Consider the following 57,671-nt stretch of genomic DNA (forward strand, 5'->3'; position numbering starts at 1 on the left):
CCAAACTCGGCGTAGAATTTTGCAAACTTCTCTTGGTCAGCAACATCTTCAGATTTCGCTAAACCATCTAGCACCGTTAAAATACGGCGTGCATTACCTTCACGAATCGTTTTCACGTCACGACTTTCTTGTAATAACTCACGACTCACGTTTAAAGGTAAATCTGCACTATCCACAACACCCTGCACAAAACGTAAATAATTCGGAATTAAATTATCCGCATCATCCATAATAAATACACGTTTCACATACAGCTTAATACCTGCTTTAGCTTCACGAGTGAAAATATTGCTTGGTGCGCGTGCAGGAATATACAGTAATTGCGTATATTCCGTACTTCCCTCTACACGGTTATGTGCCCATGCAAGTGGTGCTTCATAGTCATGACTTAGATTCTTATAGAATTCAGTATATTGTTCTTCACTGATTTCATTTTTATTACGCGTCCATAATGCACTTGCTGAGTTAATCGCTTCCCATTCATCTGTTAGTACATATTGACCCGGTTTTACTTCTTCGCCTTCGGCAGCTTCCTCTTGTTGCCAAACTTCTTTCTGCATTTCAATTGGCAAACTAATATGATCAGAATATTTATTAATGATCTGCTTTACTTTGTTACGATCTAAATAATCCAAAGCATCTTCACGTAAATGCAAAATGATGTCGGTTCCACGTGAAGCCTTATCAATTGGTTCTACATCAAACTCACCTGTACCATTACTAACCCAACGTACCCCTTCAGCGGCACTAACCCCAGCACGACGTGATTCCACCGTAATCTTTTCAGCAACAATAAAGCCCGAATAGAAACCCACACCAAATTGGCCAATTAATTGTGCATCTGATTTCTGATCACCCGTCAGCTTCGACATAAAGTCTTTAGTGCCTGACTTGGCAATCGTTCCCAAATGATCAATCGCTTCTTGTTGTGTCATACCAATACCATTATCAGAAATGGTAATCGTCTTCTGCTCTTTATTTAAATGAATGCGGACATGTAAATCTGGATCATTTTCATAATATTCAGGGTGGTTAATGCCTTCAAAACGTAATTTATCACAGGCATCAGATGCATTTGATACCAACTCGCGAAGGAAAATTTCAGGGTTTGAATATAAAGAATGTGTTACTAAATGCAGTAACTGAGCCACTTCCGCTTGGAAGCTATGTTTTTGAGATTGTTGTTCGCTCATCAGTCTCTCCGTTCATACTGAGTAAAATTATTAACTGCCTATATGAATGGAGTGAGTTCAATAATTTTCAATAGCCTCAAAATAATTTTTTCGCAAAAAATATTTTTATGGCTTTCATTTTTATCAGTTTAATTGATGGGATGAACAAGACTTAATAAGGCCCCATTTTATAGATACGATCAAAATGCAGATCAAGCTGCTGCTGACGCATGTTATAAACCTGGCTCAAGCAGGATACGGATTCCTGGCAGCGGTCACGGAACTGCAGCCATTTCACCTGATCACGTTGAATCACCGAACGTGTTCCCATCGGCACCATACGGCGCAAGATGTTATAGCTGGTACTCATTTTGACATCCGCATCATTCAGCAAACGATGTTCACAAATTGTTTTCTCAGTCGCGGTTGTCGCTTTCTGACAATTAAAACTGGCAGCATAACTCTGTGAAATAAACAGCGTGCTGAAGATCAAAAGACTCTTCGACAAAAAACTCATGCTTTGATCTTCCTTATTATTAAGTCGTATTCAATTAATATTTACTTTATTCGTTTTAATATATTTGAGTATTGCCAATTTGCTCAATTTCAATACGTTATAAATCGTTGTTATTTTGAAAAAAAGCCCCATTCAGGATGAGGCTTTTGGAAAAAGTGAACCAAAAAATTGGAGCTTAGAATTTATAGCTATAACCGATTGTATACACCCAAGGATCGATTCCAAATTCACCTAAATTAATTTTTGTACCATCAGCAGTCTTTGCTTCCAGATCTGTATCTAAGTCTGCATAACGTGCATCAACAAAGACACCCCAGTTTTTTGCATCCGCTGGCTGGAAGTTAAAGCCGACTTGGCCAGCTACCCCATAAGCAACATCTGCATCAAGCTTTGCTACACCTAATGCGTCTTTTGCAGTTTGGCTAAATTCTTCATCCCATGGAATGAATACTGTAGCACCTACACCGATATATGGAGTAAAGCGGCTTGAATTTTTAAAATTATATTTGGCTGTGATTGTTGGTGGTAGATGTTTTAATGATGCAATTTTCACATCACCCGCCATCTCAACATCATGTTTAAATGGGGTAGCCAATAATAATTCGGCTGAAATATTGTCATTGAAGAAATATTCGACTGAAGGAGTAAAATTGAGTTCGCTACTTGCTTTAGCATCTTCAACTACACCAGGAATCAGGTCAGTTTCCTGAGTAGGCGCTAATACAGAAGCCCCCACTTTCACTTGCCATTGCCCTGCCATCGCAGATGCTGAAAGACCCATTAATGCAATTAGAGCTATTTGCTTTAACATTTTAAAATACCCCCAAGGGAAGAATAATTATTAATAAAATATGTCTTAATTAATAATAAACATGGCTTAAATTAATATGCAATAGAGGTTTTAAAACTAATTTTTATTTATTATTTAAGTATATGTAATTATTATACATTTATTTTAAATCGACCATATTGGTTGGTTTTAAATACCCAGTAAATTAATCAGATTAAAATAATAATATTCAGAGTAAAATAATCAGGTTTATATTAATTTTTTATTTAAATATATATTTTAAATACATCTTATAATTTATTTTAAATCTAGGCAAATCTGCTCCGATTTATATCAGAGCAGATTAAAAAGAACTTACAGAACCATGGCTGCAATCCAGCCAAAAATGATAAGCGGAATATTAAAATGAATGAAGGTTGGAACCACACTATCCTTCATATGGTCATGCTGACCATCCATATTCAGACCGGATGTTGGACCTAGAGTTGAATCTGATGCTGGAGAGCCGGCATCACCCAAAGCAGCCGCAGTCCCGATGATCGCAATAGTTGCTGCAGGACTAAAACCAAATTGAATACAGAGCGGTACATAAATAATCGCCAGAATCGGAATGGTAGAGAATGATGAACCGATACCCAGAGTAATCAGCAGACCAATCAACAACATTAAAAAGGCTGCAAGTGCCTGGCTATTACCAATCCAGTCAACCGACGCTTCAACCAGCGCAGGAACCTGTCCTGTTGCCTCAATCACGGCAGCAAAACCTTGCGCGGCAATCATGATAAAGCCAACCAGAGCCATCATACGCATACCAGTGATGATCACATCATCTGCTTCTTTCCATTTAAAGATTCCGGCACAACTCAAGATTGCGACACCGACCAGACCGGCAAGAATCATCGAATCTGAATAGAGCTGTACCACAAGAGTTGCAATCACCGCGATCGCTGCCATCCAGATGGTCAGTTTGGCAATTTGTGGTTTCGCTGATTTTTGTTCTACACCCAGTTCAGCAGAGATACTTTGCTGCTGTTCCACATGGATATCTTTATAAAGACGTGGCTTACGGTAGCTGATAAACATGGCTACCAGCAAACCCACGAACATACCTGAGACCGGAATTGCCATCGCAGCGGGAATCTGGTCATAAGTAATCTCAAAGCTATAAGGTTTACCAAAGGTATTGATGTTATGGCCCAGAATATCATTCAGGAAGATGGCACCAAAACCGACTGGAACCAGCATATATGTTCCCACCAGACCAAAGGTCAGCAGACAGGCCACCAAACGGCGATCCAGCTTCAGATGGTTAAATACCAGCAATAACGGTGGAATCAGAACCGGAATAAAGGCGATGTGCACTGGAATCACGTTTTGCGAGAAAACGGCAGCCAATGCGACTGTACAGAAGATCAGATATTTAACCTTGCTCTGTGCCTTTTCTGATGCCTCACCTTTTAAGGTAGTGATCATTTTATAGGCCAGCAAGTCAGGCAAACCGGAGCGTGCCAAGGCCAAAGCAAAGGCACCCAAGATGCCATAAGCCAAGGCAATTTTAGCGCCACCGCCCAGACCATTGTTAAATGCGTCTAAAGTTCCCTGGAGGCCAAGACCTGCCAGCAAACCACCCGTAACAGCACCAATGACCAGGGCAAAAACCACAGGTACACGTGCCAATGAGAGTCCAAACATGACTCCAATAGCAGCAAGAATTGCGAACATAATGAATTGGGAATGAGAGAAAACGGCTATTTTATCAGAAAATCCGGATAAAAATTCTTCCACTTATCCCTTGCCGAGTCACGTTCCCAATCTCCGTATTAAGTGGTCGCTGTTAATTTCTGCTGAATAAAATTATGGATTAGATGAGCCACCTGTTCCGGCTGGCTCAAAATCGCCCAGTGATTGGCATTTAATTCTACCCGGGAAAAATCTTTTACCCATTTTGGCATTTCATCAATCAGATCTGGGCCAACAAACTGGTCCTTCTTGAGCACAATTGCCTGTACCGGACAGACTGCAAAACGCTGTCTAGGTCGAGATAAACGCGGTAAAAAGTTCGCCCGATACAGATTAACGCCATATTTTCCGTCTTTGACAATATTCTGGTTTAGCGGCAGATTTTCCTGCTGTTCCAGCTGACTGATCATTTTGCCCCAACGTTCTGCATTAAAGAAATTCCATGCGGTAGGCGCTATAAAAGGCAACTGGAATACCGCGATATACCAGGACCTGGTCATCTGTTTAAAGAACTTGGTCTTATGCTGTTTAAACTGTTCACGCATCCAGAAAGCCGCATGATCCAAACATGGCCCAGAAATAGTTGAATAAGACAAAATACGTGAGCGAAATTTTGGCTCAGTCACCGATTCCCAAGATTGGATAGAACCCCAATCATGCGCGGCCAAATGAAAACAACGTTCACCTAATACAGCGTGAGTGACGCTATCCAAATCAAGTGATAATTGCTCCAAACGATAATCTCGAATGTTTCGAGGCACGGAAGATTGCCCTGCGCCACGTACATCATAGCTAATGACATAAAAATCATGAATCAGATGCTGAATCACAGGCTCCCACACTTCCTGATTGTCCGGATAGCCATGAACCAGGACGAGTGCAGGGTTAGCCTCATTGCCCCATAACTTTACAAAAAGCCGCTGTTGATCGGTCGTATTGACCCACTGAGTTTGTACTTGCATTTTTGTTGTCCTTTTATTGTGACTTTCGCATTGACGTTTTATTTAGGATTGCGGGCAATGTGATCAATGCCACATTTTTAAAACTCATTTAGTATGATGAGCTCAATATAAAAAGAAATTGACCGCTATGAGCATAATCCAGAAAATAATGACAATGCCAATTGTCTCTAAATTTTTATTGAATCATTATGCCCCATATAAAGGTGCAGGGATTTCGATTGATAAAATTGACCTAGCAAATCATCATATCCGCGTCAAAATGCCACTAACACGAAAAAACCAAAATATCGTTGGTGTCCATTTTGGTGGCAGCCTATATTCGATGGTCGACCCATTTTATATGCTCTTGCTTATGCATCATTTAGGTTCTCGTTATATTGTTTGGGATAAAGCTGCAACTATTCAGTTTTTATCACCTGGTCGCGGTATGGTTTATGCCGATATTCAACTTGATCCAAATGAAGTCTCACACATAAAAAACTTGGCGGAAAATCATGCTCCGGTTCTACGAAATTACACCTTAAATATTTTTGATGAAGCTGGTGTGCGTATTGCTGAAGTGCAAAAAACATTATATATCCGTCGTAAACAGCCTCGGCCGCGCAAATAAAAAGGCGCTTAATCCATAAGCGCCTTTTTTAAAAATGATAACGTTGAATTAACGGTTTTGTTCAATCGCAGCACCTGCACCGCCCCCGATTGCGCCACCAATTGCAGCACCGGTATTACCACCAAAAATGCTTTTACCGACAGCTGAACCAATCGCACCACCTACGCCACTATAGGTTGCATTTCGGTTTGAACCATTTTGGGTTTTACTTCCCACGGCAGCACCTGCACCACCACCAATCGCCGCGCCTGTACCACCACCAACATTGTTACCAACGCCACCACCAATAGCACCACCAAGTGCTGCTGCACCAATACGCTGTTCATTCGGGCTCATGCTCTCACAACCAGCAAGCATCATGGTTGACATAGTCGCTACTACAAATACGCTCATTAGTTTTTTCATTGCGATGATCCTTGTCTTCTTTAATTCGTTTCAGTCTAATTTCATTGTATGAAACAATTCCTAAGAGCTTGTTAAGTCTCTAGACATAAATGCTGCATTTTGTAAAATGCGTACAGATATTCTAGCTTAGAAACTATTCAGCACTTTCTGGATTGTCATCTACAATCAATAAATCTTTGGTGGTTTCACCATTTTCAGTCAAAACCGCATGTGAAATTTTAGCTTTGGTTTCAGGCTGGGTTGCTTGCTCCAATTGAAGCGTACGTTTAATAGGCGCTTGGCCTTTTTTAAACTCCATGCCTTCCGCATCAATATTGGTCGTTTGGCGAATCACTTGCCCTTCTTGTTTCACTGTCGTTTTGGTTTCAATTTTTGAGGTTGGCACAATGACACCACCACGTTTTACTACAGGAATCGACAATTGTTTTTCGGAAAATTCGCCTTGCTGATCTGAAAGCTCTATTTCACGTGCCACAATATCTTGGCCTTTATTGCTCATTTCCAATACGGTAGCAGTCACCTGACGCACAGGCTCTTGCCCAGCAACACGGCGAATAACCTCTGTTTTTAGTACCGGTACAATTGCTTTATCCTGTACAACAATTGAATTGGGCATCGGCGCAGCAATCGCTGCAAAAGACGTGAACAAAGCAGAAACAGCTAAAAATTTATAGGTTAGTTTCATTTAAAGACCCCATATTGTTTAAGTTTAAATATCAATAAATTTGTTATGTACTTTTTTACTATAGGAAATTAAACGATATTAGGAAAGCTTTAATTTTCAAATAATCAGCATAAAAAAAGCCACCCGAAGGTGGCTCTTTTTTGAATGGTTTAAAGGCTAATTAAAGACCGTTAAATTCATCGCTAAATGCTTGGCTTAAAGCTTGATCTACATCAGAGAAATCATTGTGAAGTTCAAGCTCTGCAGCTTCAGATTCTTGACGACGACGCTCTAAGTGGTAAGCCAAACCTGTACCCGCTGGGATCAGACGACCTACAACTACGTTTTCTTTCAGACCGCGTAATTCATCTTCTTTACCTGTTACAGCCGCTTCAGTTAACACACGAGTTGTTTCCTGGAACGATGCAGCAGAAATGAACGAGTCAGTAGAAAGTGACGCTTTGGTAATACCCATCAATTGACGTTCAAACTTCGCTGGGAACTTGTTCTGAGCTGCCACTGCTTGGTTTTCTTGAACAACGCGGATGTATTCCACTTGTTCGCCTTTGATGAAGCTTGTATCACCACCGTCAGTGATTTCAACTTTACGCAACATTTGACGTACGATAACTTCAATGTGCTTGTCGTTGATTTTTACACCTTGCAGACGGTATACGTCCTGAACTTCGTTCACGATGTAGTTTGTAAGTGCAACTTCGCCTTTCAAACGTAATATGTCATGTGGGTTTTGCGGACCATCAGAAATGGTTTCACCACGGTTCACATGCTCGCCTTCGAACACGTTAATGGTACGCCATTTCGGAATTAACTCTTCGTAAATCTCAGAGCCATCATCCGGAGTAATCACAAGACGGTTCTTACCTTTGGTTTCTTTACCGAAGCTCACGATACCTGAAATTTCAGCAAGGATCGCATGTTCTTTCGGTTTACGTGCTTCGAACAAGTCAGCTACACGCGGTAGACCACCGGTAATATCACGTGTACGTGAAGATTCTTGTGGTACACGACCAATAACGTCACCGACACCAATTGTTTCGCCGTCGCGAACAGTCAGAATCGTATTTTGTGGCAAGAAGTAGAACTGTTCGCCGCCATCCGTTGTATCCAATACAACAGCTGGACGCATATCTTTACCAGATGCTGGACGTGAAGTTACTGGAAGTACTTCAATAGTCGTCATACCTGTTGCATCATCAGTTTTCGATGTAACAGTTACGCCATCAGCGATTTGGCTGAAACGTACTTTACCTGCAACTTCTGTAACAAGTGGATGTGTATGCGGATCCCAAGTCGCTACGATACCGCCAGCTTCCACAGCTTCGCCATCTTTAATGATGATTGAAGCACCGTATGGAAGTTTGTAACGTTCGCGTTCACGACCTAAATCATCCGCAATACCGATTTCACCTGAACGTGAAGTTGATACCAAGTGACCTTTAGCGTGTTGTACTGTTTTCACATTGTGGAAACGTACTGTACCTTTGTTACGAACTTGTACGCTGTTTGCAGCAGAAGTTCGGCTCGCAGCACCACCAACGTGGAACGTACGCATGGTTAACTGAGTACCTGGCTCACCAATTGATTGAGCAGCCATTACACCTACAGATTCACCTGGGTTCACTTGGTGACCACGTGCTAGGTCACGACCATAACACTTCGCACATACACCGAATGTAGACGCACAGTTTACAACTGAACGTACTTTAATTTCGTCGACACCTGCATTTTCAATAAATGCAGCAAGTTTTTCATCGATCAATGTGTTACGTGCAAGAAGAACTTCTTCTGTACCCGCTTTTTTCACATCTTCAGCAACTACACGACCCAATACACGAGTACCAAGGTTTTCAATTACATCGCCACCTTGAATGAACGGTGTCATTACTAGACCGTCGTAAGTACCACAATCTGGCTCAGTAATTACTAAGTCTTGTGCTACGTCTACAAGACGACGAGTCAAGTAACCAGAGTTCGCAGTTTTAAGTGCTGTATCGGCCAAACCTTTACGCGCACCGTGTGTTGAAATGAAGTACTGAAGTACTGTCAAACCTTCACGGAAGTTTGCTTTAATTGGTGTTTCAATGATCGAGCCATCTGGCTTAGCCATCAAACCACGCATACCCGCTAACTGACGAATCTGAGCTGCCGAACCACGGGCACCTGAGTCAGACATCATATAAATCGAGTTGAATGATTTTTGTTTCTCGTCTTCACCCTGTTTGTTTTTAACAGTTGTGAATGACAAGTTGTCCATCATTGCTTTCGCTACTTGGTCGTTTGTACGTGCCCAAATATCGACAACTTTGTTATAACGTTCGCCGGCAGTTACGAAACCTTGCTCAAATTGTTGTTCGATTTCACGAACTTCAACTTCAGCTTTTTCGATAATTGCTTGTTTTTGTGGCGGAATCAACATGTCTTCCATACCAACAGACACACCTGAGTGAGTCGCTTGACGGAAGCCCAAGTACATCAATTGGTCAGCAAAGATAACCGTATCTTTTAGACCCAATTTACGGTAGCAAGAGTTGATCAATTTAGAGATGTTCTTTTTAGTCATCTCAACGTTAATTTGTTGGAAATCCATGCCTTCAGGCACAACTTCCCAAAGTAAACAACGACCTGGTGTTGTATCAACAACAATCGTTTGTTGTTCACGGTTACCATTTTCGTCGATTACAGTTTGGTGTACACGCGCTTTAACACGAGCGTGTAAATCAACTTGACCTGTTGCAAGTGCACGGTTTACTTCGTCAGTATCCGCGAACACCATGCCTTCACCTTTGGCATTAATTGCATCACGTGTGATGTAATAAAGACCTAAGACAACGTCCTGAGAAGGTACGATGATTGGCTCACCGTTCGCAGGAGACAAGATGTTGTTAGTTGACATCATTAACGCACGAGCTTCTAACTGAGCTTCAAGTGTTAATGGTACGTGTACCGCCATTTGGTCACCGTCGAAGTCGGCGTTAAATGCCGCACAAACTAACGGGTGAAGACGAATCGCTTTACCTTCAATTAGAGTCGGTTCAAATGCTTGAAGACCCAAACGGTGAAGTGTTGGCGCACGGTTCAACATTACTGGATGTTGACGAATTACGTGAGCAAGAACGTCCCAAACTTCTGGTGTTTCGCGCTCAACCATTTTCTTCGCAGCTTTAATGGTTGTTGCTTGGCCAGATGCTTGTAGTTTCGCGAAAATGAATGGCTTGAATAATTCAAGTGCCATTTTCTTCGGAAGACCACATTGGTGTAAACGTAAAGTAGGACCTACAGTAATTACCGAACGACCTGAATAGTCAACACGCTTACCAAGTAAGTTTTGACGGAAACGACCTTGTTTACCTTTGATCATGTCTGCCAAAGATTTAAGAGGACGTTTGTTCGAACCAGTGATTGCACGACCACGACGACCGTTATCCAGCAATGCATCCACAGATTCTTGCAACATACGTTTTTCGTTACGTACGATGATATCTGGAGCCGCAAGGTCAAGAAGACGTTTCAAACGGTTATTACGGTTAATTACACGACGGTAAAGATCATTCAAGTCAGAAGTCGCGAAACGACCACCTTCTAGAGGAACTAAAGGACGAAGATCTGGTGGAAGTACTGGCAGTACAGTCAACACCATCCATTCAGGCTTATTGTTCGAATCTTTAAACGCTTCCATCAATTTCAGACGTTTCGATGCTTTTTTCAGCTTCGTTTCTGAAGTTGTATTTGGAATTTCTTCACGAAGACGTGAAATTTCTGCTTCAAGATCGATGTCTTTCAACAAGTCTTGAACAGCTTCTGCACCCATTTTCGCGCTGAATTCGTCACCGTGTTCTTCTAATGCTGTGAAGTATTCTTCATCGTTTAGAAGTTGGTATTTCTCAAGCGGAGTCATACCAGGATCAGTAACAACATAAGATTCGAAATACAATACGCGTTCGATATCACGTAGCGTCATGTCTAATAATAGACCAATACGGCTAGGAAGTGATTTTAAGAACCAAATATGTGCAACTGGAGAAGCAAGGTCAATATGACCCATACGCTCACGACGTACTTTTGCAGTTGTTACTTCAACGCCACATTTTTCACAAATGACGCCTTTGTATTTCATACGCTTGTATTTACCACACAAGCATTCGTAATCTTTTACTGGACCAAAGATTTTGGCACAGAATAAACCATCACGTTCTGGTTTGAAGGTACGGTAGTTGATGGTTTCTGGCTTCTTCACTTCACCGTGAGACCATGACTTAATCATTTCTGGTGACGCAAGACCAATACGGATGCGATCAAACTCTACAGGAGCATGACCGTCTGAATCCGTCTTTTTGCGCATGATATCGAGCAAGTCTTTCAATTTTTTTCTCCGTGTGTTGTGGAGATTTTCACTTCACAACTGGGTCACAAATATTGTTTTTTAACTGAGTAATCCCCCTCAATCCCGCCTGATTTAAGCGGGAAACTCCCCTTAAAATAAGAGGAGTAAATCCCCCCCTTATAAAGGGGGTTGGGGGGATTGAATGGTTACTTAGTCACCATTTTTCAGTTCAATGTTGATACCTAAAGAACGGATCTCTTTGGTCAATACGTTGAACGATTCAGGCATACCCGGATCCATATAATGGTTACCATCTACAATGTTCTTGTAGATACGAGTACGACCTTCAACGTCATCCGATTTCACAGTTAACATTTCTTGAAGTGTATATGCAGCACCGTAAGCTTCAAGTGCCCATACTTCCATCTCACCGAAACGCTGACCACCGAATTGAGCTTTACCGCCCAATGGTTGTTGTGTAACTAGAGAGTAAGAACCAGTAGAACGCGCATGCATCTTGTCGTCAACCAAGTGGTTCAGTTTCAACATGTACATGTAACCTACAGTTACTGGACGGTCAAAACGTTCACCTGTACGTCCATCATACAATACTGTTTGACCAGTACGTGAAATGTTCGCAAGTTCAAGCAACTCTTTAATTTGTGATTCTTCAGCACCATCAAATACAGGCGTCGCTAAAGGAACACCTTTACGTAGATTGCCTGAAAGTACCAAGATTTCTTCATCAGTTAAGCTATCAAGATCTTCTTGCTCGCCACCAACTTTGTTGTAAATCTTGTCTAAGAATGCACGAAGCTCAAGAATCGTACGTTGCTCTTTCATCATCTTGTCGATTTGATCGCCAAGACCTTTTGCAGCCATACCCAAGTGAGTTTCAAGAATCTGACCCACGTTCATACGTGATGGTACACCCAGTGGGTTCAACACGATATCAACAGGTACACCGTTTGCATCATGCGGCATGTCTTCTACTGGTAAGATGTTAGATACAACACCCTTGTTACCATGACGACCTGCCATCTTATCACCCGGTTGGATGCGACGTTTTACAGCAAGGTAAACTTTAACAACTTTCAACACGCCAGTTGTAAGCTCATCACCTGTAGAAAGTTTGCGTTTTTTCTCTGCAAATTTCTCGTCAATCTCAATGCTCTTCTCTTTTAAGAAAACTTGGATTTGAGTTAGACGTTCAGCAACTGCTTCATCTACTGGTTGAATTTCAAGAAGTTCAACAAGCTCTAAGCTAGACAATAAATCTTCAGACAGTTTATCGCCACGTTTAGTCGTGCCGCCGCCATTCGATTCTTGGCCTTTCAACAAGCGAACGATACGTTCACGTGCTGCTTCTTCGAAGATTTTGTATTCTTCTTTCAAGTCTTTACGGTACGCATCAAGCTGTGCTTTCTCAATTGCTTGAGCACGTTCGTCTTTTTCTAGACCGTCACGTGTAAACACTTGTACGTCAATAACTGTACCTTTAACGCTTGAAGAAACACGTAAAGATGAGTCTTTTACGTCAGCAGCTTTTTCACCGAAGATTGCACGAAGCAATTTTTCTTCAGGTGTTAATTGCGTTTCACCTTTAGGCGTTACTTTACCTACAAGGATGTCGCCCGCAGTAACTTCAGCACCAATGTAAACGATACCTGATTCGTCAAGTTTAGAAAGTGCTGCTTCACCCACGTTTGGAATATCGGCAGTAATTTCTTCAGCACCCAATTTAGTATCACGTGCTACACATGATAATTCTTGGATGTGGATTGACGTTAAACGGTCTTCTTGAAGAACACGCTCAGATAATAAGATCGAGTCTTCGTAGTTGTAACCGTTCCAAGTCATGAACGCTACACGCATGTTTTGACCTAATGCCAATTCACCGCCATCTGTCGATGGACCATCAGCAAGAACGTCACCACGTGCAACTTTGTCGCCTAAACGTACAACAACGTTTTGGTTAATACATGTATTTTGGTTCGAACGTGTGTATTTGATCAGGTTGTAGATATCTACGCCTGCTTCACCCGCGATCATCTCTTCTTCGTTTACACGAATAACCACACGAGATGCATCAACAAACTCAATACGACCACCACGTTTCGCAAGTACACACACACCAGAGTCATGCGCTACGTTTGCTTCCATACCTGTACCAACGAGCGGTTTATCAGCACGTAAAGTAGGCACAGCCTGACGTTGCATGTTTGAACCCATCAATGCACGGTTCGCGTCATCGTGTTCAAGGAACGGAATCAGTGACGCCGCTACAGATACAACCTGCTGAGCAGATACATCCATATGCGTTACTTTTTCAGGAGGCATACGTACGAAGTCACCTTGGTGACGTACAGATACGAACTCTTCAGTCAAATGACCGTCTTTATCTACACCAGAATCGGCCTGTGCAATCACAGTACCTACTTCTTCAATCGCAGAAAGATATTCAACATCATCAGTTACACGACCTTCAACAACTTTACGATACGGCGTTTCTAAGAAGCCGAAGTTGTTACATTTCGCATAAACAGACAATGAGTTGATCAAACCAATGTTTGGACCTTCAGGAGTCTCAATTGGACAAACACGACCGTAGTGAGTTTGATGTACGTCACGTACTTCGAAGCCCGCACGTTCACGTGTTAAACCACCTGGACCAAGCGCCGATACACGACGTTTGTGTGTGATTTCAGACAACGGGTTGTTTTGGTCCATGAACTGAGATAACTGGCTTGAACCAAAGAATTCTTTGATTGCAGCAGCTACTGGCTTCGCATTGATTAAATCTTGCGGAGACAAGTTATCAGTTTCAGCTTGTGATAGACGTTCTTTAACAGCGCGTTCTACACGAACAAGACCTACACGGAATTGGTTTTCTGTCATTTCACCAACAGAACGAACACGACGGTTACCTAAGTGGTCGATATCGTCGACTTCACCTTTACCGTTACGGATTTCAACCAATGTTTTTAATACATCAGTGATGTCTTCGTTAGAAAGAATGCCTTCAACTTCACGAGACTTCTGATCTGTACCTACTTCGTAAGGACGACCCAAACGACGGTTGAACTTCATACGACCTACTGGTGATAAGTCATAACGTTCAGAAGAGAAGAACAAGTTGTTGAATAAGTTTTCAGCAGCTTCTTTTGTTGGTGGCTCACCTGGGCGCATTACTTTATAGATTTCAACTAGCGCTTCTTCGCGACCAGTTGTTGTATCAGCACGTAATGAGTCAGCAATGAACGGACCACGGTCGATGTCATTGGTATAAAGTACGTTAAATTGTTTAACGCCACCTTCAGCCAATTTCACCATAATTTCATGGCTTAGTACTGTATTTGCAGCAATTACTTCGCCGTCACGTAATGCAACGTCTTCAGCAATAATACGTTCATACAAATATTCATCAGGTACTAAAAGTTTTTCCAGACCAGCTGCTTCCATTTGACGAACATGACGCGCATTAATACGTTTGCCTTGTTCAACAATTGTTTTGCCATCTGTACCAACGATATCAAATTGAGCCATTTCACCACGCAGGCGTTCAGGCACAAGATCAATTTGATAGCTACCCATGTCCAGGTAAACAGGAACTTTTTCATAGAACATGTCTAAGATTTGTTCGTTGTTATAACCCAACGCACGAAGCACTACAGTCGCTAATAATTTACGACGACGGTCAATACGAACGTATACAAGATCTTTCGCATCAAATTCGAAGTCTAACCATGAACCACGGTAAGGAATGATACGAGCAGAATAAAGAACTTTACCGCTAGAGTGTGTTTTGCCTTTATCGTGGTCAAAGAACACACCTGGTGAACGGTGTAATTGAGATACGATTACACGCTCAGTACCGTTAACAACAAAAGTACCGTTGTCTGTCATGAGTGGCATTTCACCCATGTAGACTTCTTGCTCACGCACGTCTTTAATTGTCTTCGTTTCGCGATCTTTAATGATCAGACGAATTTTTACACGCATTGGTGCAGCATAAGTTGAGCCACGAAGGATACATTCGCGTACATCAAACTCAGGCTTACCAAGACTATACTCAACAAATTCTAAAGCAGCATTGCCAGAATAACTTTCAATAGGAAAAACTGAACGAAATGCGGCTTGGAGACCGATATCTTCGCGGTTTTTTGGAGTTTTGCCGTCTTGAAGGAAGGTTCTGTACGAGTCCACTTGAATCGCGAGCAAGTACGGAACATCCATTACCTTGGGCAATTTACCAAAATTCTTACGGATCCGTTTCTTTTCGGTATATGAGTATGCCATCTGGAGTCCTCGGAAAGTAAACTAAGGCCGCCTGCAGAACGGACTTAGAAGGAATTACGCAGGCCGATATGGCCACCACTTTCACAAATGCTGCAATTTTTAGTGGTATTAAAACGCTTAACAATATTTTTTTACTGAAAAATATTGGTAAGCGTTTGTTTTTATAAATTATTTCTAATTTGTATGATTTTTATATCATGCAAACAAAAATCGAGCCGATTATTGTAACGCAAAAAGGCTGATGACCCAAGGGGCACCAGCCAATTTGTGGAGTCGATTATAAAAAAATCGACTCCCCTTAAGATTACTTAAGTGTAACTGTAGCACCAGCTTCTTCAAGTTTTTTCTTAAGCTCTTCGCCTTCTTCTTTAGAAACGCCTTCTTTAAGAACTGAAGGAGCGCTTTCAACAAGATCTTTAGCTTCTTTAAGACCAAGACCAGTAGCTTCACGAACTGCTTTAATTACAGCAACTTTGTTAGCACCGAAAGAAGTCAACTCAACGTTGAATTCTGATTGTTCTTCAGCAGCAGCAGCAGCGCCAGGAGCAGCAGCAACAGCTACAGCAGCAGCAGATACGTTGAATTTTTCTTCGAAAGCAGAAATAAGTTCAACAAGTTCAAGAACAGTTTTTTCAGCTACTGCGTTTAAGATTTCTTCGTTTGTTAAAGCCATGAGATTAACTCCAAATGGGTATTGAATGATGTGTGTTTAAGTTTGAGCTTATGCAGCTTCTGACTCGTTTTTCTCTTTGAGCGCAGTAATAAGGCGACCCAATTTCGAAATAGGAGCTTGAAGTACGTTTGCAAGCATAGTAAGAGCTTTCTCTTGGTTTGGAAGGTTCGCGATAACGCTAACTTCAGCACCTTGATAAACTTTACCGTCAAATGCAGCAGCTTTAAGTTCAAATGCTTTATTAGTTTTAGCAAATTCTTCGAACAAACGAGCAGCAGCGCCCATGTCGTCTTCAGAAGTTGAGAAAGCTAAAATTGTTGGGCCAACAAGGTTGTCGTTCAAGATATTGAATTGAGTATCTTGAAGAGCGCGTTTAGCCAAAGTGTTACGAACTACGCGAGTAGCAACACCCAGTTTACGAGCTTCAACACGTAGAGTAGTTAATTGCTCTACAGTTAAACCTTGATAGTCAGCAACAACAGCAGCAAATGCAGTAGAAGCAACTTCAGTTACTTCAGCTACGATCTGTTTTTTGCCTTCGATAAGAAGAGCCATTGTAAAACCTCCTAACGGTGATTTATGCACTCAAACAAGTGCACTCCCAATTCGTAAATTCATTACTGAACTTACACGCGGAGGATGAACAAATCACACCACCGCGTCTACGCAGGCTGGACGATTAAGAAAAGAGCATAAAACTCCCCTCACCTGCGGTCTTTGACGCTGATAAACGAAAAATTTATCAATTCAAAGTTTGCCTAAGTTTGCAAGTAGTCCGAAACCGGTTTCTTCTTGCGTAATATTTGAAGCAGTGCTTCAAATATTACTCAGGGCTTTAAAATTCTGTAATAAGTCGAAACTTATTTAGAAACGTTAGCTACGTCAATAGTAAGACCAGGACCCATAGTTGAGCTCAAAGTGATCTTTTGAATGTAGATACCTTTAGAAGTAGCAGGTTTTGCTTTCTTAAGGTCAGCAACAAGTGCTTCAACGTTTTGACGAACAGCTTCAGCAGTGAAACCTACTTGACCGATCGCAGCGTGGATGATACCCGCTTTGTCTACACGGTAACGTGCTTGACCAGCTTTCGCGTTTTTCACAGCGCCAGCTACATCAGGAGTTACTGTACCCACTTTAGGGTTTGGCATTAAGCCACGTGGACCAAGAATCGTACCTAATTTACCCACAACACGCATAGCGTCTGGTGCAGCAATTACTACGTCAAAGTCAAGGTTACCCGCTTGGATGCTTTCAGCAAGATCATCAAAACCAACAACGTCTGCGCCTTCAGCTTTAGCAGCTTCAGCAGCCGCGCCTTGAGCAAACACAGCAACACGTACAGTTTTACCAGTACCTGCAGGAAGTGTAGTCGCGCCACGAACAACTTGGTCAGATTTACGAGGGTCAACACCTAGGTTTACTGAAACATCCAAAGATTCTTTGAATTTAACAGCAGGGATAGTGTTAAGAACTTGCACTGCTTCTTCCAAAGTGTAAACTTTGTTTGCTTCAACAGCAGCAGCAATGGCTTTTTGACGTTTAGTTAATTTAGCCATGTCTTATAGCTCCACTTCCAAGCCCATAGAACGCGCAGAACCAGCGATGGTACGTACACGTGCGTCTAAATCAGCACCAGTAAGATCTGGTTCTTTAGTAGTCGCAATTTCTTCTAATTGAGCACGAGTCAACTTACCAACTTTAGTTTTGTTAGGTACAGCTGAACCCTTTTGGATACCAGCAGCTTTCTTAAGAAGAATCGCAGCAGGTGGAGTTTTCATGATGAATGTGAACGACTTGTCGTTGTACACAGTGATCACTACAGGAATTGGAAGACCAGCTTCAACTTTTTGCGTAGCAGCATTGAATTCTTTACAGAATGCCATGATGTTTACACCACGTTGACCTAGTGCAGGACCAATCGGTGGAGATGGATTTGCTTTACCAGCTGGAACTTGCAGCTTGATATAGCCGTCAATCTTCTTAGCCATTTTCAATTACCTCTGGGTACAAGCGCCGATGAAGGCTCCCCAATGATTTCAAGTAACGACAACCGTTACAACAACAATGCCCGACTTATAAAAAATCGGGCGTTTATCAACCAACTAAAATTAGTTCGCTTTTTCGACTTGTCGAAATTCGAGTTCTACTTGAGTCGGTCGATTAAATACATTAATCGTCAAAGTAAGACGAGATTTTTCGTATTGAACTTCTTCCACCACGCCTTTAAAGTCGGTGAATGGACCATCAATAACGAGTAATTCTTCACCTGGCTCAAACATTGTCTTAGGACGAGGTGCTTCACCAGTATTACGTACACGAGCAAGAATCGCATCAGCTTCTTTTTGCGTAATCGGTGCCGGTTTTTCAGCCGTACCACCAATGAAACCTAAAACTTTTGGACATTCTTTAACAATGTGCCAAGTTTCATCGTTCATTTCCATTTCGACTAACACATAGCCTGGAAAGAACTTACGCTCTGACTTACGTTTCTTACCATCCTTCATTTCCACCACTTCTTCAGTAGGGACAAGGACTTCACCAAAGCTATCGGCTACAGCGCTACGCTGGATTCGATCATTAAGTGAGCGTAACACTTGTTTTTCATAGCCTGAATAGGCATGAATAATGTACCAACGTTTCATAGCTCTCTTACCCGATAATAAACTTCATTAACCAGCTCAAAGCGTAGTCAAAACACCATAATAAAATGGATGCCACTAAGACTACAGCAAGTACCTGCCAAGATGTGGTCACAGTCTCTTGCTTTGTTGGCCAGCTCACTCGACGTAGCTCAATACGAGCATCTTTCAACAATCGAACAAAGCCTTTGCCTTGATGGGTGGCGTATAATAAACCTAAAGCCACGATGATACAAGCCAAAATCACCCCAACACGAACCCAGACATCATTCGCTGGTGCCCAGTATGCTGGCAAATATTGATTCACCATCATTGAACCGCCGAGTAAAATCAATGCGATAACCCACAGAACAAAGTCCAGAGGGGAACCAGAATTAACAACTTCAGCAGAATTATTTCTTTGAGGAATTGGCGCGTCGCTTAATGCGTCACGCGATTTATCATTCGACATTTTTGTACTCGTCGTAGAATTCGCGACTTATTATATGACCAGTTGAGCCAGCATCAAGCTTCTTTTTTAAAAAAATTGGCAGGCCAGGAGGGACTCGAACCCCCAACATTCGGTTTTGGAGACCGACGCTCTACCAATTGAACTACTGACCTGCAGAGCAAATCGAGAGTCGTAACTCTCGATCTGTATTTAACAATGTGTATTATGCAGTAACTTTAGCAACTACACCAGCACCAACTGTACGACCGCCTTCACGGATTGCGAAGCGTAGACCTGGGTCCATTGCGATCGGGTGGATAAGCTCTACTGACATCTCAACGTTGTCACCAGGCATTACCATTTCAACACCTTCTTTAAGTGCAATCGCACCAGTTACGTCAGTTGTACGGAAGTAGAACTGTGGACGGTAACCGTTAAGGAATGGAGTATGACGACCACCTTCTTCTTTAGAAAGTACGTATACTTCTGCGTCAAATTTAGTATGCGGTTTGATTGCACCTGGTTTAGCAAGTACTTGACCACGTTGAACGTCTTCACGTTTAGTACCACGTAGAAGAACACCACAGTTCTCGCCCGCACGACCTTCGTCAAGAAGTTTACGGAACATTTCTACGCCAGTTACAGTTGTTTTAACTGTATCTTTGATACCAACGATTTCAACTTCTTCGCCTACTTTAACGATACCAGTCTCAACACGGCCAGTTACTACTGTACCACGACCTGAGATTGAGAATACGTCTTCGATTGGCATAAGGAATGGAAGATCGATAGCACGTTCTGGCTCTGGAATGTAAGAGTCAAGCGCTTCAACAAGAGCAACAACAGCTGGTTCGCCGTATTGACCTTGGTCACCGTTAAGAGCTGCAAGAGCAGAACCACGGATAACTGGAGTGTCATCACCAGGGAAGTCATAAGTAGAAAGAAGTTCACGAACTTCCATTTCCACTAATTCAAGAAGCTCTTCGTCGTCTACAAGGTCGCATTTGTTTAAGAATACAACGATGTAAGGTACACCTACCTGACGAGAAAGAAGGATGTGTTCACGAGTTTGTGGCATTGGACCATCAGTCGCAGCACATACAAGGATCGCGCCGTCCATCTGAGCAGCACCAGTAATCATGTTTTTAACATAATCGGCGTGGCCCGGGCAGTCTACGTGAGCGTAGTGACGAATAGTTGAATCGTATTCTACGTGTGAAGTATTAATTGTAATACCACGTGCTTTCTCTTCAGGTGCAGAGTCAATTGCAGCGTAGTCTTTCGCTTCGCCACCAAAAGTTTTTGCACATACAGTTGCAATTGCAGCTGTTAAAGTTGTTTTACCATGGTCGACGTGACCAATTGTACCCACGTTAACGTGTGGCTTATTACGTTCAAACTTAGCCTTAGCCATGCTCTTCTTCCTCGTTTACGTCGAAAACAATTCTGAGTAACACCCAGCTCCGACATATCGCCTAAAAAATAAACACCCAATACTTGAAAAGCAGACTAAATAGCCTGCTTTTTGGAATCTTGTGCAACAATGTTGCTAAACTGTAATCTGGAGCTCTTATCGAGATTTGAACTCGAGACCTCTCCCTTACCAAGGGAGTGCTCTACCACTGAGCTATAAGAGCAAATATAAGTACTTCAATATATATGGAGCGGGAGACGAGGGTCGAACTCGCGACATGCAGCTTGGAAGGCTGCCGCTCTACCAACTGAGCTACTCCCGCACGATGTTGGTACAAACCACTTATTGAAGTCTTAAAATTGGTGGTGAGGGAAGGATTCGAACCTTCGAAACTTTCGTAGCGGAGTTACAGTCCGCCCCCTTTGACCGCTCGGGAACCTCACCATTTTACACTTACTTCAGTGTTGTTCTTTTTACTCACTCTCAAACTTCTAAGATGGTGCCGGCACACGGATTCGAACTGTGGACCTACTGATTACAAGTCAGTTGCTCTACCAACTGAGCTATGCCGGCGTTTCTTAGTGTTTCGTACGTTTCGTATCGGAACGGTGTGCAGTTTAGCAAAAACAAAAATCTGTGCAAGTGTTTTTTCTAAAAAAAACGTGAAAAACTCACAAAATCAATCCATTTGACGATAATTCAACCGCTTTGATCACTGCGCGAGCTTTTATTTGGGTTTCATTCCATTCAGATTCAGGATTTGAGTCATAAACCACCCCTGCTCCCGCCTGTACATAGACCTTATTTTCACGAATTACACAGGTACGAATCGCAATCGACATGTCCATTTCACCATGCCAGCCTAAATAACCAACAGCACCGCCAAAAATTCCACGTTTGACCGGCTCAACTTCGTCAATAATTTCCATTGCACGTATTTTTGGTGCACCAGATAGCGTACCCGCTGGGAATGTTGCCTTAAAAACATCCAACGCATCTACATCATCGCGCACTTCACCTTGCACATTTGACACAATATGCATGACATGTGAATAACGCTCGATCACCATTTGATCAGTCACGTGAACTTTACCGATTTTTGATACACGACCAACGTCATTTCGACCTAGATCAATCAACATCAAATGTTCTGCAATTTCTTTCTCATCAGATAGCAGATCTTTTTCCAGCGCCAAATCTTCTTCTTTGGTTTTACCACGTGGGCGTGTACCCGCTAATGGACGCACGGTTGCGATACCATTTTCTAAACGCGATAAAATTTCTGGTGATGAACCAACAATATGAAAAGGTGTATTGTTTTCTAAAGTCTGCCCTTGCACCAAGAACAAGTACGGTGATGGATTAAGGTGGCGTAATGCACGATAGACCTGTAACGGCTCACCATCAAAGTCTGAGACCATCCGATGCCCTGGTACAACCTGCATCACATCACCCGCCTTAATGTATTCTTTCACCTTGGCAATCGACTCAATAAAGTTATCGTGCCCTGTAATAGATTCAAAATTTGGTGCAGTGTGCTTTTCAGCAATCAAAACAACAGGTGTTGCCAACAATGCTTCGATGTCATCGAGCTGCGCTTGTGCTTTGGTATAAGCCGCTGGATCATTCACATCTGCATGCACAATTAAAAACAGCGTATCTTTTAAGTTATCAAAGACAATGACTGTCTTCGATAACATCATCCAAATATCAGGAATGCCGACTGGATCAGCTTCTGGGACATTATTCAACTTAGGTTCAATATAACGTACAGCATCATAACCAAAGTAGCCCACTAGACCACCAGTAAAGCTTGGCAGTGCAGGTAGCTCTTGCTGTGTCGGCACTTTAAACTGTGCTTGGAAGTCACGTATGTATTGGAATGGATCTAAGCAAGCCTGTTTTTCGATCTGACCATTGGTATGTTGAACCGTTAATTGCCCTTCATTACAAGAAAATACGGTCGATTCACCTAAGCCAATGATTGAATAACGTGCCCAGTTTTCACCACCTTCAACAGATTCAAATAAATAGGCTTGTTTATGTTGTTTTAATCGAGCAAAGACAGATAAAGGCGTTTCCGTATCTGCTAAGCGCTGGCGATACACAGGAATGAGGTTATAACCTGCTGATTTTAAATCTTCAAATTGAGCTTGTGTAGTCATCTTGTTTCTCTATCTATTTTCGTATGATTGATTTTCATTTGCTATTTTGGATGCTGAATTAATCACGCCATCGAAAAACTACACACTCACTCATTCCCACGTCCTTACCCACTGCTTATTTCAACCCAATAATTCTTTTAAATTATCAACCACCATTTGTGGCTGGCAATCTTGAATATTTTCCCCATGATTATAGCCATAGCTGACCACAATACAATCGATACCCGCACGGCGTGCAGCTTCAACATCATTCACCGAATCACCAATCATTAGAATTTGCTCTTTCGGCAAACCATAATGTTCTGCACAATACAAAAGTTGTTTCGGATGCGGCTTACGCTCTTCAAAGCGATCACCACCAATTACATCTACAAAGTATTGATTCATCCCCAGTGCCTCAACAATGCTGCGCGCAGGCTGCTCAGGTTTATTGGTGACACAAATTAAAGTCTTTTGCTCAGCTTGCCCCCATTTTAAAAATTCTAGGATGCCATCAAAAGGCTGTGTTAACACACAAGGATCTGCATTATAAATTTTCAAGAAAGTTTGCAGTAACAAATGATGTTGTGCCGCATCCACCTTACCAGTCAAATGTTCTAATACACTTTGACAAAATAACGATGTTCCTTTACCTATCCAATTACGCACCTGCACTTCTGTCACAAGCGGCAACTGCAAGGTATTCAAACTCATATTCATGGCACGATATAAATCTGAAGCTGAATCCACTAGGGTTCCATCCAAATCAAACAAAATCATTTGGCGATCTGCTAGGCGTACATCCAACATTTTTACCCTCTTTAAATTGAAACTGAAACAAAAAAGGCATGCTCATGCATGCCTTTTGATTGAGCTGTCCAAAATTATTTGAACATTACCCATGCAATAATGGCAAGAATGACCAATACAATGACAGAGATCAAACCCACAGAGGCATTTTTTTGCGCTTCTTTTTCTTGCTCAACGCAGCTCTCTGGAATTTCAACATTGCAGGCTTCGGGTGTCACAGGCGCATTAACATCAACCCCTTCAGGAATTGGTGCTGGCTTAGGAATACCCACATTCGTAGGCATACCATCACGGGTTAACTGCACCGAACCATCACGTTCTTTGAGTTCAGGCATGCCTTGATCATTCATTTGCTGCGCAGCAGACTTTTCTTGCGCAGTTTCAGATACAGCCACAGCTTCTGCTGGCTGTTGAATAGCTTCAACACTTTGAGTCTCATTAATGCTTTGCTGTATTTCAACAGGCACATCAACAGCTTTAGCAGGTGCAAGCACGCTAAACTTTAAACTCGCAAACTGAACAATATCACCCTGTTTTAATAAAGACTCACCATCCAAACGCACATCATTAATAAATGTACCATTTGAAGAGTTTAAGTCCTGCAACCAGAGTGCCTGTTCTTTAATTAAAAATGCCGCATGCTTACGCGAAATTTCAGATTGTTGTAGCACAATATCGGCCTGTTGGTGGCGACCCACCAACATATCGCGATCAATACTGATTTCCTGACCGGTTAAATCACCTGAAATCGCTTGAATTTTCCAAGTCATAGCTTATCTCTCTTTACCTAAATCAATCATAACACAGAGAATATCCATTCCCATTCTGACAACTTGGCGTCGATTGTGTGAACGGTTGATTTTTTTGAAATGCTAACAAATTTTCAGGGTTCAAATGTATGGTTCGGTATTCATCTTTGTGATCATTCATTCTATTGGCAGAAGCTGATGCTTCATCCAACTGAAAAGATCTAGATAAACCTGCAACAACCATCGGTTGATCAATTTTTTGCACCACACTTTGCTGAATTTCCCGCACTAACACTGATTCATTAACCTTTACATTCATTGTGTGGGTAGATTGAGCAACAGTAACTTTTTTTGTGGACTGTGGTTGTGTCGGTAACACATGATAATTTGAACTTGTTTGTCGACTGCCATTTGGTACAGCAATTGTTTGACGCTTAACAGGTGGCTCAATCGCAACAGGGGTTGTCACCACAGGTTGTGTCACTTGTGGCTGTGCAACAGGGGCCGGCTGAACGGGTGCAGGTGCAACACCTTTAGACACAGGAATACGTTGCTGATAAATATCTTCAACACTTTCAGGCAACTTAGCAAAGTTGCCATCGGTATCCAGTGCCAATTGCAAGCTATATAACTGGTTATAACGCTGCTGTGACATTTTTTTCACATCAGCTGAATTACCTACAATTGTTGGATGAATGAAGATTAATAAATTTCGCTTAACATTGGACTTGCCCTCAGAACTGAAGAGCTTACCCAAAACAGGAATCGAACCTAAACCAGGCACAGACTGACGGCCATGCTGGGTATTATCTGAAATTAACCCACCTAAAACGATGGTTTGACCATGCTCAGCCAAAATGGAGGTTTTAATGGCACGCTTACTGGTCACCAAGTCAGATGCTTCACCTTTATTGGTTTTCACATCTGAAACTTCTTGCTCAACCTCTAAACGAACCGAACCACCATCACCAATGTGCGGAACCACTTTTAAGGTCACACCGACATCTTTACGCTCGATGGTAGTATATGGATTTGCAACGCCTGCTGCACCGGTCGATACAGAACCTGTTACAAAGGGTACGTTCTCACCAACCACAATATAGGCTTCTTCGTTGTCCATGGTCACAATCGACGGCGTAGACAGTAAGTTCGACTTGGTTTTTTCTTTTAATGCTTGAATCATGGCACCGTATAATTTACGAGAACCATCACTTCCTTCTCGATAATCACCCAATACTAATGATGTTCCCGCACCGACCGCACTACCCGCGCCCGCAGCACCACCTGTCAAATAACCTGCTGCAATATTTTTTAAACTTGAACCAAAGTTATCAAAGTTAATCAGTCCAATACCACTACTGATATCCCCTAATGCCCATTGCACACCCAATTGATCTGCATCGGAACCCTCTACCTCGATGATGGCAGCCTCGATCAATACCTGTTGACGACGGATATCTAATTGTTGAATAGCTGATTCGATTTCACGCATCAATTGCGGATCAGCTTTGACCACCAAAGCATTTTGCGTCGCGTCAGCAATAATGCTAACACCATTGGCATTAAAGCTACTGATACTGTTTTGATTATTTGAATTATTATTACTGTTGAGATTAATCCCAGAACTAGTATTGTTATTGGCTGTTAATGACTGATTATCAGATGTGCCGTTGAGTAAGTTACTCGTTGAATTATTATTTGAATTAGCCGAATTATTGTTACTTGAAACCGCCTGCCCAGTCACTAGCCCTTGTAATATTTCAGATAAATTTTTCGCACTGGCATATTTTAAACGGAAGACTTTCAGCCCACCTAAACGATCCGCTGCAGGAACATCTAAGGTTTCAATCATCTGGCGGATACGTTTACGCGTCGCTGTATCCCCTTTAATAATAATACGATTGGTACGATTATCAGCGATCAGGCGAATGCGCGAGCCTTTCGGATCTTTCGACGCACCTGTCGAGCTCATTGCTTCAAGCAAACCAATCATTTCTTCCGCCTGACTTGATTGCAAAGTCACGGCTTCAATATCATTTTGCCCAGTTCCATCCAAATTACGAATAATGGTTTCAAGCTGATAAATATTGCTCGCACGGTCTGAGACAATTAGCGCATTGGTCCCCGCTACTGCAGACAAATGTGCAAACTGTGGCATCAATGGGCGTAAAGCAGGGATCAAGTCATTGGCATTGGTATTATCCAACCAAATCACACGCGTCACAATTTGATCGCCCGAAGCACGGTGTCGGGCATCATAAGGAATACCTGAACTTTTAACGTTACTATCAGGTACAAGCTTAATGGTATTGCCTGATGGAATGGCCACCACACCATTAACGTTTAAAACACCCAAAAATAAATCGTAGACTTCTGTTTTATTTAAAGCCTTATTGGAAATGACTGTGACATTACCACGCACACGAGGATCAACAGCAAAGTTTTTCCCCGTGATATCAGCGACTTCATTAATGAACGCTGTTAAATCAGCATCACGTAGATTGATTTTCCAAGTTTGAGCGAAACTTGCCGTACTGACCATCGCAGCCAAGGGCAACATGGCATAGGCAGCTAGAGTTGAACGATTATTATTAAAAAAAGCCATATACGCCTGTGTTTCCTAACCCTATATAGTGATGAATCATCACTAAAAATCCTGTTGTATGGTCATCACTTGATCACCACGTTTTACTTCAAGTTTCACCTGCCCTTCACGGCGGGCTTGTTCTAATAATTGCGCTTCTGATTGCCCCTGACCTACGCTTTGCCCATTTAAAGACATAATACGGTCACCTGGTTGCAATCCAAGCTTATTTCTTAATGCGGCCGGTGTGCGGCTTGTCACTTCAAAGCCACCACTTCCTGAAGGGGTAACTCCCATTTCTTGCATATATTGTTCACGGTTTTCAGCCATGCGCTGAACTGCTTGCCCAATCGCCGTTTGTGTCTGACCTTGTGCTGTATTTGATGTCATGGTGCTATTATCTGTGCTGCTATTTTGCATCGTTGCATTGTTGGTCGCATTGGCTGTAGGGACAATCGGCTGATTCAACCCATTCTCGATGCCTTTAAATGCCAGTTCCCGTGTTGCTCCATTGGCTTGACGCAAGATCACTTTATCCCAATAGACTTCTGACAATTGATAAGAAGAACCTTCTATTGTTTCACCTACCAAGTAACGGTCTGAGCTTTCATTAATTTTGATCACTGCAGATGAATAGCGACTTGGCTGCCCAACCACCACACCTTGTAACACCATATTAAGTTGTTCGTTTGCTGCATTTGATGATTGTTCTTGAAACAACGCAAACGAACTAATATTCGGTACTTGCACTTGAGCAGAACCTAGCTCAACACGCTCAATTTGCATAGCCTGAGGTGGCGCAATCAATAGCCAAAAAAATGCTGCTAATTTCCAGCACAAATATAAGATTAATAAGGCCAAGACCAATGGAGCAATACGATCAGCTTGCTTCCAGTTCAATTCGCGCATTGTGTCTACATAATTACGCATTAGTTCACCCCAGCTAATAAAGGCTGACGTGAACTAATCACATAAGTATCAAGACCAGCTTTACCTTCATAGGATGCAACATTCATCAAAAACCGCTGCGTGAGCTGCACATCTAACATCAAGTCTGGCTCAAGCTGCAAATTCATCATTTTTTGTTCACGTTGATCCCGCACATCAATCGTTAACTTGCCGTTATCATCTTTTAATTTGGCCATCAAAACAGGAATATTCATCGACTCTTGGCGCTGTGCAAAGGTAAAACCAAGATCTCCACCCGCCCATTGTAATTCACCATCCGTAGCACTAAATCCATGTTGCGGCTTGTATTTAAACTGCACGTCTTTCAGCTGGATCGCATTGATTGGCCATTGCCATTGGGCAAAACTTTTTAATGTTTCAGGTGCAATTTGCCCTTCTAACGCTTTAATGGTGATGGCTTTACCCAAGCCATAACCCACTACGCCTTGTAGTTTGGTGTTACCGCTATGAATTTCAACATTTGCACCAAGACGCAATAAGATCAAATCCCAAGGTCGTGTCTTCCAATTTAAAGAACCTTTAAGGTTACCTTTGGTCCAATCCGCTTGGCCATGCCAAATATTGCCGCTAACGTTGTGCAACATTTGATTATTTTTATAAAATTTTGTGATCAACCATGCTGCTGGGACTTGCAGCAAGACAAAAATAAAAAAACTCAGGATGGCGAAAATGAGCCATCGAATATTATTAGATTTACTGATCATCCCACCACAACCGAACTTTCAACTTTACATCCATGATTTAAACTTTTTTTCTTTATAGGCACATTATGCATACTTTTTCTGCATAGCCAATTCAAAGAGCTAAAAAAACCGAGCATTTGCTCGGTTTCATCATCCTAGATTCAGGATGTTACGACTTGATGAAAGACTTAGATTAAGAAGTCTTCAAGTTTTGCGCCTTTTTCAAGCTCAGCAACTAACCAACGTGGTTGTTTACCGCGACCTGTCCAAGTATCAGCAGCATTCGCTTTACTACGGTAACGTGGCTCAACAGCTTTACGTGTTGATTTTTTACGTTTGTTCGCGCCAGATTCAAGAATCTGCTCTACGGTTAAATCTAAGTTTTCAGCAATTTCTAAAATACGATTATACGCATCTTCAATCGCTTGGTCTTTTTTAGACGCAATTAAAGCTTCCGCTTCAACTTGTAATTTCTTTAACTCTTCAACTGATAGATTGCTAATATCAGGCATAATCTTTACTCCGAAATATCGTATTATTTTGCTTTTTAAAACTTGCACATAATATTTATAATAAAATAATTATTCAATAAACAATTTACGCTACACAACAATAAATTAACACAAATATATTCATTTCATCATGCATTTTTGTATTTAAATATTATTTTGAGCAGTCAATTCAATTTCTTTAATACGTTGTTTAATATTTTCAGGTATCGCCATTTTTTGCATCAATTGATTATCGACGCATACAATAACTGCATCACCCGATGCTACATAGGCTTGCTGTGACTCGCTCCATAATAGATAACTCATACGAAATGCACTATTTCTTAATTCTTCTACTCGCGTTGCCACTTTTAATTGATCTGGATAAATTACAGGACGAATAAATTTGCACTGACTTGATGCAACAACAGTAAGTACATCTTGATTAAATATATTCAACAAATCTAAATATGCAATTCGTGCACTTTCCATATAGCGATAATAATGCACATTATTAACATGACCAAATGCATCCATATCGCCCCATGCAACTTTTTGTTCATATATCACAGGATAGTTGTTTAATTCTTGCATATTCAATTTCCTTATATTTTTATTTCCATAAAATTCGCATTGTTTTCAAAGATTAAATTTAATTGTCGAATTAAATCATCCTGCTGATTTAATGCTGATTTAATTCTGAGATAGCTCATTAATACATCATCAGGATATTGTGCCAACAAAGCATCCGCTTCTGCACTACGCTGGGTTGCGTTATAAATATTCCACTTTGCAAAATTCAATACAGGCAATGCAGGATATTTTTGTTCCCACAGCGCAATCTGTTGCTCCACCGCGACATAGTCAGGATTTTGTTTGAGAAGTTGTGCCTGAAACCACATATAAAACACATCTTGATTAAACTGCTGTTCTAGCAGATGCACAGCTAATCGTTCATGTTCTTGGCTCATATCCGGCATGCGAGATAACACTTTGAGCCACAGCACTTTGACCGCATAATTTCTCTCGGCAATTTGATCCTGCAAATCATGGTAACGCTGTTTTAAATTCTGCAAATCATCGACATCTGCTTGATCAAAAGCTTGTAATAACTGTGCCAACCAGGCCTGCTTAGTCACCTCATCCAAATGGCCATAACGTGTTGAGCGTAAATACAACCATGGAAATTGTAAAGCAAAGGCACCCCACAAGGTATTCAAGCGCTGTTCATACGCAGTTTTTACTTTATTTAACCATGGTGACAATTCATGTTGATTTAAAAACTCTAAATGCGTTAATGCTTGCTCACCATCATTTTGTCCTAAATAAATTTCTATTCGTTGTAATTCAGCCAATTCAAAAGCCATAGGACTGGTTTGATTTAATGCCTGTAATGCTGCTGGATAATCTTGCTGAATCCAAGATAATCGTGCATCGATCACACCTTTTAATAAACCGGACTCAGTAAATGCTTGTTGAATAAAATCCTTTTGATCATGTGCAGCATTCAATAACCAAATAACTGCGAGCTGCTCATAAGGGTGCAATTTATTAAAATTAAAAACCGTTTCACTTTTGCGTTGTTCACGGCTTAAATAACGCTTTAGCCCATACCAAAGCATTTGAACAAGAAAACTGATTAAAGCTAAAACAAAAACAATAAACCAAATATTGGATTGGACTTGCCAATTACGCCAGTAAACATAGACATAACCAGCACCATAACCGAAGCTCAATACACTCATAATGGCTATGGCAAATAAGCTAATCAATAAATAGGCCAATAAAATTTGTTTCATCGCCATTAACCTATAAGTGCACGGGTATTTAATTGAGGAACAGATAAAACAGGTGTTTCTTTTAATTGCACTATTTTTTGTTGTATCTGCTTTAAATGTGGATCAGGCAATTGCTGCATGATTTGAATAATTTCAGTCAATTCTTGTTGAAATTCAGGATACTGCCCTTTCAACATAATTTGCTGAGCCAATAATAATCTGAGTTGAATTTCTTTTAAGACAATTCCACGTTGTAATAAATCCACACTCGGCCGTTCAACAGCTTCAACCTGAATCCAGCGACTCAAAAATGACTGTTCTTTTTGTTTTGGTGTATTTTGATAAGGCTGCTGTATTTCTTTTTGCAGTGCTTGATCCAGTGTCTGTAAAACTTGTTTAATTTTATTTTGCTGAGTTTGGCGCGCAACCACATATTGCGTCAGCATCTCTCGATCTTTCGCAATCACCTGATGCAGACTCATTCTAAGTGCGGGTGCCAAACTAAATATTTCCAGCTGTTGATCTAGCTGATTCAATTTTTCTAGCGCCACACCAAATTGCTGCTGTTGTAATGCGAACTCAACCAACTCTAAACGCTGACCAATCAAAGTAATCGGCTGAACACCAACGTGATCATCTGCTTGCATTGCTGGCGGATTTGCAGGTGAAGAAGTTACAGGCTGACCATCATATTGTCGCTTCATCGCAACCAACTGATCATTCAAACCTGCATTTTGCTGCTGCAATTGCGTTTGCTGCTGCATCAACTCCGTTTGTTTGGCATTCATTTGATAAACATCAAAACTTAACTTGAACAGCCAAAGTAGCGCGGCAATGACAACAACAATAACCAACCTCTTCATGTATTTCCCTGCACCTGCCTAACCTGCTGCAAAATATGTAATGCATTTAAATCGTTTAATTGCAGTATTTTGAGTTCTAAATTTGACTGCTGTCCGTAATGTTCAAGCAATTGCATCAGACGCTCGCCCAACACCAAATAATATGCATCCGCAACACATTGTGGATATGGCTGCATCAGTCGCAACCAATTGAGCCAACTGGCTTCACTGGTCACGAGCATACAATACGAAGATGACGACTCAAAAACAGTACGATTTTTTTTAATAATTTGTTCGGCTTCAGTTGGACATTGCCGATGGTATAAAACAAAGTTAAGGACATGAATACCACGATCAATTAACTGCTGCATCATAAATTGGCGACCACCTTCACCACGCCAAAATGCAACTGTGGCACCAGCAGCCAATTGTTCTAGAATCGGTAAACTCAACATGCCTTCTGAAGTTTCGACTTCTGGAACTGCACTATTGATACCGTAATCCGCTAATGTATTTGCAGTTGCCTGTCCTACAGCAATCCAATGAATCTGCTTTAATTGCTCAATCTTCAGTCCCGCTTGAGCCAATCCAGCCATTCCCATATGTACGGCAGAAGGACTCACCACAACAATGACTTGCGCATACAAAAGGGCTGAATATAGCTGCGCCAAATCTTGTGACCATGGGGCAGCTTTTAACTCAAGGAGTGGAAGCTCTAGTACACGCACTCCGGCCTGTTGCAAAGTCTCAGTGAGAACCGCTGCACGATCTTGAGGGCGTGTATTGATAAACAACATGTATTAATACAATGCCTTCAAAATATCACCAGCACCTTGCGCTAAAAGCTCTTGTGCTAAGGCAACACCAAGTTGTTCAGCGTTCTCGCTTGCGCCAATTTGCTGTGCTTTCAGTAATGTTTTACCGTCCACACTGCCGACACGACCTTCTAAGTGAATTTGACCATTTTGCAGTACTGCATAACCTGCAATTGGAACTTGGCAACCACCTTCCAAATACGCATTGAAAGCACGTTCTGCACGTACACATGCATTAGTTTCACTATGCATTAAAGGCTGAATAAAATCTAAAACGGCTTGGTCATCGGTACGGCACTCTAGCCCCAATGCACCTTGACCTACTGCTGGTAAACTAAATTCCGGTTGGATGGTATGACGGATACGCTCGGCCAAACCCAAACGTTTCAAACCTGCACTCGCCAAAATAATGGCGTCATAGTTACCCGCATCTAATTTTGATAAACGTGTACCCACATTGCCACGCAGATCAATAATCTCAAGGTCAGGACGTTGTTTTAAAATCTGACATTTACGGCGTAGACTTGATGTACCGACTTTTGCACCTTGTGGTAGCTCATCAAAATGATTGTAGGTATTCGAAACAAAAGCATCGAGCGGATCTTCACGTTCACAAATTACCGCTAAATTTAATCCTTCAGGCAGCGCCATCGGCACATCCTTCATTGAATGCACCGCTAAGTCTGCACGACCATCTAATAAGGCCGCTTCAAGCTCTTTTACGAATAATCCTTTACCACCAATTTTAGCCAAAGGTGTATCAAGAATTTTGTCACCTTGAGTGACAAAAGTAACCAACTCAACTTTTAAATCGGTATGGAGTGCTTCTAAACGCGCACGAATATGTTCCGCTTGCCATAATGCAAGCGGGCTTTGTCGAGTTGCAATCTTGAGGATTTTCATAAAATTTAAAATGCAGTCTGTTTAAGCGTTATTCTAAACTTAACCTGCTCACTTTAAAATGCAAGCATATTTAAATTTGAAAATACGCGTGTGCATTATAATTTTTGAATTCGCTCACGTAAATTTGGCAAATGACGGCGACTCACCGCAAGGCGTTCTTCCAGATCGCGACAACGCACTTGGTATTGACCTGAACTCACAACCTCAAGGCCATCTAGAAAACCAATAGAAACCAAAGCGTTACGATGGATACGTATAAAACGATCACCAAATTCATTTTCTAAATCTTTTAGCGTCTCATCAATTAAGACACTGCCATTTTTATGTCTTACCGTGACGTATTTTTGATCTGCTAAAAAGTAGTAAATATTTTCAACAGGCACCAATTCCACACCACGATAGGTTTTTGCCGCTATTTGATGTCGGCTGATTTTGATTTCGTCCATATTTTCTTTTTGTTTTATCGTGCTCAGCTGAGCTTGGGTTAATTTAATAATATGATCTAAAACCTGCTGCAATTCCTGTTGCATAACTGGTTTTAGCAAATATCCCTCTGCATTTGATCGAAACGCATCAAGTGCATGATGATCATAAGCAGTACAAAAAATAATTGCGGGCATTGGATCTAACTGACGCAAATATTGCGCGCAAGTTAATCCATCCATTTCAGGCATTTGAATATCTAATAGTATGACATCTGGCTCTAGGCTTTGAACCAACTCAATTGCTTGCCGACCATGTGTTGCTGTTGCCACAACATGATGTCCAAGTTGAGTGACTAAACGTGACAATCGTTCTATCGCTAGAGACTCATCATCACAAATCAGGATGTCCATATCTCCTCCTTTATACAGTTAACATCAGTTGTTTTTATAGATTAACTGTAATTTTCTACTTATATCGATATTGCACCACAGTCGTATACATTCCTTCGCCTGCATTGGTTTGAAAGATGACGCTTTGACCATAGTATGCCTCAAGTCGCTGCTTCACATTTTCAATTGCAATACCATTCCCCTGACGTAAATTTATTTTATCCTGTGTATAAGGATTTGTAATAACGATATTTATTTGATTTTGTAAGATTTCAATCAATATACTTATCGTACTCTTTGTCAGAATTTTTTCAACTCCATGAAAAATACTATTTTCTAGCAAAGGTTGTAAAGTTAATAGTGGAATTTGTACGCTTGAGTATCGATCTGACGGCTGTAATTTCCATTCAACATTTAAACGATCTCCCAATCGCATCTGTTCAATCGCCAAATAGCGCTGACATAAGTCTATTTCCTCTTGCAAACTCACCAACTTTAACTCTTGAAAACTGGCTCGAAATAATCGAGACAGATTTAATAGCATTTGCTCTGCTTTATCCGGATCAATTGCGATTAAACTAATGACACTATTTAAACTATTAAATAAAAAATGTGGATGAATACGTGCCTGCATGGCCTGTATACGCGAATTTAACTCGCTATGTTGTTGACGCCCCCACTGTTCTCTTAAATATAAATAACGAAAACAAAATGCGCCAAGCAATACACCATAACTTAAATGCAAAACCAAATTTTGCGTCGCCGTAGCCAAATTAAGGTCTGAAAGACTCATATTTGTACCAAAGTGCAGCAAGATATTTAAAGCGACTGTCGTGAGAAAGACCAAAGCTTGTAGCAAACTAAAACCACACAGCAAAGCCATTTTAATACCCATTTGACTAAATCGATCTTTCCAGAGATCTACAAAAGCCGCAAAGGCAAGAAGTATCCAGTTAATAAATAGAATATGTTGTAAAACAGAATTTAAGCTCAAAGCCTGCCATGATTGCGCCTGTGCTAAAGCCAACACCAAGCCTAATATATTACCTGCTGCAAATAACTCCAGAAGATGCTGCCAACGCCCCATTCTGCTAAAAAAATACGATGCCGGATCAAGCCTATTTGAAGAAGTCGAAGATAGATGTCGCTTGACTGCGGCAACAGAGCTCGAATTTGCTATACTGTTTTTAGTTCTACTGCTTTTTATCTTATTGAGCCGACATGACCACATCTTCTAATTCCTCAAATCCGTCACAAGCCCAAACTTCAGGCATGTGGGGCGGTCGTTTTTCTGAAGCTACTGACGCTTTTGTTGCTGAATTTACAGCATCTGTACAATTTGACCAACGCTTTTATAAACAAGATATTGCAGGTTCAATTGCACATGCAACCATGCTTGCAAAAGTAGGCGTATTAACCGAGCAAGAACGCGAAGACATCGTGAATGGTTTGAACACCATTCAAGCTGAAATTGAAGCGGGTAACTTCGAATGGCGCATTGATCTTGAAGATGTGCACATGAACATTGAGTCTCGTTTGACTCAACGTATTGGTATTGCGGGTAAAAAACTTCATACTGGCCGCAGTCGTAATGACCAAGTTGCAACTGATATCCGTTTATATGTACGTGATGAAATTGATGCCATTTTAGGTTTGTTACAAAAATTGCAAAAAGGTATTTTGGGTCTCGCTGCTAAAAACACCAATACCATTATGCCTGGCTTTACTCACTTGCAAACCGCACAACCTGTGACTTTCGGCCACCATTTAATGGCTTGGTTTGAAATGTTGGTACGTGACTCAGAGCGCTTAATTGACTGTCGTAAGCGTGCTAACCGTATGCCATTAGGTTCTGCTGCACTTGCAGGTACGACTTACCCAATCGACCGTGCATATACTGCTGAATTATTAGGTTTTGAAGCGGTTGCTGAAAACTCGCTAGATGCAGTGTCTGACCGTGACTTCGGTATTGAGTTCAACGCTGCGGCATCTTTAATCATGATGCATTTGTCACGTATGTCTGAAGAAATGATCCTATGGACATCTGCTCAGTTCAAATTCGTGAACATTCCAGACCGTTTCTGTACAGGCTCTTCAATCATGCCACAGAAGAAAAACCCTGATGTTCCTGAGTTAATTCGTGGTAAAACTGGCCGTGTTTATGGTGATTTGATGAGCCTATTGACCCTCATGAAAGGTCAACCATTGGCTTATAACAAAGATAACCAAGAAGACAAAGAACCGTTGTTTGATGCGATTGATACCGTTCGTGGTTCATTGATGGCCTTTGCGGATATGATCCCAGCATTAGTACCAAACATTGAAATCATGCGCGAAGCAGCACTTCGTGGTTTCTCTACAGCAACTGATCTTGCTGACTACTTAGTTAAAAATGGCGTTGCATTCCGTGATGCACATGAAATTGTAGGTAAAGCCGTTGCACTAGGTGTTCAAGAAGGTAAAGACTTATCTGAATTAACACTTGAGCAACTTCAGCAATTCTCTGACTTGATTCAAGCGGATGTATTTGAAAAAGCATTAACTTTGGAAGCATCAGTCAATGCCCGTAACCACATTGGTGGTACGGCACCGGCTCAAGTTGAAGCTGCGATTGAACGTGCACACGCTCGTTTAGAAAAACTTTACGCATAACTGTTCAAGTTAAATGGAGTATTGATATGTCTCGACAAGTTTTTTGCCGTAAATATCAGGCTGAAATGGAAGGTTTAGACTTTGCACCATTCCCCGGTGCAAAGGGTCAAGAATTGTTTGACAGCGTGTCAAAGCAAGCTTGGCAAGAATGGTTAAAACACCAAACAACGTTAATCAATGAAAAGCGTTTAAATGTGTTTGAACCAGATGCAAAAAAGTTTCTTGAAGAACAGCGTGAAAAATTCTTCAGCAATGATGAGTCTCTTGAAAAAGCCGAAGGGCTCAAGCCTGAAGCGTGATAAAGCGGAGCACTGCTCCGCCACGCTGCAAGACGAGAAGCTATGCTTCGAGTGAAAAAAAGGCGCTGCCTTATTTTTCTGCAAGACAAGCGAAGCGCGTAGTTCTAATTGTCAAAATGGGAACTCATTCTGGGTTCCCTTTTTATTTTAAGAAGCACTGCCCCGCTCTTTCGCAATACAAACCTCGAAGATGTGCATAGGCTTGAATAAAAAAAGAGACTCTATGGAGTCTCTTTTTTTATTTTAGAAGCATTAGTACACTAGGCTAAAAGAAAGCGGAAGCGTAATTTACAACCACATCACAGGGTCTAAAAGGCCGCTTTTTATCTTGATCTAAGCTAAAACCAAAAGCAGAACTAAACGAAAAATATTGCTTATTTTTTTATTTAAACCATAGAGAATAGTGGTAAAAATTATGAGCTAAAATATTTTACAGCACAAAAAGTTTTTATTACGTAGTCAATTTTATTTCAAATTAAATCATTCAATATATTATAAAAAATTAAAATATTTCGATTTTCTAGGGTTCAATTAACACATTTAACTGGCTTTCAAAAGGCAGATTACACCAAAGTTAGCCTATAAGTTGTATCAAAAATTAAGTTTGTAAATCTGTGATACATTTCTCAATAAAACACAACATTACACTACAAGAACCTACATGCTTTTTTTAAATCACTTTCCTATAATACAAATCAAGGAGATGGAAACATCTTCAATAATAGCGATAAGTAACCCCGATTTCCTTCCCAGTCTTCCCCCAAAGTCTGGGAATTTTTTTATCCAAAATTTGCCAATTTTAATAATGATCTAATCACATAAAAGAATTTTTGGCTTCATCTGTTCATTCCTGTCTTCACTTTATAATTTTTAAAAACACAAAATTTAGTTAACTCAAATAGTTGGCCATAAAAAAGCCCCTTATGAAAGGAGCTTTTCAACTGTAATCGTCAGTTTAAGGCTGTTTTAAATAGGGCCATGCGGCTTTTAAATAAATAAACATCGACCATAATGTTAATACGACTGCGGTATACAGTAATCCATACGCCAACATTTCAAGTGGTTGCCAATTCAATAAGAAGACTGAAATTGCAATCATTTGAAATGCTGTTTTGTATTTACCGACAGTAGACACTGCAACGCTAGTACGTGCACCCAGTTCAGCCATCCATTCGCGTAGTGCCGAAACTGTAATTTCACGTGAGATAATGACAATTGCAGCAAATGCCATAGAAATGGTCGGCTGCCATTGCACCAAGACGATCAATGCCGCCGCAACCATCAATTTATCTGCTACAGGATCTAAAAAACGCCCGAATGCAGAGGTTTGATTTAATGATCGTGCTAAATAACCATCAAACCAATCCGTCACAGCAGCAATAACAAAAATCGACGTCAACAAAATATGACGTGACATACTTGCAACATGCTCACCCACACCCATTGCAGGTGGCCAATAAGCCACAAGCAAAAATACAGGAATTAAAGCAATTCGTGCCAGTGTTAAAATATTAGGAATATTCAGGATTCGACCTGTTGTCATAGACACCCCAGTTTTCCCCTCATGCACGATGTAAATGCAGAATAATTTGAGGATTTATCCATCGTTAGTTGCACTCACTTTATACGAAATGCCTAGCAGTGTCACTAGGCAAACACTGTAACCGTCTGCCGTGCAATTGCAATTAACCGATCCTGATCATCCCATAAATGCGCATATTCTGTTGCATAACCATCTGCTGCATAGTCTGTAAATACTTTATATTTAAACCAGTTATGCACATTCGATTGTAATGGATGTACATAGGTTAAAGTCCAGGTCAGTGAGCTCGCTGGTGCCATGGTTTTAAACATGGGTAACACGCCAGGCGGCCACATATCCATCGAGACCAATAGATCAGCCTCAGTCATCTTCCGATTTTCATGTTTGAGGGGATTGAATCGCATCCAACCACTGAAGTCGGGCTTACGACTGGCTGTACATGGATATTGCCCATCAACCCAGGCCAAATCCATTTGCTGAAAGCATTGCGGTGCCAGTGGATGATGTTCTGCAATTTTGAGTGTTTCTACTTCTGGAAAAGTCGGTGCGATACGCTCTTGATTAACAACAATCGAGGATTCACGTGGAACACCAAAGCTCACCAATAGAATACTTTGCACTGCATCATCTTGCCAAAGACGGACTTCAATGGTGGTCACTGACTTGCCCTGTCTTAAAATTTCCGCAGCTAAGCGGACAGGTGCCAATTGAACAGGGCCTACAAATGTCACATTACAACTGAGTAGACGACGCCCCGTATCAGCTAGAGTTATCAAGGCCTTTTGCATCATCATGCCTGCAACTAAACCACCATAGATGGTTCTGCCTTGCAACCAACCTTCTGGAATATCCACCCATTCATGCTGTTCTATATGTTGATATAACGCTGTAAGTGACATATCCATCCCTGATCTTTTTTGAATTTTATATCATTGTCTAAAACTCAATTGATGTGAATGATCAGTGACCCATGCGTCAATGTACATTTTGGCAAATACATGCAACTTATCATGCTTAAAAATATCAAAAAGTCTTATTCGTGCAGGATTTTATAAATGGTTCTTGCCATTACATCACCTAATCCCGGCACCAATTTCAAATCATTTTCCGAAGCTTTGAGTACCCCCTGAATCCCACCAAAGTGTGTCAGTAAATCTCGGCGACGCTTTGGTCCCAGTCCAGGAATGGCTTCAAGCACCGAAGAGCCTCGCTTTTTATCACGTTTCGCTCGATGTTTAGTAATGGCAAAGCGATGGGCTTCATCACGCACTTGTTGAATTAAATGCAGCGCTTTATGGTCTTCAGGTAACTGGATTTTTTCACCATCGGTAAAGTGTAAAGTCTCTAAACCAGGTTTACGTCCTTCTCCTTTCGACACCCCGACTATAAAGGCATCTAACTGCAGTTCTTGCATGACTTCCATCGCCATGTGTAACTGACCTTTACCACCATCAATCAGCAACAAATCAGGTAACATGTTCTTTTTATAACGACGAGTCAGCGCCTGACGCATTGCAGCATAGTCATCGCCTTCAGTAATGTCATTGATGGCAAATTGCCGATAATCACGTTTACGTGCACCACCTGCATCAAAGACCACGCAGGAGGCTATCGTTGCCTCCCCCATTGTGTGGGAAATATCAAAACATTCAATACGATCTATCGGACGACCAACCACTTGTTCCAGTTGATGAAAACGTTCATTCAATTCAAAATGATCAGCCAGTTTGCCTTTAATGGCGTGCTGCACATTCATTTGTGCAAGCTCTTGCCATTCGGCACGGGTTTCTCGCACCTTATGTTTGATTTGAATTTTTTTATCAAAGTGCTGATGTAGTGCATCTTCCATGTCTTTGCGGTCTGGAATCTCTACATTAACAATCAACTCAGCAGGAATTTCATCTGCCACCTGAAAGTAAAAATTAGCAATAAAGTCTGATAGCATTTGTCCTAAGTCATCGCCCTGCATATCAGGGAAATAGCTTTTCCCACCCAGCATTTTACCATTGCGTACATGCATAATCTGCACACAGGTCACCCCTGCTTGATAAGCAATCGCAATAATATCGGCTTCACCTTTAACCTTATAAATCGCCTGTTGGGTTTGCACATCACGTAGTAGCGCCATTCGGTCACGGTAAAATACGGCTTTTTCAAACTCGAGTGCTTCGGCCGCCGCTTCCATTTTGGCAATCAACTCTTGGTTGAGTTCTTTGGTGTCTCCTTGCAAGAAGCGAATCGAGTTATTGACATCCTCTTTATAATCTTCGGGTGAAATCAAACCAACACATGGCGCAGAACAGCGTTTAATTTGGTATTGCAGGCACGGTCGTTTGCGCTGAGAAAAATAGCTATTTTCACATTGGCGTACATTAAAAAGTTTTTGTAATACCACCAAGGTATCCCGTGCGTTATAGGCACTCGGATAAGGTCCAAAAAACTTACCAGCTTGATGCTTACCTTTCCCACGTCCTGCGGCAATGCGTGGATAGGGCTTATCGGCAGAGATAAAAATATAAACATAAGACTTATCATCACGCAGCATGATGTTATACGGCGGACGATGCAGCTTAATCAGGTTTTGTTCCAGTAACAGTGCTTCAGTTTCGGAACGCACCACTAGCGTTTCAATGTCATAAATACGGGCAACCAAAGCCTGTGTTTTGGGATGCTCGATGGTTTTAACAAAATAACTCGACACGCGATTTTTTAAATTTTTAGCTTTACCGACATATAGTAGTTCACCCTCTTTGCCGAGCATGCGATATACGCCGGGCAAGGTGGTCATGTTGGCTAGAATCTTTTCGATATGTTCGCGTGCGTTTTCGTTCACTCAGAATGTTATCCCATGCTATTTAGCGCTGTACTGACATGATGTGATGCTTTGCCTTGTATTTTCAAGCAATCAAATGAATTTATTCTTGTTGGCAGCAATGATCTGATTGCTAAAAGCTATTAATGGAAAATTCTAATTTTGCTATGCTCAGAACATCCCACCATAGGAACATAATGCATGACGAATGCTAATCCCGCCATTCATGTGGTAAAACCGACGACTTCGACCTTAAGTAATGCCGAAAAAAAACGTTTGATGGGGAAGCCTCGTTTTCATTTTGAACCGCTTGAGGTTATGCAACTGTTAAAACAGCGCATTATCGGTCAAGAGGATGCGTTAAATGAAATTGAAAAAATGCTGCATGTAGTTAAAGCAGATTTTTCTAGTCCTGAGCGTCCACTTTCTGTCACCTTAATGCTCGGCCCAACTGGTGTTGGCAAAACTGAAACCGTGCGCTTGATCAGTGAAGTCATCTATGGTCGCCCCGATGCTTTTTGCCGCATTGATATGAATACCCTTGCTCAAGAACATTATGCCGCTGCAATTACTGGTGCGCCTCCGGGTTATGTCGGTTCAAAAGAAGGTCATAGTCTGTTTGATGAAACAGCGATTGCCGGCAGCCACACACGCCCGGGTATTGTTTTATTTGATGAATTGGAAAAAGCCTCAACCGAAGTTTTGCGTGGCTTAATGAATGTATTGGACAGTGGCAAATTAACCCTGACATCCGGCACCAAAACCATCGACTTTCGTAATTGTATGATCTTTATGACCAGCAATGTCGGCGCACAAGCAGCACAGCAATATTTAGATAAGCTGAATTTTTTACCCGAAAAAATTCAAAAGGTTTGTCTGAAACGTGTGCCTGTCAGCAGCATTATTAAAAAAGTCATGCAGCGTAAATTTGACCCTGAATTTATTAATCGTATTGATCGTGTGTTGCAATATCAACCTGTGCAAGATGATGCACTGCCGAAACTGGTGGAAATTGAATTGGAAAAACTTAATCAACGCCTACAACATCAAAAACGTAGCATTCAGCTTACGGATGCTGCAAAAGCACATTTTTATCAAAACCACGATATTCGTTACGGTGCGCGCCATCTAGCACGAAAAATTCGAGTCGAACTTGAGCCCATTTTGGCTGTATATTTTTTGAATTATCCCGAACAAACTGAAATACACCTAGATGCACAACTTGGACAATTGGTTATTCTTAAATAATTCACTTGTCTTTAAAAGGCATGCTCACATGTCTTTATTCTGCATTCTTATATTTATTGGATTGGAACACCAATCGCTTTAGCAAAAGCTTGCGGATCTTTTGGTGAAACCATGACAAATTTGGTTTTGCCATCTTGTACATATTCAATTTTTAAACGTTTAATGGAAAGCGCAGGTGCTGCCGATAAATCCTGACTTGGGCTAATTCGCTGGATATTCTGTAATGGAATCTGCCAACCTACAAACATACTGCGAATATTCAGCTGTTCCGCAGAAATCTGATAACGCGTATTGAAGGGCCACCAAAGCAGTAGCACCGTCAAAATATACACTGCGCTATGCATAGGATATTGCTGCATCGTGCCTTTAGCTTGCATGGTGAGTAATAACTGGATGAGTAAACCACTCATACAAATAATAAATGCGACTACCCACCAATCTTTTTTAGAATGAAATACTTGCATCTTACCCCCTCATAAGCTGCTTTTATTCTATACAAGATTTAGCCAAGCGCATGGATGCGAGAGAATATTTTTTCACTCATTCCGCATTGATTAAAGCATCATTTTTCCAGTATAGCGTTAAGAGCCTGTGGCTGCTTATGACACCTCACCTTGACTGGCTTTGTATTGCTTCTTGACCAAATACATTTCGGCATCTGCCTGTTGCACCAACGTCATGGCATCAATATAGCCACTAATATGATCCGTCTGGCGCACACCAATACTCAAACTCAAGCCACTTTCCATTTCTTCCACGGTTTCAAGTAATCGCGGAATAAAACTACTTTGCACATGCAGTTCAGTACACCCCGGTAACACCAAACAAAATTCGTCCCCACCATAGCGAAAACAATGATCATCTAACCGCGCGACTGACTTAATCGCCTCAGCGACCGTTTGTAAAACTTGATCGCCTTTAGGGTGCCCTTGCTCATCATTAATTTTCTTAAAATCATTGATGTCGATAAACACTACAGTAACTGGATCTAGATTTCGCTGTGCGGTATATAAAATACTGGTGAGCATGGAAGATAGATGTCGAACATTCAGTAATCCTGTCAACGGATCACGTTGAGAAAGCTCCTCCATTTCTTGTGCACGGAACTCAAGTGTATGCGCATATTGTTCCATTTTTTCACGTGAAACCTTCACCTCACTAATTAGACTCCAGACATAGGTTTCAACCACCAATGTGGTATCGAACATGAATAGTTTTTCTAAGGTATTCACAATGCCATGGCACTGTTCCACATCATTAAAAGTGCGTCGTATCAAACTAAACAGCATAGTTTTTAAAGTATGTACAGCCGACAAATACAGCTTAGGCTCAACTCCAATGCGTTTATGCACCAAGCCAATGCGTAAGCGGTTATTCACATAAGCACTGTCATAACGCCCAGAAAATAAATCCAATAAATATTGATGCTGCGCGCGTTGCAGTCGCTTTAAGGTATCTAAATCACCAATCAACGTGGCAATTTCAGGAATTGAGGTCTGATTTTCATAAAATTCATCGACCATGGTGTCTAAAATGGGCGCGACAATGCCACCAATTGAAGCCAGTGCTGCGAGTTCCTGATCCGTCAATCCGAGTAATTGTTTACGCCGTTCAATATCCTGCATCGAAATATGCATTTGATGCATTAAGGTCTGATTTGTCGCTTTCATCTTAGATTACCCTATCCCCAAACCAGAGTATGCTCATCATATGAGGGTCAATGACCATATGTGATGTATAGACAAATACTGCATCTTTATTGAAAAATTCTGCTCTATTTGTCATCAAGCGATATTGTGGTTGTTCTTTAAATTTTGACCGAACTGTATTGTTTTCCTTGAAGTCGCAATGCATCTCCGAATAGTAAAACGCGACAATACGCCTATGTCCTTAGCACGCTGTTCTAGCTCTCATTAAACATTTTATTTTTTTTATTCTGCATTCACGATAACCGATATTTTGCATGCTGTCAGCATAAAAAAACGCCCCTAAGGGCGCATTTTTTAAATATTTATTACACTTTTAAAATAAATATGGGCGAACAAAAATAAGGAAGAAAATACTTAGCATCAAGAACCATTTTAGGAAATAGTACATTGAGCGATTGGTTTTTTTCAGTGCTTTGGCTTTAATTCGAAGCTGATAGACATAGCCAAAGACCTTGTTTAAGCCACCCGTTTGATCACCACTTTCATTAGGTGAACTCGCCGCAGTCATCACATTTTTACCAAACCAATGATTAAAACGTTCCATCCATTTAGATGTTAAAGGGCGCTCTACATCGGCAAAGAAAATAATACGATTTTCTTCAGTTTTATTTTCTGCATAGTGAATATAAGTCTCATCAAATACCACACTTTCACCATCACGCCATGAGTAACGTTGTCCATCGACATCAATAAAACAGCGATCATCATTCGGCGTTAATAGCCCCAAATGATAACGTAATGAACCCGCATAAGGGTCACGATGGCGAACCAAACGACTATCGGGCGCCAACTCAGTAAACATTGCCGCTTTAATCGAAGGTAATGTTTTGAGTAAAGCCGTGGTTTTCGGGCAAAGCTCCGCCGCTGATGGATGTGCGGAGTCATACCACTTTAAATAAAATCGCTTCCACCCCGTCTTAAAAAATGAGTTAAAGCCTAAATCATCATAACTGCTTGAAGCTTTAATCCCACCCTGTTCATACAATGCTTTCGCTTCATCACGAATCATTTCCCAATGTTCATCCAACACTTTTAAATCTTTAAAGTGTTGTGTTTCGATATAAGGTTGATTGGGTACTTTGGAAAACATGTACATCAGAAAATTAATCGGTGCGAGTAGCGTCGAGTGATCAAAGAACTGACGATAAAAGGAATGACGAACCTTACCGCGCTGCTGAATATAAAAAGCAGAAATGACAAAGACCGCCAGGATAATCCACTTAATCATACAAGGACCTGGAGCGTTGAAGCAAAATGCTTAAATCAAGAAAAGAATTTTAAAAACCAGGACATTGTAACATAGCGATTATTTTCGCTTAAATATGCGCCATAGAACACTGTGTTGCACAAAGTCATACCTTGAAACAACTGAGCGATTGACCATTCTGCCAAAAATTATCCTTGCATTTTCTTGATTTTTAGCTGATTTACCCAATATAAAAAATAGTTTTCGAAATAAAATGTGAATTGAAACATAAGCTTCAGCACATTTTATTAGAACGCGCACTAAAAAGACTTATAACAATCAGTTTTCAAAACGAAAAATTGATGACCCTAGCGTCACGGCTTGATACAACTTGTTATATTCTTTTTGGATATAGTTATCGTAAGATTAGCGAGGCAAAAAGTGTACGCAGGAAGCGCGTACTCGCTTCACAACATCAACTTAGAAGTCCTCCAAAATAAAGGAGATCAGGCATGATCCACGCTGGCAATGCCATTACCGTCCAAATGCTTTCGGACGGAATTGCAGAATTCCGCTTTGACTTACAAGGTGAGTCGGTCAACAAATTTAACCGCGCAACCATTGAAGATTTTAAAGCTGCGATTGACGCTGTTAAAGCAAACGGTGATATCAAAGGTTTAATCGTAACTTCAGGTAAATCTACATTTATCGTTGGTGCAGACATCACTGAATTTGGTGCGAACTTCGCTCAAGGCGAACAAGCGATTGTGGATTGGGCATTGCCTGTTCACGACATCTTCAATGCGTTTGAAGATTTAAACGTTCCTAAGGTTGCTGCAATCAATGGTATGGCATTGGGCGGCGGTTTTGAAATGTGTTTAGTGTGTGACTATCGTGTGATGTCAGAAGCTGCACAAGTTGGCCTTCCAGAAATCAAACTTGGTATCTACCCAGGTTTTGGTGGTACGGTTCGTTTAAGCCGCGTGATTGGTATCGACAATGCGGTTGAATGGATGGCAATGGCTAATCCAAAGAAACCTGCTGCTGCGCTCAAAGACGGTGCAGTTGATGCGGTTGTTACTGCAGACAAACTACAAGACGCTGCAATTGACCTTGTGAAACAAGCAATTGCTGGCCGTCTAGACTGGAAAGCAAAACGCCAAGAAAAATTGGATCCTGTTAAATTGAACATGCTTGAACAAATGATGGCATTCAATACAGCGAAAGGTGCAGTTCTTGCTAAAGCAAACCCGGCGCAATACCCTGCACCAAAACTTCTTCTAGACTCATTACAAGCAGGTGCAAGCCTTCCACGTGATGAAGCATTGAAAATCGAAGCGCAAGGTTTTGCTAAAGCTGCGGTAACTCCACAAGCTGGTGCGTTAATTGGTTTATTCCTTAACGACCAAATTGTGAAGAAAACTTCGAAGAAATATGAAAAAGGTGCTCACCCTGTCAACCAAGCCGCTGTACTAGGCGCGGGTATCATGGGTGGTGGTATTGCTTACCAAGCGGCAAGCAAAGGCACACCAATCATCATGAAAGACATTGGTAACCCACAACTTGCTTTAGGTATGAAAGAAGCCAATGGCTTACTGACCAAACAAGTTGACCGTAAGAAAATGAAGCCTGCTCAAATGGGTGAAACTCTTGCGCGCATCCGTCCGACTTTAAGCTATGACGAGTTTAAAGAAGTGGACATCGTGATTGAAGCAGTAACAGAGAACCCGAAAGTAAAAGGTATCGTACTTGCTGAAACTGAGAAGAACGTTCGTGACAACACGATCATTGCTTCAAACACTTCAACAATTTCAATCACACGTTTGGCTGAAAACCTACAACGTCCTGAAAACTTTGTCGGTATGCACTTCTTTAACCCAGTTCACATGATGCCATTGGTTGAAGTGATCCGTGGTGAGAAAACATCTGCTGAGGCAATCGCAACGACTGTGGTTCTTGCTCAGAAAATGGGTAAAACGCCAATCGTGGTAAATGACTGCCCGGGCTTCCTTGTAAACCGCGTACTGTTCCCTTACTTCGGTGCATTTGACCTTCTACTGAAAGACGGTGCTGACTTCCAGCAAGTTGATAAAGTGATGGAAAAATTCGGCTGGCCTATGGGTCCTGCTTACCTCATCGACGTTGTGGGTATCGACACAGGCGTACACGGTGCAGAAGTTATGGCGGAAGGTTTCCCTGACCGCATGAAGCCAGACTATAAAGGCGCAACTTTAACCATGTACGAAAACAAACGTCTTGGTCAAAAGAATGACGTTGGTTTCTACAAATACGAACTTGACCGTAAAGGTAAGAAAGCCAAAGTGGTTGACCCAACGGCTTATGAACTTATTGCATCTGTTGCAACTGCGGAAAAACGTGAATTTGATGCGCAAGAAATCATTGACCGTATGATGCTGACGTTCTGTAACGAAACTGTTCGTTGCCTAGAAGACAACATCGTAGCGACTGCTGCTGAAGCAGATATGGCGATGATCATGGGTGTAGGTTTCCCTCCATTCCGTGGTGGTCCATGCCGTTACATCGACCAAACAGGTGTCGCTGAATACGTAGCGCTTTGCGACAAATATGCGTATTTAGGTAAGGCTTATGAAGCGCCACAAATGTTGCGTGACATGGCTGCAAACAATAAAAAATTCTACGGTTAAGGAGCAACGTGAATGGCTACTTTAAATCCACGTGACGTTGTCATCGTTGATGGCGTACGTTCAGCAATGGGTAAAACCAAAAATGGTATGTTCCGTAACGTCCGTGCTGACAGCTTATCTGCTGAATTAGTACGTGCGCTTGTTGCTCGTAACCAGTTTGATACCAATGAAGTTGAAGACGTAATCTGGGGCTGTGTAAACCAAACCCTAGAGCAAGGTATGAACATTGGTCGTAACATTGCATTGTTAGCAGACTTACCACGTACTGTTGCAGGTCAAACAGTGAACCGTCTTTGTGGTTCTTCTATGCAAGCAATCCATACAGCGGCTGCGCAAATTGCAACTAACCAAGGTGATGTTTTCATCATCGGTGGTGTAGAGCACATGGGTCACGTTGGCATGATGCACGGCATCGACATCAACCCAGAAGCGTCTAAGCACTATGCTAAAGCATCTAACATGATGGGCTTAACGGCTGAAATGTTAGGTCGTATGAACGGTATTTCACGTGAAGAACAAGATGCGTTTGGTGTTGAATCACACCGCCGTGCTTGGGCTGCAACACAAGAAGGTCGTTTCAAAAATGAAATCGTGGGCGTTGAAGGTCACGATGCAAATGGTTTCAAAATCCTGTGCGATATCGATGAAGTGATTCGTCCTGATGCAAACCTTGAAGCGTTCCAATCGTTACGTCCAGTATTCGATCCGAAAGGCGGTACGGTAACTGCAGCAACATCTTCAGCTTTGTCTGACGGTGCTTCTGCAATGCTGCTAATGTCTGCTGAACGTGCTCAAGCTTTAGGTCTTAAGCCACGTGCTGTAATTCGCTCTATGGCAGTTGCGGGCTGTGACGCTGCGATCATGGGTTATGGTCCTGTACCTGCAACTCAAAAAGCACTTAAACGTGCTGGCTTATCGATTGCTGATATTCAAACGTTTGAATTGAACGAAGCGTTCGCAGCACAAGGTTTGTCTGTTCTTAAAGGCTTAGGCATTTATGACCAACAAGACCGTGTGAACTTGAACGGTGGTGCGATTGCATTGGGTCACCCATTGGGTTGTTCTGGTGCGCGTATTACAACGACTTTGCTGAACGTTATGGAACAGCAAGATACACAAATCGGTCTTGCAACGATGTGTATCGGTTTGGGTCAAGGTATCGCGACAATTATCGAACGTGTTTAATTTTTAATTAAATACTGAGATAAAAGAAACCCCGCTTATTGCGGGGTTTTTTATTTGTTAACTAAACTCGCATGAATAATACTAGAAGCCCCTTCTCCCTCTGAAGTAAGCAGCATGCACCACAAGAGGGTGAGGGGAAATTTTTCATATAAATCCTCTTCCTGAGCGGTATTCTGCGCAAGTCTCCTTAAAAGGAGAGGGAAATTTCATAGTGAAATAAATTTTGTTCAAAAATCTTCAGCAATAAACCGTGCTAAACAAACCTTAAAAACGTCTCAGCATATTTTTAAAGTTAATACGCTAATTCTCGATTTTCAGCGATTTTTGAATTATTGTAAGGCCTAAACCAAAACTTAAATATGCATAACAATGATAAATAAACGACTTCACTACCTCTTAAAGATGAGCTGCCTAAGCACTTTTATTTTTCTTACAGCTTGCGTTACAAATAATCAAATCGGTGAACTCTCCCGTGATCTGTTTCAAAAATACGAAACAAAATATGCATGGAGAACAATCCTTGAAGATGATGTGATCGCATTTGGCAAACCCGCTAAAGCAATACCCAATGAACCAATCGATAGCATCGTAGTCGCAGGCAATAAATACAGCTATTTGATCAATAAAGGCGGTGCTGATTTTATTCAACTGATTAGCCAACTCAATCCACAATATATTCGTCTCCATCGAGAACTAGAATTTAATTCTCCGAGCCCGGACAGCACTAAATTTAGCGGAAGCTTTAAATTTTATTATGCGCCTCCCAATGGAACACTAAGCCCTACGGAAAGAGCATTATTTAACCAATATGGTGTAGCACCATGTGATTGTTCAAAGGCAGAACATCAAGATCATCTGTTTAATTTAGAAATTGCAGGTACGGTTTACCCAAAAGTTGCGAATGCCGCAGATTTAAAGCCCTTAAGCCATCCCTATAAGATCCGTATCCAGCATTACGAAGACCAAAGTGGCTATGTTAAAAAGTCAGGGCAGGAAAAAATGGCAGAATTACCACTATTACCTTTAACACTCACAATCGACATCATTCAATTGCCTCTAAAAGCTTTGGGCTTTATTTATCAGCCTTAAATCAGAGTATGATCATATTCAATTGGTTGAATTTTCTAAGTACACATACAGCCTGACTAACTCAAAAATGGTTCCCATTTTTCCATTATTCAGTAAATGTTGAGTTGATCCCCCAACCCTTCAACTCAACATCCTACAATTCTAGGCTTAAACTTTTTGCGCCAACAAGGTTGCAAAATGCTGTTTAATCCGATTACCCTGCTCATCGACCCGATGCAGCTCACCGACATTTTCATTGTATTTCACAATATTCCAGCCCTCGTATAGCGCACTTAACTCGCCTGCTTTAAACGTAAAAGGAAAGTCAGGCTGTGCCGGAATATCCGACGTGTCCATCGCGCAAACAATCAGGTTATAGCCATTAATATTCGTGGCTTTTTGCATCTGCTGAATCAGTGGCTTCACTGTCTTGGCTTCTAAAAACATCATCACTACAGTACAGCAGATAAAGTCATATGCACCTGTAATACTTTGGTCTGCATTGAGGTCACGTTGCTGTACATCAATATGCTCAATGCTTTCTGCGGTAATAATCTCATGTAAATTTTGCAAACTAAGTGGATTTACATCCCAAGCATCAACCTGATAGCCCTGCTGATTTAAATATAGGCTGTTACGTCCCTCACCACAACCGACATCCAAAGCACGACCACCTTGCAAATACGGCGCTGCTGCCAAAATTTCTGAGTGCGTTGGGCTGAGTTGATACTTCTTATTAAAATAATCCTGTGGTTGGCAATAAAAACTCAGCTGACATTGCACATCATCACTAACAGAAACAATTTTATGCCACGCCTGAGGTTCAATAAATGGCGGCTGCAGCGCTGGACTAAATACATGTTCGGACAAGACCTTTCCAGCATCATCTAACATGGCAAAATTCACTTCACCCTGAAGCACAGTCAGTTTTGCCCATGTCCCTGCCTTGGTATTGTGCTGACGTTTAAAACCCTCCGGAATGGTCTGCTGAGTCCATATTGGGAGTTCTTTATAACTCATCAATTGATTCATTTTGTTTTAACTCCACAGTTTCATCTTGTTATATAGATCAATAAATAGCGATCAATCTAGCTTCAGCCTAACAAAGTATTCCACCTGATAAGTGTCGAAAAGACAGTTTAATTTGTCACGGCTTGCCTTTGTAGGTTCTCCCGCTGTTATTCGTTTGTAACATTAGTGGATTATTCACACAAATAAGCAGCATGCGTTCTAAGTTGTAACCTACAACGGCAATATAAGGCATAGAATTTACAATGCCTTATTTTAACTAAGTTTTATAGAGTGATGACTATGAACGCAATCAAAACTACTTTAGCAATGGCTTTAGTTGCTGCGACAACTTCTACAATGGCGGCTACAGCTGTTGAACAAAAACCAGCTACTGTAGTTGAAGCTGTAAAAGCACAAGCAGTAGAAACTAAAACTGCTACTGTTGCAGCTGCAAAAGCAACTAAAGATGTTGTTAAAAACCAAGTTGCTGTCGCTGAAAAAGCAACTGAAACAAAAACTTTAACAATCAAAGAAACTACAAAAGCGAAAGCTGTAGATGCTAAAAAAGCTGTTGTAGCAAAAGCTGAAACTGCGAAAGAAGCAACTGTTGCTAAAACAGTAGCAGCTAAAGATGCGACTGTAGCTAAAACAATGGAATCGAAAGAAACTGTTGTAGCAAAAACTGAAGCTGTAAAAGATGCAGCTGTTGCAACTAAAGATGTTGCTGTGGCTAAAACAGTCGCTACGAAAGATGCTGTCGTTGAAAAAACAACTGAAGCAAAAGACGCTGCTGTAGAAAAAACTGAAGCTGTAAAAGCTGAAGCGAAAAAAGACTGCGCAAAAAAATGTGCTGAGAAAAAAGCTGAAGCTGCTAAAGCTGAGAAAAAAGGCTTTTTCTCTTGGTTCAAAAAATCAGCTTAATTTCTGATTTAAAAAAAGATGCCGAAATGGCATCTTTTTTTTGCTTAACTAAATACATTTGTGCAAATTATAAAACTGCTGGAATAATTTTATGCGTCACAAATTGGTTTTTACCTTGTGTTTTCGCTTGATACAAACACGCATCGACTTGCTGTAAAGTACTTGAGTAATTTGATAAATCTAATTGCTTAAAGGTCGTCAGCCCCATACTAAACGTCACTTCCAAACGTGTACGATCCAGCTTATATGGATTTTTTTCGCAGGCATTTAAGATCGACTCACACAAATCTTGTGCTTTGTCTAGATCATAATCCTCAAGCAAAATTAGGAATTCCTCTCCACCCCAGCGACTAATAAAACTATTATAAGGACTACATTTTTTTAAAATTTTAGCTAAATGCACCAACACAGCATCACCCACTTGATGCCCATATTGATCATTTATTTTCTTAAAATTGTCTACATCCAATAAGATGATACAACCATTTTCAAGGCTCTCTTGTGCAACCATTTGTTCTTTAGAGGCATGACGGTTTTTAAGTCCTGTTAATTCATCGCAAAAGCTCACCCGTTGCAGTGCCAAATACAGGCGTCTATTACGTGCATATAACTCACATATAAATAAGAAAATAATGAGATAAATACCCAAAGCTAAACGATAAGAACTGATCCGAGACAACATATGAACTTGGGCATCAGACCAATACTCTCCTGCTAGTGGCATCGCACCATACCATCCACAAATCAGTGTCATTAAGCCGATAAGCAAACAAAATGTTTTCAGTTTATATTTCACTGCGTAGTAGCACATCAGCAGTGGTAGCACCATACATGCATAAAAAATTTGATCATTTGAAATCACGTACTGGATGAGCAATGCCACCACTAAGTACACGTAATCTAAGAGCGGAACGTTTGCCCATTGGTTAAAACCAAAAAGTAAACACACCACAGCTAGACTGGTTGCAAACTGTTCTAGAAAATAATCGACAAAAGCAAAATATTGATTATCCATTTGAAAGCACGCAACAAAGATTAAACTTCCTGCAAATGCACTGACAATACTCGGTACGGTCAACATCATGGTGTGTTTAAAACGATTGGTTTTTAAATGACTGAGTGCCAAATAGATTTTTACAAACACCCAAATTTGTAGTGCTGAAATCGCGCACAATAAAAATTTATCTTCAATGCTTTTGACATGATCGACCACAAGTGCAGCCACAAAAATAGCGCTGAAGCCAAAAACTACAATCAATAAATCATGGCTTAAATGCTTTCGCAGCAAAATTAAACCATAAGCCGCAAATGGGTTTACCACCCAAACAGGGCTGATAAATAATTCATAGGTATAACCAATAGACACCAATGAAACCGCAAAAATGGCGAGCCATAGCAGTACTAAATTTTTCATAGGGTAAAAGTAATCTTCTCTAATTCTGTTTTTAAAATTTGAATTCAAACCCCTTTTTATGTTTGGGTTTTATCAATGCATGTCAGCTCATCTTGTTCTGAGTTATCGCTGAATGTTTTAAAAACGGGTTAAAATTTCCACAGTATTTTAGGTTATTTTTTTCACAATTTTTTCAAATAGATGTATGCAATTTGCAAATTTAACTAACAAATTATGCCTTATGGTCATTGTTTTTATATCAGTTTATCGCTTTTAAGTCTGAATCAAGCACTTATCTTTAAATCAAGTTCATAATCCACCTTATATTAAGCTTATCTAAATTACCGAATTTTCAAGTGAAACATGACTCATTTTTAGTCTTATTTTTAAAATAATAATTTTAAAACTATCTTAGAATTTGAAGTTGCTCCATTAGCCAAGCGATGTATTTTTCTTGATCCATAAAATCGGGAGCACTGCCAGTATCAAGGCTATAAAACTGATGATTGAACTCAATGACAATTTGTTCAGTTAAATACCAATCTTCAATCATACGGAAATATTGACTAAAGAAAAAACGGTTTTTCCCCAATTATTTAAGCTTTCCAAACGGGGATATTGACGGTTAGCGAGAAAATCGTGATAGACCTGCTGTATATCATCAAATACGTATATGCTGCGCATGTAGGTTGACCTCGGGCAATGATGCAAAACGCTGCTTGCTATGACTTTAGCCAACCTATTTGAAAGTTAGATGACAATTCTCTAAAGCTTTTGTTTCAACTCCGTTCTGTTCTTTTGTCGAATCTGATCCATTTGCGTATTCAGTTGCAGCATCTCGCTATAAAGCTGATTAAACTGCTTCAATGGCTCATCTTCATAGAACATAAACAACTTATTTTTCTTTTCCCATTTATGTACTTTGATCACCTTAAAAATTTCATCTGCCTTAGCAAGACTTTGCTTTTCCAAATCAAATAAAGCATGAGATTCATCACTATCACGGCTATCTCTTAAACTTTGGGTCATTTGTTGCCTAAAAATGTTCTTCACGGGTAAATGCTTCGCTTGTTCTAAGGCATTTTCTTCTTGCTGCGTCGTTTTTTGCTCATAAGCATCTACCACAGCATGAACCTGTTGCAACATTTGCTCGGTTTCTTGGTAGTTGTTTTTCTTATCTTTTACCAATCGATCTATGTCGAGGAATTTGTCCCAGTTCAGAGCTTTTAAATCACGAATATATTGATTACGCGCTTCAGCACGTTGCAGCATTTGGCCTAAAATAAAGTCGGACATGACTTTATAATCACCCTTTAAGCGAGCATCTGACAGATCTATCTCAATCGGTTTTTCCCAATTCTGTGCCTGCTGAAATATCTGTTCTGTCTTTTCAAGTAAAACAACTTGATAAGCATCAAATTGAGCGGCTTCTTTTTGTTGGGCTGAATATTGATAAAACATCCAACCAAAAACCAGCACGGTGGCACAAGCTAAAATTATAAAGATACGCGGCATATTCAGCTCCGAATCCCCTTTTGATTATCATAACCAAAAATACAAAAATATGGCGATAAAATAAACAAATCTACTTTTCTCAAAATCAAACGCACCTCCAATGATCATTGCAGCAAACACATAAAAAAGGAAATTCATGGATTAAGCATGAATTTCCTTTTACGTTTTGTAGAATGAAATGAATGTTATGGCGATGTTTTCGGGTTGATATTCAATTGGCGATCAATCGTACCCATGTTTATTTGGTCACGGCTAATTTGTACCGAAGTTGCATTACGATCGATACCAAACGGCTGCAACATAATATACAGACCATTGCGTGGATCGGAAGATTGAAGACCTGCAGCAATATCTAACACGTGTTGCTGCATCAAAGGCGATAAATTGGACATGTCTGGCATTGCTGCGGCAGGTAAAATATCCATGTTCGATACAATCGTTGCATCGACACCTTTATTTTGCGTGTCACGCTCAAGCTCCATGACACGGTGCTGTAATGCTTTACGACGATCGACCTGTTCTTGATATTCAACAATACCAGTTTCAGCACGCATTTCACGCTCTGCCATAATGGTTAAAGCAGGCATTTGTATCGCTTCTTGCTGTTCATCTGTATTCGTTGCAGCAAAAGTAGATGATGCTGAAAGAGTGGCACTAGCAAAAAGCAAAACGGCAACAGATTTTGGGAGAGTCATCATGTTGAATTCCGAGCAAATTGACGAAAAAGTGAAGCACCAAATAGTGCATTTTGAAGTCTATATTGTACAACAAATCATCAATTTTACGTTTTGAAGCCCGACAAACGGCATATTATGCCGTCATGAGTACACGTTTAATTTTGAATTCAAAGTGTTAGTTTTTTTGGAACACATTTTTATCTACATTTTGAATTCAAAATCAAAATACCGAGTATATTTAGCTAGGTTAATTTCAAACTCATTGTTGAGATACGCTGCCAATGCGTAATAGAACTGGAAAATGTAACTGATATTGTTGCTTATTCTGCTGCTGAAAAAAATCGAGCAATGCTGCAAGAGGCTGTTGCTCGGGATGCAGCTTTTGATAATGTTTTAAGCCTGACCATGTTTGTAGATAATTCAATATCTGCTGAGCGGGCCATGCATAATCCAAACTCAATGTCGGCGTTGTATATTCATGAAACGGAAAAGGAATCGTTTGATAGCTTTCATCAATATAGCGACGTTCTGCATCCCAATATCCCTTTAAAGTTTCGAAATACAATTGTTGGAGCAGCTCATTCAATTCTGTTTGTTCCGCTTGAATCAAACCATAACCAATGACTGCAATCACGCCATTAGCTTTAAGTACGCGTTTTACTTCGGTATAAAAACTATCAAAATCAAACCAGTGAATCGCTTGTGCTACCGTCACTAAATCCACGCTTTGGCTTGGCAAAGGACACTCAGCTGCTTGAGCAGCCTCATAATGTACATTGGCTAAATGCGGAGCCTCCGCCAATTGAGCTGCACTTAAATCAGTCGCTAAGATTTGTTGAAAATGGGGAGCCAGTCGTTGGGTAAATTGACCAGAACCTGCCCCACAATCCCAAGCCAGCTCTCGTCTATTTACATATTTTAATATCGTTTCCACGATAGCTGGAGAATAATCCGGCCGAGCACGTTGATATTGTTTGCTATCATCAGAAAAGAGATCTTTCATTTAGAATATTCATTGGTTATTTTTCATCAGTCTAATATAGTTTTTACTGCTTAAAACTTGAACTTAAGTCATAGCATTAAAGTAAAAATGATGTGTGAACTTACTGAATCACGTTCTGAATATAAAAGCTCGTTTGTGCAATGGGTTCCAATTGATCATTCATTTGATAATATTTCACATCATAATGACCGGGCTTCCAACCTGCGACAGGGCTGAAACTTACCCAATTTTTCTCACGCTGAGCACTTACCCGCTGCGGCATAAAAAATAGCACTTCTCCAGTAGTTTGATTGCTCCAGCGTACAAAAACTTGTTCATTACTCGGTGTTTTACCTAATGTATCAAAGTGAGCAAATAGCTGTTGTCCTTTGTAAATATCACGTGGTAATACATTTTCGCCCCCATACTCTTGGTGTGCCATAACCGTGGCTCGTCCACTCATTGGCTCGTCAGGTTTATTTTTAGCATCAACAAACTCACCCACTAAATGCTTTGCAAATTCATGCTTGTTTCGAATGGCCGATAAATCATACCCAGAAAATG

At 41.0% G+C, this 57,671-nt stretch carries 49 protein-coding genes, 5 tRNA genes and 2 pseudogenes (2 of these 56 cut by a window edge); 8 read left to right on the forward strand and 48 right to left on the reverse strand.

Annotation, left to right across the window (positions count from 1 at the left end; genetic code table 11):
- The 5 genes from htpG to A9J31_RS00265 form a co-directional block, all read right to left on the reverse strand.
- Positions 1-1,193, reverse strand: the 5' portion of a protein-coding gene (gene htpG / locus A9J31_RS00245; protein ID WP_067761332.1) for a molecular chaperone HtpG. Its footprint begins 727 nt before the window's first position; 1,193 of the gene's 1,920 nt are visible here — the first part of the coding sequence; the start codon lies at positions 1,191-1,193; the stop codon falls past the left edge of the window.
- A 151-nt stretch (positions 1,194-1,344) separates the two neighbouring features.
- The gene (locus tag A9J31_RS00250) at positions 1,345-1,689 is read right to left on the reverse strand and encodes a lysozyme inhibitor LprI family protein (RefSeq protein WP_034170983.1); all 345 of its coding nucleotides are present in this window, start codon (positions 1,687-1,689) and stop codon (positions 1,345-1,347) included.
- 175 nt (positions 1,690-1,864) lie between these two features.
- Positions 1,865-2,500, reverse strand: a complete 636-nt coding sequence (locus A9J31_RS00255; protein WP_005232519.1) for an OmpW/AlkL family protein — start codon at positions 2,498-2,500, stop codon at positions 1,865-1,867.
- 333 nt (positions 2,501-2,833) lie between these two features.
- A complete protein-coding gene (locus A9J31_RS00260; RefSeq protein ID WP_067761334.1) occupies positions 2,834-4,201 on the reverse strand; it encodes a Na+/H+ antiporter family protein in 1,368 nt (455 codons plus the stop codon).
- A 98-nt stretch (positions 4,202-4,299) separates the two neighbouring features.
- A complete protein-coding gene (locus tag A9J31_RS00265; RefSeq protein WP_067761336.1) occupies positions 4,300-5,181 on the reverse strand; it encodes an alpha/beta fold hydrolase in 882 nt (293 codons plus the stop codon).
- Between the two features lie 127 nt (positions 5,182-5,308).
- Here A9J31_RS00265 and A9J31_RS00270 point away from each other — a divergent pair, with 127 nt between their 5' ends.
- A complete protein-coding gene (locus tag A9J31_RS00270) occupies positions 5,309-5,791 on the forward strand; it encodes a DUF4442 domain-containing protein (protein WP_067761339.1) in 483 nt (160 codons plus the stop codon).
- A 48-nt stretch (positions 5,792-5,839) separates the two neighbouring features.
- On the opposite strand, the gene A9J31_RS00275 is transcribed toward A9J31_RS00270, so the two are convergent.
- The 30 genes and pseudogenes from A9J31_RS00275 to A9J31_RS00420 all read right to left on the reverse strand — a co-directional run bounded on the left by A9J31_RS00275 (position 5,840) and on the right by A9J31_RS00420 (position 35,471).
- Positions 5,840-6,196, reverse strand: a complete 357-nt coding sequence (locus A9J31_RS00275) for a DNA transfer protein p32 (protein ID WP_067761342.1) — start codon at positions 6,194-6,196, stop codon at positions 5,840-5,842.
- A 133-nt stretch (positions 6,197-6,329) separates the two neighbouring features.
- Complete coding sequence (locus A9J31_RS00280) at positions 6,330-6,881, reverse strand: hypothetical protein (RefSeq protein ID WP_067761344.1); 552 nt, start codon at positions 6,879-6,881, stop codon at positions 6,330-6,332.
- A gap of 160 nt (positions 6,882-7,041) precedes the next feature.
- On the reverse strand, positions 7,042-11,241 hold the full coding sequence (gene rpoC / locus A9J31_RS00285) for a DNA-directed RNA polymerase subunit beta' (protein WP_067761347.1): 4,200 nt from the start codon (positions 11,239-11,241) through the stop codon (positions 7,042-7,044).
- Between the two features lie 171 nt (positions 11,242-11,412).
- Entirely contained in the window at positions 11,413-15,501 is a 4,089-nt protein-coding gene (gene rpoB / locus A9J31_RS00290; protein ID WP_067761350.1) for a DNA-directed RNA polymerase subunit beta, read from the reverse strand.
- A gap of 304 nt (positions 15,502-15,805) precedes the next feature.
- Positions 15,806-16,174, reverse strand: coding sequence for a 50S ribosomal protein L7/L12 (gene rplL, locus A9J31_RS00295; protein WP_067761353.1), 369 nt, complete (start codon positions 16,172-16,174; stop codon positions 15,806-15,808).
- 48 nt (positions 16,175-16,222) lie between these two features.
- Entirely contained in the window at positions 16,223-16,729 is a 507-nt protein-coding gene (gene rplJ / locus A9J31_RS00300) for a 50S ribosomal protein L10 (RefSeq protein ID WP_067761356.1), read from the reverse strand.
- A 305-nt stretch (positions 16,730-17,034) separates the two neighbouring features.
- Positions 17,035-17,730 (reverse strand): 50S ribosomal protein L1, encoded by a 696-nt coding sequence (gene rplA / locus A9J31_RS00305; protein WP_067761358.1) that lies wholly within the window; start codon positions 17,728-17,730, stop codon positions 17,035-17,037.
- Between the two features lie 3 nt (positions 17,731-17,733).
- Positions 17,734-18,162, reverse strand: coding sequence for a 50S ribosomal protein L11 (gene rplK / locus A9J31_RS00310; RefSeq protein WP_004868049.1), 429 nt, complete (start codon positions 18,160-18,162; stop codon positions 17,734-17,736).
- Between the two features lie 120 nt (positions 18,163-18,282).
- A complete protein-coding gene (nusG, locus tag A9J31_RS00315) occupies positions 18,283-18,816 on the reverse strand; it encodes a transcription termination/antitermination protein NusG (protein WP_067761361.1) in 534 nt (177 codons plus the stop codon).
- A gap of 7 nt (positions 18,817-18,823) precedes the next feature.
- The gene (gene secE, locus A9J31_RS00320) at positions 18,824-19,264 is read right to left on the reverse strand and encodes a preprotein translocase subunit SecE (RefSeq protein ID WP_067761364.1); all 441 of its coding nucleotides are present in this window, start codon (positions 19,262-19,264) and stop codon (positions 18,824-18,826) included.
- Positions 19,265-19,340: 76 nt separating this feature from the next.
- Positions 19,341-19,416 (reverse strand) — tRNA-Trp (locus tag A9J31_RS00325).
- A 50-nt stretch (positions 19,417-19,466) separates the two neighbouring features.
- A complete protein-coding gene (gene tuf / locus A9J31_RS00330) occupies positions 19,467-20,657 on the reverse strand; it encodes an elongation factor Tu (protein WP_067761367.1) in 1,191 nt (396 codons plus the stop codon).
- A 148-nt stretch (positions 20,658-20,805) separates the two neighbouring features.
- Positions 20,806-20,880: transfer RNA gene (locus tag A9J31_RS00335), tRNA-Thr, on the reverse strand.
- A 23-nt stretch (positions 20,881-20,903) separates the two neighbouring features.
- Positions 20,904-20,979 (reverse strand) — tRNA-Gly (locus A9J31_RS00340).
- Positions 20,980-21,017: 38 nt separating this feature from the next.
- Positions 21,018-21,101 (reverse strand) — tRNA-Tyr (locus tag A9J31_RS00345).
- A 53-nt stretch (positions 21,102-21,154) separates the two neighbouring features.
- Positions 21,155-21,230 (reverse strand) — tRNA-Thr (locus A9J31_RS00350).
- Positions 21,231-21,328: 98 nt separating this feature from the next.
- Positions 21,329-22,822 (reverse strand): anthranilate synthase component I, encoded by a 1,494-nt coding sequence (trpE, locus tag A9J31_RS00355; protein ID WP_067761370.1) that lies wholly within the window; start codon positions 22,820-22,822, stop codon positions 21,329-21,331.
- Positions 22,823-22,942: 120 nt separating this feature from the next.
- On the reverse strand, positions 22,943-23,611 hold the full coding sequence (gene gph, locus A9J31_RS00360) for a phosphoglycolate phosphatase (RefSeq protein ID WP_067761373.1): 669 nt from the start codon (positions 23,609-23,611) through the stop codon (positions 22,943-22,945).
- Positions 23,612-23,685: 74 nt separating this feature from the next.
- Positions 23,686-24,381: an FHA domain-containing protein gene (locus A9J31_RS00365; protein WP_067761376.1), complete on the reverse strand. Its 696-nt coding sequence runs from the start codon at positions 24,379-24,381 to the stop codon at positions 23,686-23,688.
- 528 nt (positions 24,382-24,909) lie between these two features.
- Positions 24,910-26,965 (reverse strand): annotated as a pseudogene (gene gspD / locus A9J31_RS00370) (type II secretion system secretin GspD); the annotation flags it as partial.
- 42 nt (positions 26,966-27,007) lie between these two features.
- Entirely contained in the window at positions 27,008-27,853 is an 846-nt protein-coding gene (locus A9J31_RS00375) for a type II secretion system protein N (RefSeq protein WP_411691780.1), read from the reverse strand.
- A 20-nt stretch (positions 27,854-27,873) separates the two neighbouring features.
- A complete protein-coding gene (gene gspN, locus A9J31_RS00380) occupies positions 27,874-28,617 on the reverse strand; it encodes a type II secretion system protein N (protein ID WP_067761382.1) in 744 nt (247 codons plus the stop codon).
- Between the two features lie 167 nt (positions 28,618-28,784).
- Positions 28,785-29,111 carry an H-NS histone family protein gene (locus tag A9J31_RS00385; protein ID WP_067761817.1) on the reverse strand — a complete coding sequence of 109 codons (327 nt, stop codon included), beginning with the start codon at positions 29,109-29,111 and terminating at the stop codon, positions 28,785-28,787.
- A 141-nt stretch (positions 29,112-29,252) separates the two neighbouring features.
- A complete protein-coding gene (locus A9J31_RS00390; RefSeq protein WP_067761385.1) occupies positions 29,253-29,681 on the reverse strand; it encodes an acyl-CoA thioesterase in 429 nt (142 codons plus the stop codon).
- Between the two features lie 11 nt (positions 29,682-29,692).
- Complete coding sequence (locus A9J31_RS00395; protein WP_067761819.1) at positions 29,693-30,886, reverse strand: hypothetical protein; 1,194 nt, start codon at positions 30,884-30,886, stop codon at positions 29,693-29,695.
- A 5-nt stretch (positions 30,887-30,891) separates the two neighbouring features.
- Positions 30,892-31,728, reverse strand: coding sequence for a hypothetical protein (locus A9J31_RS00400; RefSeq protein ID WP_067761388.1), 837 nt, complete (start codon positions 31,726-31,728; stop codon positions 30,892-30,894).
- Positions 31,725-32,504 (reverse strand): uroporphyrinogen-III synthase, encoded by a 780-nt coding sequence (locus A9J31_RS00405; RefSeq protein WP_067761391.1) that lies wholly within the window; start codon positions 32,502-32,504, stop codon positions 31,725-31,727. The genes A9J31_RS00400 and A9J31_RS00405 overlap by 4 nt, the downstream gene beginning before the upstream one ends.
- Positions 32,505-32,507: 3 nt before the next feature.
- The gene (gene hemC, locus A9J31_RS00410; RefSeq protein ID WP_067761394.1) at positions 32,508-33,425 is read right to left on the reverse strand and encodes a hydroxymethylbilane synthase; all 918 of its coding nucleotides are present in this window, start codon (positions 33,423-33,425) and stop codon (positions 32,508-32,510) included.
- Between the two features lie 95 nt (positions 33,426-33,520).
- Positions 33,521-34,261, reverse strand: coding sequence for a LytR/AlgR family response regulator transcription factor (locus A9J31_RS00415; RefSeq protein ID WP_067761397.1), 741 nt, complete (start codon positions 34,259-34,261; stop codon positions 33,521-33,523).
- 55 nt (positions 34,262-34,316) lie between these two features.
- Complete coding sequence (locus A9J31_RS00420; RefSeq protein WP_067761400.1) at positions 34,317-35,471, reverse strand: sensor histidine kinase; 1,155 nt, start codon at positions 35,469-35,471, stop codon at positions 34,317-34,319.
- Here A9J31_RS00420 and argH point away from each other — a divergent pair.
- On the forward strand, positions 35,462-36,892 hold the full coding sequence (gene argH, locus A9J31_RS00425) for an argininosuccinate lyase (RefSeq protein WP_171256639.1): 1,431 nt from the start codon (positions 35,462-35,464) through the stop codon (positions 36,890-36,892). The genes A9J31_RS00420 and argH overlap by 10 nt on opposite strands.
- A gap of 26 nt (positions 36,893-36,918) precedes the next feature.
- Positions 36,919-37,191 carry an oxidative damage protection protein gene (locus A9J31_RS00430; protein ID WP_067761406.1) on the forward strand — a complete coding sequence of 91 codons (273 nt, stop codon included), beginning with the start codon at positions 36,919-36,921 and terminating at the stop codon, positions 37,189-37,191.
- Between the two features lie 955 nt (positions 37,192-38,146).
- Here the strand turns inward: A9J31_RS00430 and pgsA are convergent.
- From pgsA to uvrC, 3 genes are all read right to left on the reverse strand, one after another.
- Complete coding sequence (gene pgsA, locus A9J31_RS00435) at positions 38,147-38,734, reverse strand: CDP-diacylglycerol--glycerol-3-phosphate 3-phosphatidyltransferase (RefSeq protein ID WP_067761409.1); 588 nt, start codon at positions 38,732-38,734, stop codon at positions 38,147-38,149.
- A 104-nt stretch (positions 38,735-38,838) separates the two neighbouring features.
- Positions 38,839-39,633: a thioesterase family protein gene (locus A9J31_RS00440; RefSeq protein ID WP_067761412.1), complete on the reverse strand. Its 795-nt coding sequence runs from the start codon at positions 39,631-39,633 to the stop codon at positions 38,839-38,841.
- A gap of 134 nt (positions 39,634-39,767) precedes the next feature.
- Positions 39,768-41,567: an excinuclease ABC subunit UvrC gene (uvrC, locus tag A9J31_RS00445; RefSeq protein WP_067761415.1), complete on the reverse strand. Its 1,800-nt coding sequence runs from the start codon at positions 41,565-41,567 to the stop codon at positions 39,768-39,770.
- 180 nt (positions 41,568-41,747) lie between these two features.
- Between uvrC and A9J31_RS00450 the strand changes: the two genes are divergently transcribed.
- Positions 41,748-42,794, forward strand: coding sequence for an AAA family ATPase (locus A9J31_RS00450; RefSeq protein WP_067761418.1), 1,047 nt, complete (start codon positions 41,748-41,750; stop codon positions 42,792-42,794).
- 53 nt (positions 42,795-42,847) lie between these two features.
- On the opposite strand, the gene A9J31_RS00455 is transcribed toward A9J31_RS00450, so the two are convergent.
- From A9J31_RS00455 to lpxO, 3 genes are all read right to left on the reverse strand, one after another.
- The gene (locus tag A9J31_RS00455) at positions 42,848-43,258 is read right to left on the reverse strand and encodes a PH domain-containing protein (RefSeq protein WP_067761421.1); all 411 of its coding nucleotides are present in this window, start codon (positions 43,256-43,258) and stop codon (positions 42,848-42,850) included.
- 135 nt (positions 43,259-43,393) lie between these two features.
- Positions 43,394-44,464: a protoglobin domain-containing protein gene (locus A9J31_RS00460; protein WP_067761424.1), complete on the reverse strand. Its 1,071-nt coding sequence runs from the start codon at positions 44,462-44,464 to the stop codon at positions 43,394-43,396.
- Positions 44,465-44,816: 352 nt separating this feature from the next.
- Positions 44,817-45,731: a lipid A hydroxylase LpxO gene (gene lpxO / locus A9J31_RS00470; RefSeq protein ID WP_067761430.1), complete on the reverse strand. Its 915-nt coding sequence runs from the start codon at positions 45,729-45,731 to the stop codon at positions 44,817-44,819.
- Positions 45,732-46,201: 470 nt separating this feature from the next.
- Here lpxO and fadB point away from each other — a divergent pair, with 470 nt between their 5' ends.
- The 3 genes from fadB (at position 46,202) to A9J31_RS00485 (ending at position 50,629) form a co-directional block, all read left to right on the forward strand.
- On the forward strand, positions 46,202-48,355 hold the full coding sequence (gene fadB / locus A9J31_RS00475; protein ID WP_067761433.1) for a fatty acid oxidation complex subunit alpha FadB: 2,154 nt from the start codon (positions 46,202-46,204) through the stop codon (positions 48,353-48,355).
- Positions 48,356-48,367: 12 nt separating this feature from the next.
- The gene (gene fadA / locus A9J31_RS00480) at positions 48,368-49,540 is read left to right on the forward strand and encodes an acetyl-CoA C-acyltransferase FadA (protein ID WP_067761436.1); all 1,173 of its coding nucleotides are present in this window, start codon (positions 48,368-48,370) and stop codon (positions 49,538-49,540) included.
- Between the two features lie 369 nt (positions 49,541-49,909).
- Positions 49,910-50,629, forward strand: coding sequence for a YidX family protein (locus A9J31_RS00485; protein WP_067761439.1), 720 nt, complete (start codon positions 49,910-49,912; stop codon positions 50,627-50,629).
- 147 nt (positions 50,630-50,776) lie between these two features.
- Here the strand turns inward: A9J31_RS00485 and tehB are convergent, their stop codons facing one another.
- A complete protein-coding gene (gene tehB / locus A9J31_RS00490) occupies positions 50,777-51,640 on the reverse strand; it encodes an SAM-dependent methyltransferase TehB (RefSeq protein ID WP_067761442.1) in 864 nt (287 codons plus the stop codon).
- 279 nt (positions 51,641-51,919) lie between these two features.
- On the opposite strand from tehB, the gene A9J31_RS00495 reads away from it, so the two are divergent.
- Positions 51,920-52,540, forward strand: a complete 621-nt coding sequence (locus A9J31_RS00495) for a hypothetical protein (protein WP_067761445.1) — start codon at positions 51,920-51,922, stop codon at positions 52,538-52,540.
- A 67-nt stretch (positions 52,541-52,607) separates the two neighbouring features.
- Here A9J31_RS00495 and A9J31_RS00500 read toward each other — a convergent pair whose 3' ends face one another.
- The 6 genes and pseudogenes from A9J31_RS00500 to A9J31_RS00525 form a co-directional block, all read right to left on the reverse strand.
- A complete protein-coding gene (locus A9J31_RS00500) occupies positions 52,608-53,954 on the reverse strand; it encodes a GGDEF domain-containing protein (RefSeq protein ID WP_067761448.1) in 1,347 nt (448 codons plus the stop codon).
- Between the two features lie 385 nt (positions 53,955-54,339).
- A pseudogene (locus A9J31_RS00505) lies at positions 54,340-54,617 on the reverse strand (hypothetical protein).
- A gap of 81 nt (positions 54,618-54,698) precedes the next feature.
- Complete coding sequence (locus A9J31_RS00510; protein ID WP_067761451.1) at positions 54,699-55,448, reverse strand: hypothetical protein; 750 nt, start codon at positions 55,446-55,448, stop codon at positions 54,699-54,701.
- A 185-nt stretch (positions 55,449-55,633) separates the two neighbouring features.
- Positions 55,634-56,146: a hypothetical protein gene (locus tag A9J31_RS00515; protein WP_245668187.1), complete on the reverse strand. Its 513-nt coding sequence runs from the start codon at positions 56,144-56,146 to the stop codon at positions 55,634-55,636.
- A gap of 238 nt (positions 56,147-56,384) precedes the next feature.
- Positions 56,385-57,128, reverse strand: a complete 744-nt coding sequence (locus A9J31_RS00520; protein WP_067761455.1) for a class I SAM-dependent methyltransferase — start codon at positions 57,126-57,128, stop codon at positions 56,385-56,387.
- Between the two features lie 100 nt (positions 57,129-57,228).
- On the reverse strand, positions 57,229-57,671 hold the 3' portion of the coding sequence (locus A9J31_RS00525) for a hypothetical protein (protein ID WP_150922972.1). Its footprint extends 259 nt past the window's final position; 443 of the gene's 702 nt are visible here — the last part of the coding sequence; the start codon falls outside the window, past its right edge; its stop codon occupies positions 57,229-57,231.

Source organism: Acinetobacter gandensis (assembly GCF_001678755.1).
Taxonomy (GTDB): Bacteria; Pseudomonadota; Gammaproteobacteria; order Pseudomonadales; family Moraxellaceae; genus Acinetobacter; species Acinetobacter gandensis.

Excerpts from the sequence above, each read along its gene's own strand:
- A9J31_RS00250 (WP_034170983.1), bottom strand. The coding sequence starts at position 1,689 with ATGAGTTTTTTGTCGAAGAGTCTTTTGATCTTCAGCACGCTGTTTATT.
- A9J31_RS00255 (WP_005232519.1), bottom strand. The coding sequence starts at position 2,500 with ATGTTAAAGCAAATAGCTCTAATTGCATTAATGGGTCTTTCAGCATCT.
- A9J31_RS00260 (WP_067761334.1), bottom strand. The coding sequence starts at position 4,201 with ATGTTCGCAATTCTTGCTGCTATTGGAGTCATGTTTGGACTCTCATTG.
- A9J31_RS00265 (WP_067761336.1), bottom strand. The coding sequence starts at position 5,181 with ATGCAAGTACAAACTCAGTGGGTCAATACGACCGATCAACAGCGGCTT.
- A9J31_RS00270 (WP_067761339.1), top strand. The coding sequence starts at position 5,309 with ATGAGCATAATCCAGAAAATAATGACAATGCCAATTGTCTCTAAATTT.
- A9J31_RS00275 (WP_067761342.1), bottom strand. The coding sequence starts at position 6,196 with ATGAAAAAACTAATGAGCGTATTTGTAGTAGCGACTATGTCAACCATG.
- A9J31_RS00280 (WP_067761344.1), bottom strand. The coding sequence starts at position 6,881 with ATGAAACTAACCTATAAATTTTTAGCTGTTTCTGCTTTGTTCACGTCT.
- rpoB (WP_067761350.1), bottom strand. The coding sequence starts at position 15,501 with ATGGCATACTCATATACCGAAAAGAAACGGATCCGTAAGAATTTTGGT.
- rplL (WP_067761353.1), bottom strand. The coding sequence starts at position 16,174 with ATGGCTTTAACAAACGAAGAAATCTTAAACGCAGTAGCTGAAAAAACT.
- rplJ (WP_067761356.1), bottom strand. The coding sequence starts at position 16,729 with ATGGCTCTTCTTATCGAAGGCAAAAAACAGATCGTAGCTGAAGTAACT.
- rplA (WP_067761358.1), bottom strand. The coding sequence starts at position 17,730 with ATGGCTAAATTAACTAAACGTCAAAAAGCCATTGCTGCTGCTGTTGAA.
- rplK (WP_004868049.1), bottom strand. The coding sequence starts at position 18,162 with ATGGCTAAGAAGATTGACGGCTATATCAAGCTGCAAGTTCCAGCTGGT.
- nusG (WP_067761361.1), bottom strand. The coding sequence starts at position 18,816 with ATGAAACGTTGGTACATTATTCATGCCTATTCAGGCTATGAAAAACAA.
- secE (WP_067761364.1), bottom strand. The coding sequence starts at position 19,264 with ATGTCGAATGATAAATCGCGTGACGCATTAAGCGACGCGCCAATTCCT.
- tuf (WP_067761367.1), bottom strand. The coding sequence starts at position 20,657 with ATGGCTAAGGCTAAGTTTGAACGTAATAAGCCACACGTTAACGTGGGT.
- trpE (WP_067761370.1), bottom strand. The coding sequence starts at position 22,822 with ATGACTACACAAGCTCAATTTGAAGATTTAAAATCAGCAGGTTATAAC.
- gph (WP_067761373.1), bottom strand. The coding sequence starts at position 23,611 with ATGTTGGATGTACGCCTAGCAGATCGCCAAATGATTTTGTTTGATTTG.
- A9J31_RS00365 (WP_067761376.1), bottom strand. The coding sequence starts at position 24,381 with ATGACTTGGAAAATTCAAGCGATTTCAGGTGATTTAACCGGTCAGGAA.
- A9J31_RS00375 (WP_411691780.1), bottom strand. The coding sequence starts at position 27,853 with ATGCGCGAATTGAACTGGAAGCAAGCTGATCGTATTGCTCCATTGGTC.
- gspN (WP_067761382.1), bottom strand. The coding sequence starts at position 28,617 with ATGATCAGTAAATCTAATAATATTCGATGGCTCATTTTCGCCATCCTG.
- A9J31_RS00390 (WP_067761385.1), bottom strand. The coding sequence starts at position 29,681 with ATGCAAGAATTAAACAACTATCCTGTGATATATGAACAAAAAGTTGCA.
- A9J31_RS00395 (WP_067761819.1), bottom strand. The coding sequence starts at position 30,886 with ATGAAACAAATTTTATTGGCCTATTTATTGATTAGCTTATTTGCCATA.
- A9J31_RS00400 (WP_067761388.1), bottom strand. The coding sequence starts at position 31,728 with ATGAAGAGGTTGGTTATTGTTGTTGTCATTGCCGCGCTACTTTGGCTG.
- A9J31_RS00405 (WP_067761391.1), bottom strand. The coding sequence starts at position 32,504 with ATGTTGTTTATCAATACACGCCCTCAAGATCGTGCAGCGGTTCTCACT.
- hemC (WP_067761394.1), bottom strand. The coding sequence starts at position 33,425 with ATGAAAATCCTCAAGATTGCAACTCGACAAAGCCCGCTTGCATTATGG.
- A9J31_RS00415 (WP_067761397.1), bottom strand. The coding sequence starts at position 34,261 with ATGGACATCCTGATTTGTGATGATGAGTCTCTAGCGATAGAACGATTG.
- argH (WP_171256639.1), top strand. The coding sequence starts at position 35,462 with ATGACCACATCTTCTAATTCCTCAAATCCGTCACAAGCCCAAACTTCA.
- A9J31_RS00420 (WP_067761400.1), bottom strand. The coding sequence starts at position 35,471 with ATGTGGTCATGTCGGCTCAATAAGATAAAAAGCAGTAGAACTAAAAAC.
- A9J31_RS00430 (WP_067761406.1), top strand. The coding sequence starts at position 36,919 with ATGTCTCGACAAGTTTTTTGCCGTAAATATCAGGCTGAAATGGAAGGT.
- pgsA (WP_067761409.1), bottom strand. The coding sequence starts at position 38,734 with ATGACAACAGGTCGAATCCTGAATATTCCTAATATTTTAACACTGGCA.
- A9J31_RS00440 (WP_067761412.1), bottom strand. The coding sequence starts at position 39,633 with ATGTCACTTACAGCGTTATATCAACATATAGAACAGCATGAATGGGTG.
- A9J31_RS00450 (WP_067761418.1), top strand. The coding sequence starts at position 41,748 with ATGACGAATGCTAATCCCGCCATTCATGTGGTAAAACCGACGACTTCG.
- A9J31_RS00455 (WP_067761421.1), bottom strand. The coding sequence starts at position 43,258 with ATGCAAGTATTTCATTCTAAAAAAGATTGGTGGGTAGTCGCATTTATT.
- A9J31_RS00460 (WP_067761424.1), bottom strand. The coding sequence starts at position 44,464 with ATGAAAGCGACAAATCAGACCTTAATGCATCAAATGCATATTTCGATG.
- lpxO (WP_067761430.1), bottom strand. The coding sequence starts at position 45,731 with ATGATTAAGTGGATTATCCTGGCGGTCTTTGTCATTTCTGCTTTTTAT.
- fadB (WP_067761433.1), top strand. The coding sequence starts at position 46,202 with ATGATCCACGCTGGCAATGCCATTACCGTCCAAATGCTTTCGGACGGA.
- fadA (WP_067761436.1), top strand. The coding sequence starts at position 48,368 with ATGGCTACTTTAAATCCACGTGACGTTGTCATCGTTGATGGCGTACGT.
- A9J31_RS00485 (WP_067761439.1), top strand. The coding sequence starts at position 49,910 with ATGATAAATAAACGACTTCACTACCTCTTAAAGATGAGCTGCCTAAGC.
- tehB (WP_067761442.1), bottom strand. The coding sequence starts at position 51,640 with ATGAATCAATTGATGAGTTATAAAGAACTCCCAATATGGACTCAGCAG.
- A9J31_RS00495 (WP_067761445.1), top strand. The coding sequence starts at position 51,920 with ATGAACGCAATCAAAACTACTTTAGCAATGGCTTTAGTTGCTGCGACA.
- A9J31_RS00500 (WP_067761448.1), bottom strand. The coding sequence starts at position 53,954 with ATGAAAAATTTAGTACTGCTATGGCTCGCCATTTTTGCGGTTTCATTG.
- A9J31_RS00510 (WP_067761451.1), bottom strand. The coding sequence starts at position 55,448 with ATGCCGCGTATCTTTATAATTTTAGCTTGTGCCACCGTGCTGGTTTTT.
- A9J31_RS00515 (WP_245668187.1), bottom strand. The coding sequence starts at position 56,146 with ATGATGACTCTCCCAAAATCTGTTGCCGTTTTGCTTTTTGCTAGTGCC.
- A9J31_RS00520 (WP_067761455.1), bottom strand. The coding sequence starts at position 57,128 with ATGAAAGATCTCTTTTCTGATGATAGCAAACAATATCAACGTGCTCGG.